We start from the raw sequence: 57,671 nt of genomic DNA, 5'->3' as shown, positions 1-57,671 counted from the left end.
ACACCTGCTCTCGTATCCGCACTGGTGCTTGCTGCCGGAGAATGGTTCTTCCATATTTACATGGACCGCGGCGTGATGCCTTGGTACAACAATTACAAAGCTGCAAAATAAAAAATGCACCTGTTTTTTGCCTGTGAGTGGCAGAAACGGGTGCGTTTTTCTTTAATTATTTTTTAGTAAATACAACTTTATTCAAACCGCCGATATATATGCGATCATTATTCTTTAAAGTAGTGGTTACACTGGAAACCTCGTAATAATCCGGCTTGTTCGCTAAAATTTCGTTAACCAGCAAATAGTCTCCGCGATACATAATTAGATTGCCGGAGCCTTTCGGTGTAGTGATATGATAATTCCCAGCTGCAATATCTTTGCCGACTGTCCAGTAACCGGCATGTAAAATATTTGTTTTCACATTGAAAACTTGCGTGAAAGTGACATTATTTAATCCCATTATTTTGATGCTGTCACCGGATTTGATATCCGTTGTGACGGCAGTAACCCCGAAGCCATCGTCTTCACTTGAAAGAATCTCATTGATGAAACGGTCATAATCATTTTCAGCGATGATTAAATTTCCGGAACCTGAAGTTGTTGTGATTTTATAACGTCCTGGCGTTAAATCTTTTCCTGCCTTCCAATTACCGGCACTTAAAGTTTTGACATTCGGTACAGTAATCGTTGTAATCGCTGTTTTTCCATTTGAAGTTGTGACCGTAATCTTGGCAGTTCCGCTTCCTACTGCCGTAACTTTGCCCTTGCTGTCCACTTTTGCGACTTTTGCATTGGAAGTCCGCCAGTTAACATTTTTATTCGTTGTTGAACTCGGGCTAACCGTGGCCGTTAAATTTAGCGTTTTCCCTTTCGCTAATGTTGCGGACGTCTTGCTTACTTTTACTGATGTTGCTAAAACCGGCGCTTTTACTGTGACTTTAGCAGTTGCCACTTTTGCTCCTTTAACAGTTGCCGTCATGTTGACGGTGCCAGTGGCTTTTGCAGCTACCTTTCCATTTTTATCAACTGTCGCAATCTTATAGTTTGACGTCTTCCAAGTCACACCTTTGTCGGTACTGTCGATTGGCGAAACGGTTGCTTTGATTGAAGCCGTTTGCCCTTTAACAATAGTCAAGCTGGTCTTGTCCAGTTTCACTATTTTATCCGAGACTTTCACTTCAATCTTTTTCTCGACTTTCGGATTTCCTTTTGCCGATGCTGTGACAGTGGCTGTGCCATTTTTAAGCGCTTTTACAGCTCCTTTTGCATCCACTGAAGCTACTTTCGGATTTGAACTTTTCCACAAAACCGTTTTATCCATTGAATCTGCAGGTGCTACAACCGCTGATAATATCACGGTCTGCTTGCTTGTAATCTGCAAGGAAGATTTGTTCACTTCGATCTTCTGAGGTAAAATCGCTTCTCCTTCCGCCTTCGCAAATTGCACAAACGGAATCGATACCATAAATAAAAGCAACACTAAAATTTTCACCCATTGCCCTTTGAACATTAGCTCTCCCTCTTTTTAAATAGATTTTTTCTCATATCTCTTTTTTTGAAATTAACGCTTTTTGATTATACTATATCCCCCGAATTCCACTTGATTATTTTTGCCTATTTATTGTTACTTTCTTACATTAATGAACACAGTACTACTTGTTATTTATTAAAATTTCAAATCACCATCTACTATTTAATGGTTTTCTTAATAAAAAGATTTTCTGCTATTAATACTTCGTGAGTCAAAGTAAATGCGTTTTAAAAGATTATTCATTACACTAAAAGGGTAACGAATAAAGCGCTTGAATTTATTTTGAAATGGGGTAATGGACAATGGAATACGTAACATTAAACAACGGTTTGAAAATGCCGCAGCTTGGCTTCGGCGTGTGGCAGGTTCCGGATGATGAAGCTACTGCCGCAGTAGCAAATGCATTGAAAGCGGGCTACCGCTCAATCGATACAGCAATGATTTACCAGAACGAAAAAGGCGTCGGCAAAGCGATCAAAGACGCTGGCCTTCCGCGCGAAGAATTGTTCATCACGACGAAAGTCTGGAACAGCGACCAAGGCTATGAAAACACGTTGCGTGCTTTCGACGAAAGCTTGGAACGTTTAGGGTTGGATTACGTGGACTTGTACTTGATCCACTGGCCGACTCCGCAATTCGACGAGTATGTGGATACATACAAAGCGTTGGAGAAACTGTACAACGACGGCCGCGTTAAAGCGATCGGCGTCTGCAACTTTGAAATCGAGCATTTGGAGCGCTTGCTTTCGGAATGCGACGTAAAGCCTGTACTGAACCAAGTGGAATGCCATCCGTACTTGGCTCAAACCGAATTGAAAGCGTTCTGTGCAAAACACGACATCTTTGTTGAAGCGTGGAGTCCGCTGGATCAAGGCGGCGAAGTGCTGCAAGACGAAACCGTCCAAAAAATCGCCGAAGCGCACCAGAAATCACCGGCACAAGTTGTGCTGCGCTGGCACCTACAGAACCAAACAATCGTGATTCCAAAATCCGTGACACCTTCCCGCATTGAAGAAAACTTCCAAGTCTTCGATTTCGAGTTGTCATCCGATGAAATGGAACAGATACATGCATTGAATAAGAACCGCCGCAAAGGCTCTCATCCGAATGAAATGAACGTACGTTAAACAATAAACAGCCGCTGGAAGGAATGCGATTCCTCCAGCGGCTGTTTTGTTTTATTCGAATACCGGCGCTTTGCGCTTTTTCGTCGCTTGTTCATACGAATAGGCAAGTTCGATCAATCTTGGTTCGCTGTATGCTTTTGCTGAAAAGGTTGCGCCTACCGGCAAACCGGTGCTCGTGTAGCCAGCCGGCACCGTAATCGACGGGTAGCCTGCTTTTGCCGGCAGTGCCGCTCCACGGTTGTTTTCAAATAATAAAGCGTCCAAATTGTGTTCCGCCATTACCGCATCGATTCCTTCGCTGCGGGAAATCCGGATATCCGTTTCACGGTGGAAGACATATGTCGGATCTTTCGGATCGTCACTCAACGCTTGTGCTTTCTCCAATTCCACTTGGCCGTACTTCATCCGCTCTTCCGGCTTTTCCTTATTGAACGCAATGACGTCTTCCAAAGATTTAACGGGCACGTCGCTTGAAACTTTGCCCAAGTAAGCATTAACGCCGCGCTTGAATTCGTACCAAAGCACCTCGGATCTCGCATCGACCTGCGGAATTTCGACATCGATTATTTCTGCGCCAAGTTCCGCGAGTTCAATCATGACGCGTTCCATCAAGTCGCGCTCTTCTTTTCCGATTTCGCTAAGCAATGCGCGGTCCACACCAATACGTGCACCATTCAGGCCGTCCACTTTTAAATGCGGTGTGTAATCTGATAGTGCATGGGTTTCATTTCGGGAGGTCGCTGGATCTTCTTCGTCAACGCCAGTTAAAACGCCAAGCGTAATTGCCGCATCTGCGACTGTGCGCGCCATCGGTCCAGCGGTATCCTGGCTTTCTGCAATGGGGATGATGCCTGTGCGGCTGATCAAGCCGACAGTCGGTTTGATGCCGACAAGTGAATTGGCACTGGACGGACTTAAAATCGAACCCGAAGTTTCCGTCCCGATGCCGACCACCGCGAAATTCGAAGCGATGGCTGCACCCGTCCCTGAACTCGAACCGCCGACACTCCCCGCTTCAAACACACCGACACCATAAGGATTCAACACTTGGCCGCCGAGGTTGCTGAAGCCGCTCGGCACATTTTCCGTCATGAAATACGCCCATTCGCTCATGTTGACTTTGCCTAAGATGATCGCTCCGGCATTCCGGAGCTGCGCCGCAACAAACGCATCTTTTCGCGCAAAATTTTCTTTGAGCGCAACGGTTCCAGCCGTCGTCGGCATCGCATCCACGGTATCGATATTGTCTTTCAATAGGACCGGAATGCCGTAAAGCGGCCCTTGCCCATCCTGTCCGCGCATTTCATCCAATTCCGCTGCGATTTTAAGCGCGTCCGGATTGATCGATAAAACCGAATTGATTTTCGGACCGTTCTTGTCGAATTGCTCAATGCGGTCCAAGTATGCTTGCACCAGTTCCACCGAAGACAGTTCGCCGTTTTTGAACACTTGCTGGATGTCGCTGATGGTGATTTCCTCTATTTCATAAGCTGTTTTTTCCATGATGCCATCCCCTTTGCCAAATAAAATCATCAATCTTCTTCTATTATATAAATATCTCATTGGATTAAACCAATTATTCGAATGAATTGGAAGATTTTTTGTTTTGGTGAAAGGAACCAAATGCTGGAGAGAACTGACACAATTCAAGAAGAATCCGGCATAACTCATGTAGAAGCCGACACAATTCAAGAAGAACTCGTCACAATTCATGTAGAGTCTGACACAATTCAAGAAGAGCTCCCCCAAACAACAAAAAGACGGACTGCATGTATGCAATCCGCTTCTCATTTATTTTTTCAAAATTCCAATCACCCGACCATTAATATGCACATCTTCGCTCCGCATCATAATAGGTTCGTACGCAGGGTTCTCAGACATTAAGAGAATATTGCTGCCCATCGGCATGTATTTTTTCATGGTTGCTTCCTGGTCAATGACAGCGATGACAATATCACCGCTTGAAGCTGTCGTTTGCTGATGGACGATGACTTGGTCGCCCTTTTCAATGCCTGCCCCGGTCATGCTGTCGCCTGTGACTGTGAGTGCAAATGTTTCGTTCGGCGAAACCACCCAATCACGCGGCAAATAGATTTCGGCCTCGAAGGATTCGGCTGCGAGAATCGGAATCCCAGCAGCGACATTGCCGAGCAAAGGGACTCTCACTTTCTCATGTACTTGCATAATGACTTCCTGTCCCGATTCTTTCACTTCGATTTGATCTGCTTCGTCATGGTCCACGGCGTATTCGTATTGACGGTTATTCTTCAGGTTTAAATACTGTTGTTTATTTTTCGTTTCCGGCAAGAACTGCGCGCGGCATTTTGGCAAGTCTTGAACTTCTTCGCCATTTCGATCGATGATTTTAAGTTCAAGCCCATCTGTTGCGATGCCGTAAAACGCTCTTCCATCAGCTTCAAGATAAGACTTCAACTGTTTTAACGCTTCGTCGATTCCACTCCCGAAACGCTTAACTTCTGCAATGATATACGGACTGGCTTGCCCTCCCGAATAAACCAATACAGCTATATCGCAATAGCCTTTTTTCGAGAATTGTTGGACTGGAAATTCCAGTTCCAATAATTCCAACGGGTAGCCGTAAGTCTCCTTTAATTCCCGGATCAGCCATTGCCTGATGACTTCTTCCTTGGAGTGGAGATCCACTAACTGATTCGTTAATTGATATTCTGCCATGCTGATTGATTGAAACGGCCGAAGAGCAGCATCTTTTTTCATCCGCAGATGCTTTCGGTCGATCTCCTTGATAAATTTTGAAGGCTTTTTAACCGAGGACATATACAATAATTCATTTGCACGCGTCATGCCGACATACATCAGCTTTCTTTCATCCGAATCCACCGTTTTTTGATCCTCTTCATCTGCATATACTTCCATCGGAATCAATCCACTATTCAAATCAATTAAGAAAATGACTTTGAACTCAAGCCCTTTTATCGAATGCATCGTGACAAGTTTGACGTTATCGCTCTCGAAATCCGGCTCGCTGCGTTGAAGGACTGTATTAGGAATCCCCGCCTGCTCCAAACCGATTGCAACATTTTCGATATAACGGTTCCCTTTCGCCACAATGCAAATTTCCGATAACGCATAATCATTCTTCAAGATATTGATTTCATTTATCAAAAACTGCAGTTGTTGGTCCGAGGTAAGGAAAAAACGGTAAATTGGCGGGTGGCCATGCCGATCAATCAAAGCCGGCTTGACGAAATCGACATTCGATCGGATATGTTCATCTGCTTCGATTAAATGAAAAGCAGCGGTCGAAATTTCTGTTGTCGTCCGGTAGTTCTTACTTAACGTCCGCGATTTCCCGCTCATATCATAACCGATGGTCGTATAAGGCCTACCTTTCCCAAGCCATGATTGTGTATAAATACTCTGCGTGTTATCCGCCACAAACATTAGCGAAGAATATTCTTTTTCCTTATACAGCTCCTTCAGAAATTCCAGCTGGACACGCGTCAAGTCTTGGCTTTCATCAATGAGGATATGCGTGTATTTGCCTGTTTGTCTGCGCCGAATTTCTTCTAATGCCAATAGATTCATCTGTTTGTAGCTGATTAAATTGTCTTTTTCTAATAGATTTTTATATAGCGTGCACACTTCAAATATAGCTTCTCGAAGCTTCGAATTCTTTAACAGCTTTTGCGGAGTGCTTCCATCGCCAGAAGCTCGTCCAATCCGGTCAGCTGATTGATACGTCTCCAGTTCCCTTATGGCACAAGCTTGCATCCATTCCTCTTCTTCTAAAAGAAACTTACTATTTTTGGGCGACAATAGTTTTATCTCTGGATATGATTTCTTTGCCAGGTGAATCGCCTGGACCATCATCTTATGCATTTGATCGGGTGGTGCAATTTCTATTTTCTTGTGCAGCCGATTTTGATAGCGCATAAATTCTTTGTACATTAAACTATCAATTGTGGAAATGTCCACTTCTGCGTCCGAAGTGAAAAGTTGCAGTCCAGACTCATCATCAGAATCAGCCATACGGGCATATTGATGGCGTATGTAATTGAGCAGCGTTTTATTGTAAGTGACCATCAAAATCTTATCGTCAGATTCGTGGCAATAATGTTCTTTTAAAAAATTGATACGGCGGATTGCAACCGTGGTTTTTCCAGACCCTGCTACCCCTTTTACAAGCATCGGCCCAGATGGTTCCAGTTCCACAATCCTGCGTTGTTCTACATTCAGCTTCAATCTTCGCACCCCCTTTTCATTTACAAGTTCTCCCTATATTTTATGAATATTGTCATAAAATAGCAAGTTCTTGGATAATTCCAAATGCCGGCAAAAGAAGAAACTATCGAACCGTTAAATTGGCGATCAAGCAGGTTCCTTATCTATCGCTTCGTCATCTAAACCCCTTATTTGACCTGGCGTGGTTCAATAGTAAGAAGAAACTGATATAGTGTCAGTAAAAATGAAATTAGTGCCGATTAGAATAGAATGAATGTCGAAAGAAATGGGAATAGTGCAAGAAGGAAACGATAAACTTTGCCACAAAAAACGGACCACCCAATCGGAAGTCCGCTACGTTCTTTCTATTTAACTGAAAGCTGGAATCTCATCAAAGAACGCAAAAAACCATTCTCGATTTAAAACCGAGAATGGTTTTTTTTAATTAAATAATCTACCGCGGCGAACGGTGCGGATCCAGAAACCACCATGGATCGTCTTGGAATCGTTCGCTACGACAAATGCCTGCGGCTCCAATTCCTTAATGGTCTGATAGAGCTTCAGCTCCCGTTTTTTCGGAGTCAAGATTTGAAGCGAGCGGCGCGGCCCCTCATGTCCGTTGGTTTCCCAATCTGTGACACCGTAGCCTTCTTCACGCAATTGCTTGGCAAGGTGATCCGAGTTATCCGGCGAAACGACAGTTGCCGTCACATAGCCTAAGGTCAATTTATCTTCGATAATGGAGCCGACCACGATTCCGGCACCGAAACCGACCGCATAGGAAATCAAGTTTTGGATTTGCGAAATGTTCTCCAATACCAAGCCTAGACCGAGAATGTTAATAATGACCTCAACGATAGACAAGGCAGCCGCCAAATAACGGTAGCCTTTCATCATCAAAATCATGCGGACCGTCGACAACGTGACATAGACAATGCTGATCATGAAAATAACAATGACTAATACAATCGGATTTAAGCCCAAATAGAAACCCTTCTTTCGAATAGTTTATATTTTCCATTCTTATTTTTTAGTTATGTTTCTTTTCCCGCTTGCCTGCGCGTTAAACGTGAAATGGCAAAAAGCAGGGAAACCAATATAATCGTAAAATATCTTCTAAAATTAAAAACCGCCTTCCCAGTTAGGAAGGCGGCTCCAGTCGCTTAGACGGTGACGTTGCGTTTTGGATGCGGTTTTGTCACATCAACTGCATAGACTTTGATCTTATTGACCATCAAATCACGGATTCCGTATATCGGACGATTGTTTTTTTCAATCGCTTCGATGTAGGCATTCATATGCTCTTGGACCAAAACCCCAACCGGTTTGTCCTTGTAAGCATCGTTCATCTGAACTTGGAATGATTTTTCAAAATAAAGATTGGACACTTCAAGTGCTTTCAAGGTGTCCCCCTCCATATGCGCGCCGACGACTTCGTAGTAATTTCCGTATTCGTCGCGCACTAAATCAGAAGCAACAATATGCTGCATGCTCATCGATTCCAGCTCCTTTAATCTATAAGTATCGGAAGAATTAGCGGCTTACCAAACCCGTCTAAATCTATCTATCCTTTATTTACGTTCCCATCCTTCCTTGCCATTAAACGTTTTCTTGGTAATCCACGAATAAAAGCTCCCGGATTTCTCCAAGAGCTTTTCTGTTTACAGCACCTTGCTCAAAAACGACTTCGTCCGTGCATGCTGCGGCCGAGCAAACAATTCAGACGGCACATTTTCTTCGACGATGTAGCCGCCATCCATGAACAAGACGCGGTCGCCCACTTCCCGGGCAAAGCCCATTTCGTGCGTGACGACGATCATGGTCATGCCTTCGATCGCGAGCTGCTTCATCACTTCCAGCACTTCCCCGACCATTTCCGGATCGAGTGCGGAAGTCGGTTCATCAAACAGCATGATCCGCGGCTCAAGCGCGAGGGCGCGTGCAATCGCGACGCGCTGCTTTTGGCCGCCGGACAGGGAATCCGGGTAGGCATTGGCTTTTTCAACAAGCCCGACTTTCTTCAATAAAACCAAGGCCTTCTCTTTCGCGACCTTCGGGCTTTCCTTTTTCACCTTGATTGGCGACATCGTGATATTCTCTAAAACCGTGCGATGCGGAAACAAGTTGAATTGCTGGAACACCATGCCGACATCGGTCCGGATTTTATTGATATTCGTCTTTTTATCCGTGATGTCAACGCCTTCGATGTAGACGTGTCCGTCCGTGATGCTCTCAAGCAAATTGATGCAGCGGAGGAAAGTTGACTTCCCGGAACCGGAAGGGCCGATGACAACGACCACTTCTTTCGGCTGAATATCCACAGAAATGTCTTTTAGGACTTCGTTATCTCCGAATGTTTTCTTTAAATTGACGACTTTGATCATTCTGTAGCCAACCTCTTTTCTAAACGGCCCAACAGATAGCTCATCGACAGCGTCAAGATGAGGTAGATGAGCGCTGCCGTCAAGTAAGGCTCCCAAATCTTATAATATTGCCCCTGAAACGCACGTCCCCAGTACATCAGTTCCGGTACGGTGATGACGGCGAGGAGCGAAGAATCTTTCAATAAGACGATGAATTCATTGCCAAGCGGCGGGACCATCCGCTTGAACGCCTGCGGCAAAATGACGTAGCGCATCGCCTGGACATGCGTTTGCCCAAGCGACCGCGCCGCTTCCATTTGCCCCCGGTCGATCGACTGGATGCCCGCACGGAAAATCTCAGCGATATAGGCGGCCGCGTTCAGCGTCAACGCCACAATTCCGGCGACAATGGCATTGGTCTGTCCGAGAACGAGCGGGATCAACCCGAAGTGAATCAATAAGATTTGGACGAATAAGGGCGTCCCCCTAAAAAAGGTGATGTAGAGGATAAATGGCAGCGCCAGCAATTTGTTGCGCATGATTTTCCCCATGCCGATTAAAAGCCCTAAAATGGTTCCAAGCAAGATGCCGACAAGTGAAACGCCAATCGTGTATAGTGCGCCTTTCAGGAAAAAAGGCATGTAATCGATGATCAAATCCATCCGAAAATCCATAAATCGCCCTCTCTTTCTTTATTCCGCGCCTGCAAATCTTCCTGACAAAAATTGCGCAACACCGGCAATCGGAGCTACGCAATTGGAGCGGTTCTATTCTTGCTGCGCTTTTAAGGCTTCAAGATCCGGTTCGTTGCCGAACCATTCCTGATAGATTTCCGTATAGGTGCCATTATCGATAATGGCTTTGATCGCTTCGTCGAAATCCGCTTTCAGCTCGCTGCCTTTCGGGAACAGAATGCCGTAGAATTCCTCTGCAAAATCGTCGTCCGGAACAACTTTCAGCTTCTGCTCAGGGTTCATTTGCGTATAATATTCAACAATCGTATTGTCGGCAATTACAGCATCCGCTCCTCCAGCTAAAAGTTCCTGGATCGCCAAGTTATTGTCCGCGAATTTCAAGACGTCGGTGCTGTTTTCACCGGCAATCGTCTCAGCCGCTTCCTGGCCAGTCGAACCGTTCAACACCGCGATTTTCTTGCCTTTCAAGTCTTCGCCGCTTTCTACATCACTGTCTTCCGGCACCATGATCATGTTCGTAGACAAGTAGTAAGGAACAGAGAAATCGTATGTTTCTTTCCGTTCGTCATTAATCGTGATGGACGATACGGCAAGGTCGGCCGTTTTCCCTTCAATCTCCACAAAAATCGGTTCCCAGCCGATGACTTCAATATCCGCTTCATAGCCGGCTTCTTCCACCACCGCTTCTGCGAAGTCTATCCCAAAGCCCGTAATTTCACCATTGTCCAAGTATTCCATTGGAGCATACGCGCCGTCTGTGACGAGGCGCAGCTTTTCTTTCTCGCCGCCGGAATCCCCTGAGCTGCCATTTGCCGTGTCGTCTTCCCCGCATCCCGCCAGTGCGAGCGACAGTGCGCCCATCAATACGAAACTGATCATCGACCTTTTCTTCATTTGTTGTTTCCCCCTTTATCTCTATACATTTCTCCCACCCATTAAAACCATTACTTAATCCCTTGCAAAACCGTCTAGATAAATGACGAAATTACTATATTAAATGAAAATTTTTAATTATTAAAATATTATCAATCGAACGAGATTCCGTCAAGCACATCTTTTGATAGCGGTTTTTGCACTAAAAAAAGCATGAACCTCCATCGGTTCATGCTTCTCAATTATTATTGTGGAGAGCCTATCGCTTTGTTTCATTCTTCACAAAAGTCTTTTCCCCGGTCCGGTGGTCTTCAATGATCTTGTCTTCTGTCGGCACGTCTTCCGACCCTTCATCCGGTGCATTCTGGAAATTTTTATCCGTCAACGCATCCGGATCTTTATCGCCCCGAACCATTTGCTTCGCCTTCTTCGCAAATTTGTCGATGCCTGATTCTCCGTGTTCAGCCATATTGGATTCCTCCTCGCACGTTTTTATTTATTTACCCGGGCTGGCAAGTTGAAAACGCATCCCGCAGGCTTTCCATTTGAATAAATAAATGAAAGGGATAGAATGAAAGACGGAGTACATATTTTTTATGAATTCCGACAAATCAGAGGAGGGATGATCCATGGGAAGATTGGAGAATAAAGTAGCAGTGATTACCGGGGGGGCTGGCGGCATCGGCAAAGTGACAGCCAAGCGCTTTTTAGACGAAGGGGCTTCTGTTGTATTGGTCGATCTTTTTGAAGACGCTTTAGCGGACGCGAAAAGTGAATTAGGCGAAAATGTCTTAACGGTCCAAGCCGATGTTTCGAAAGAAGAAGACGTGAAAAACTATGTCGCAAAAGCGCTCGAATCGTTCAATAAAATCGATATCTTCTTTAACAATGCCGGCATCGAAGGAAAAGTCGCACCGATTACCGAACAGAAAGTAGAAGATTTTGACCAAGTCATTTCAGTAAACGTTCGCGGCGTATTTCTCGGTTTGAAACACATCCTGCCGATCATGACGGCACAAAAATCCGGCAGCATCATCAATACATCCTCGGTCGCGGGACTTGGCGGCTCGCCAAACGTTTCGCCGTACATCACATCGAAGCATGCCGTGGTCGGACTGACGAAAGCGGCCGCTGTCGAAAGCGCACCGCACGGCATCCGGGTCAATTCGATCCACCCTTCTCCAGTCAACACCCGGATGATGCGGTCGCTTGAAACCGGACTTGGCGCAGACGAAGCGACGATGGCGAAAAGCATTCCGCTTGGCCGCTACGGCGAGTCCAGCGATATTGCAAGCCTGGTTGTCTTCCTGGCATCAGACGAAAGCACATTTATCACCGGCTCGCAGTACCGCATTGACGGCGGGATGGCTGCGCTGTAAAAACGAATGAACGAAACAAACTGTTCAAGCAGCCAGCGAATCCATGATGCTGGCTGCTTTTTTCATTTGAATTGTTCAAAAAGGCAAATCCCCAAGCCGCTTGTTCTTCGCTTCCCGCTTCTGCTCGGTCAGGAATTCGCTGAAATGTTCCCACGTCGAATATTTTGGATCAGCCGCTTCATGCGATGTGAACATTTCGGCCAGAAATTTGCCGAAAGCATCAGGCCTCGCTTCGTGGTCCCAGACCTTTTGGAAGTTCTTGCTGTAGGTGACGCGGTTGAAGTTGCCGAAAATCTGTGTGAGTGCGCTGACCAATGAACGGATTTTTGACAGCGACGGCTTCTCCATGAAACGGTTATCGCTGTAGACAAGCCCGTCCCGGTCCATGAGCCGTACACTGAACGACAAATCGTAATCTTCCAACACAAGCACCAAATTATTCTTTCCGAACATCTCCTCACCTCCTGTATATTCACCATACAAAAGAGTCCAGCTCCGCGCAACTGCCGAAGCTGGACTCTTTTGCATCTATAAACCCTTACCGCACATTCACGAGCTCCAATTCCACTCGGCCTTGTGCGTTGATCGACTTGACGGTCGCATAGCCTTCGACCATATAGTATCTCAGGCCATTTTGCGTCATCACTTCTGTTGCGTTCGTGAAAGTTTTGTACTTGGTGACAACGGTTTTATTCACTCCGGTAATGGTGTTTTTAATGATTTCATCGCCGAGTCCAGTATCAAAAGTTTTGCCGACGCGAACCGGATAAGCGAGGGCAACGTCGTATTCGGAATACGGATAGCCGAATGCAAAGATGTTGTAGTTTTCGAGCTCCAGGTATTCGTAGGAACCACCGTCGATCTGTGCTGTCCACATAAACCCGTAAACGAGGCCGTCGCGGTTCGGCACATTCTGAAAACGATGGACCGCGGTCGTGCCGTCAGACATTTGGTACGTATAGGTTTTCGTTTTGTCTTTCATATAGGAATCGGGAATCGCCGCATCGTTTTTAAATTTCGGTTCAAGTGCCCGTGCGAGAAACGCAGAAAATTGGCCTCGCGTGACCGCTTGGCGCGGACGGAAGGTATTGTCCGGATAGCCGATCGTAATGTTGGCGGCCAGGATCTTGCGGATCGCTTCGGAATAGGCCGCATTCGGCCCGACGTCTTTGAAAGAAGAATTGAACGTGAACGTCAGATCAAAGACCTGCTCGACGATCATGGCCATGTCTCCGCGGATAATGGGCGCGTTCGGACGGAACGTTCCGTCCCCGTAGCCTTTCAAATAGCCCGCTTTTGCCGCTTCTGCAATATAGCCGCTCGCATAATGGGCGCTCGGCACATCGTTGAACGGTGTCGCCTGCTTCGCACCGCTAAAGCCTTTCAAGCGGCCGATCATGACTGCCGCCTGCGCCCGCGTCACTTCCGTATCCGGTTTCATGGTGCCGTCCAAATAACCGCTGACGACGCCTTTTTCCATTAAATACGTCATTTCGTCATAGAATGCATGCGATTTCGGCAAGTCGGGAGCCGCTGCCGCTGCAGGCAAAGCCAGGAATAAAGAAAGCAAAACGATGACGAGAGACAAGAGCTTTTTCATAGCGCCACTCCTTTACTGGATCGATTGGTTGTTAGTTCCATTCTACAAGCGAAAGTTAGTAAAATCTATAATATTTATTAAAAATTCAGAAAACATCCATCACAGAATTTTTTCTTAGTATTTTTAAGAAATGGAATGAAAGTAAACTATCAAAAGAACTTGTGCAATCGCTAACCTAAACCGGAAAAACCCATGACTCTGACTGCTTAACTTTAGGGCAGAGTCATGGGTTTCTCTTTGATTATTGAAGCAATATTCTTATTCCCAATCCAGTTTAGGATTTCGTGTCACACAATCAATATGGACGTTTGTTTTGATCACTCCGCCAAACGTGTGGTTGGAGCCGAATGCGACATGAATCGTATTATAGGCTTTTTCATCTTCGAGGATATTTCCAATGACACGGGCGGCATGATTCGTTCCGATGCCAAGTTCACAAAGAAGACGGCCATCGCCATCTCCCAGCAGTTCCAGCAACTTTCCTCCTTGTTCACCGGTCGCTTTTATCAGACGCCCTTTGTCAATGGTCAGTATGATAGGTTCCTGCACCAAGCCTATTCCAGCTATAGAGCCATTGATTTCAATTTCCCCCTCCGACTTCCCTTCTACTGGTGCAATATATGCCTCCCCAGAAGGAAGGTTGCCGGAAGCGCCTTTTTCTTTAAAAACGCCGGTACTCGGCACCCCATCGCGGCCGTCCATTTCAATTTTCAGCCTCAGTCCGTTGCCCGTCTGGATAGATAAAGATCTAGCTTTTGTTAATTTTTCCGTCATCTCTATCGTCTCTTTTTCCACCTTGCTGTAATCGGCACTCATCGCCCCGTTTAAAAACATATCTTCCGTTATGCCTGGCATCGTGATGACGCTGATGCCTTTTGCATTTGCTGTTTTTCTGGCGACTGTATGCGTTAAGGAATGTTTGGTCAGACAAAATACCGCATCAAAATTCAACATGAGATTTGCCGTTTCCTCTGGAGGTTCTTCACCCGATTTCATTCGATCTTCCATAATATGAATTTCGATTTTCCATTCATCTTTTTTCAACGCCTCGGCAAATTTAATGCCTAGAGACATCGTACTTTGGTCAGCCAGCACCAATATCGAGCTTTTCTTGTCCAATGAAAAATTACCGTTCATCAACTTTTTAACTGTCGCATTAAAATCCGTCATGTTCGTTTGCCCCTTTTTGAAAGATATAGTCCACCCAGCACAAAAAACAATGCGATAAGCGTTCCTCCGCCAAGTGGTTCATGTAATAGGAATACGCCTAAAATCAGCGTAGTGAAAGGCATCAAATAAGTAATCAGCAGAGCGAAAACCGCCCCGCCATTTTTGACTAAATAATAAAAAAGAATATTGCCGAGACCTGAATTGAAAACCCCTAATAGTAAAAAGAGCATTAAATTTGTCGAATTGAACAGGCCTTTATAGCTTGATGGGTCTATTGAAAGCATAAAAAAACTAGTGAAAACGGTTCCAACCGCCATCGCAACAAAAGAAATGGTGACAACAGAGTATCCCTTTAAATATTTCCCTGCCAAAACGGCTGATAGCGCATACATATTAACCGAAAATAATAAGAGCATTGCACTGCTCATTTGAAAATCGATTGCTTCTTCGGAACCGATAAGAAAAGCAATGGCAATGCCGGCGAAGCCAATCAATACACTTAAAACTTCTTGCCTGCTCACCTTTACTTTAAAAATCAGGCTGCTCAGCAAAATCCCAAAAATCGGTCCAGTAGCATTCAACACAGAACTCACGGTGGTATCAAGTCCACCCATACTGATACTCATGAAAGTCCATGGAACACCTGCACTGATAAGGGAAATAAAAATCAGCAGGGGAACTCTTTTAAATTCATCTTTTCTTTTTTGCCATATGAAAAAAGGAAGCAAAGCAAGACCGCCAAATAGACATCTAAAAAAGACAATTGATACCGGATGGAAATCGGGCAGCAGCATCTTCGTCAAATAGAAAGTGGAACCCCACAACAAACTCAAACTCAGCAAAGCGATTATTGGCATCTAACTCCTCCTACCAAAAAAGATCCGGCACGCCGGATCTACTAACTTAAATATTCTGCAGCGATGCGAGCCACTAAAGTCCTCGGCAATAGGACAGACAAGCCGCTTCCTTTTACCGCTTCTTCTTTATGAAATTCGTTGTAGCCCATGCAATCCATGACAATGACGGAAACGCCCTGTTCTTTCAGTTTTTGAGCTGCTCCACGTATGTCGCTTTCCTCATAGGGCGAAGCCACTTCAGTTTTCAGTTCTATATTAGGTTGATGCCATTTTTCCAGCAAGCTTCCCCGTTGTTCTTCCAACGGGATAATCAGTCCAAGCGTACCATTGTCCATCAAAGACTGTACGGTCGCATTTAAAATTTTATCCGGATAAATAATCGGCTTAGCAGCTGTAAGGCTCGGGAAATCGCCCGTACACAGCATGATTGTGACCTCTGTTTGCTCTTCTAATCGACTCAGTTCATCTTGCAGCAAAGGCAACAGTTTCGATTTCCCAATTTTAATCGATGCGCCGTTTCTTAATTTAGAGATATAGATCGTGTCTACAGTTCCCGGGGAAACCAAATGCATTTCATCGTCCTTTAAAATGTCCAATCCTCCTGCTTCGATGATGCCAACTCCCTCACCTAAAATACGCTGAATAGAAGGCGTTACATCAGTACGCGGTGACTGTCCAATCGTCAAAACACCAACTTTTGAGCGTGTCATGATTCAGCTTCTCCGTATGTTTGGAGATGGCGCATAGAACCGTATAAGCTTTCAAGATGATTAAATTCATTCCTATCATAGAAATCAATCTGGCCTTGGGTAAATTCTTTTGCCGTTTCAATTGCAAAACGGACTGCCTGAGCAATATCCACTTCATGCGTTGCCCCTGTCCCTGACCCTGGAACCGCTGATTTTGCCGTTATGGCAAGGCCGACCACTGGGGCCTGGGTTGCGACAGCTGGCTGAAGGATGCTATTAATATGATAGACATCATTACCGTATGGCGTTATATCCTGCATCGTCACTGCAAAAGTTACAGGCAGTTCGCCGGTTGTCATTTCCATGATGCGCAGCAATTCATTATTGAACTTCAGGATATAGCCCGATTTTACAGTCGGGGATAAGGCAATGCCCCGGTGATTGATGACTTTATTGCCTTTTGTCGTATCTATGGAAAGCACAGCTTCCATTTCAGGCAATACTTCGTACTTGTTCATGCTTAAGATATCTACGGGAGATCCCATGAAATCGACAGGTTCATGCGGCTGAGTCGGCGCATCCGGACAAATATGCGTTGTAATATAGACATCTCCCGGTAACCGGTCGCCTCTTACAGACATTTTCGCCAATTTCAAAGCAGTGGTTACAGCGGCGACTGCACCATCGCCGTCTGATACAAAACCGATTCGTGCCGGCCTTGCACCTAGCCCGCCTAATCTCCCGACCACTCCAAAAGTAGGAGCATTTCCTCCATCCGCTTTACCTTCCGTTCCTTTAATAAGAATTTTCACAAAGTCTGTGTTCCCTTTTTCTCCTGTGACTGTCTGGTATGTTGCTTCGGCAAATTCGAAGTCTTTGAATAATTCCACTACATTTTTTCCGCTTGCTTTTGAGTCGTCCAATAGTTCCAAGACGGCCATTGTGTCTTTTAAAGCCATGAGCTCCACTCCCTTAGATGATTTTCTTTTCGACGATCGGTTCGATTGCTTTCAATAATTTTAAGTTGAACATTGTAGAGCTTAACTTTAAATTTTCCTTAGGCACTGAGATTACAGCGATATTCATATTATCTTCAATTTCTGCACTGACGATCGGCATTCCCGTATCCGCATTAAACGTCATGATCAAATCCGGGAAAGTCCCTCTGCGTTCACCATTCATTTCAACGGTCATATATTCATTCCAGAAGGTCAGTTCTAAATCGTCAATTTGGACAAAACCGACATCAAAGCCGTTAATTGCTTTCAGTTCAAATTTACTTACTTTGCCCGAATGGATGATGCGTCCTTTCAAATAGGAAGCTGCCGTTTCAATTCGCTCCGGCCCTTCAGGAGCTCCCAAGAATGCGGCTCCTAATTCAATAGCTTGTGTAATCCCGCCAATGGCGGCATTTTCTTTAATGTAAGCAACATCAACCGGATTGCGACATACGCCAACCATCCCCCCCGCTTGAACGGATAGCGAGCGGATAGCACTCGATGATAAATCAAGGGAAGCTGTAACGACCCCTTCCACTTTTTTCGCTCCGGCACCACCTGAAAAGGTTTGGATCGATTCATAACCTTCCAGTTCCGATAAGTTCAACGATCCCATCGAACCTGTTGGATGAGCGCGCCCATTGCATGGCGCATCCAGAAAAGGCAATCCAGTCATGGCAGCTTGCAGCCATCCGTTAATCGTTGTTGCCGCACCATTTTCGTTTGTCATCAAGGCTTTTAATGGTTTAGGGAATTCCTTTTGCATACGGAGCACCGTATCCACCATTTGCTCAGCACTCACAAACTGCTCTTTAGCGGAAGGTGCACCGACAAGAGAAACGCACGCGATGAAATCATCATCATTCAGCTCTTCTACTGATACTAAGCGTGGAGAGCCCGATTCAAAAATCAGTTCCGCTTTTTCAAGGCCGTCTTTGATCCAGCCTCCACCTCCACCGCCAAGGATACATCCTCCGTACACCGCGTTTACTGCATCTTCAATCGTTAAAATTTTGGTTAACATTTCTTCTCCCCCTTATCTTGCTTTCCAAATCGACGTAAAGAAGCTGTAAATAGCATCTCCGGCGATAAATCCTGCTGCTGTTGTATACATGGCATTTTCCGCTTCCGGCCCTTTGACTTTCAAAATCGTAATGCGGATAAGAATTCCGATTATTACTGCCCAACCGGCAATCGGATTGACAATTAATAGACCCGTTGATAACATGATTCCCAATTGCCTTTTCGGTCCACCAATTAATTGAATGATGGCACCTGGAATAGCCCATAGGAGCAATAGCATGCCGACATCACCCGTCAACCCCACTTCAATAGTTGTCGCATATACACGGTCGACCGGCGGCACAAGATCCTGCTCGAAAAATGATTGGGCAAAGATGCTGACCATTGCCACTGCGACGGCAAAACCGATCAGGGAACTTTTCAATTGCTGGCGGCGGCCATGCAGCTCGGCGGCGATGTCAGCGCCTTTACGGATGATGACACCGGATTTGAAGTCATAGCCTAAATCAGCAAATGCTGGACCTGTTGCTGCTGTAAATCCTGTCAACAATGCTAAAGCCACTGGCGGGAAGCCTAACATCATTCCGATCAGCAAAGCGATCAAAGTCACGGCAAAGGCAGGGAACCAGCCCGAATGCATTGCTGCAATTCCGACGATGATTTCACTGACAAGCGCTGCAAATGCTGCGAATAGGACAAACAAAAGCGTTTGCCATAACGGCATATCCGCTACGATGCCGCCCAGGACCGCCACCAAAGCGGCACCTCCAAGATAAAGCACAAAACCGATGCCGAAACCTCTTTTGGCATCTGCTTCAGAACGTGTATAGATATGGTCTCCTTCGACATGCTGTTTCACTTTTTCTTTGTTTGATCGCACCAACGTCATGACGAACTGCAAAAGGGCAACAATCCCAGCGCCAATCATCATGCCATGGGGAATATATAATTCGTTCAAATCGATTCCAAATAATTGCACAGAATAGCCTCTCAGCAATAAACCGATGCCGAACATCGTCAACGCCCAAATGTTTCCAATAAAAGCTACTCCGAAAGCGGACATCGCAATCCCAAAATGAGAACCAATCATTCCCCCTAGAATCCCGAGACCCAAGTACTTTGCTTTTGTTCCACCTTCATCTCCGGCTTTCAAAGCTTCGGCTGTCGCGATTCCAGGCGGCCAAGGCTCATTTGAACCGAATAATTTCGAATCGAAAACTTTATAAAGAATGAATACATCAATGAATAAGGCAATTCCTGCACCGATTAGCATCGGAACCATTAGTTCCGGCATTCCCATGACATAAGGCAGTCCAATCGGTATCAGTAAACTATTTGCCGCACCGAACGTCGCTGCTGAAATGGTCGTCTGAACCAAGTTCTGGTTTTCCAGTGAACGATATTTATAAAACATCTGCATTGGAATTCGAGCAATCATCATCGCGATTAATGCACCAATGATTGAAGTATTCGGCGTAATTCCAAGCGAAGTAATCAACTGCATCCCGATGATGGCCCCGAAAGCGGCAATCACAACTGAAAATAAGATAAATGGTAAATCAAAGGTTTTTTTCATTTAGAATCCTCCTTGCCTATCAATTGATAGGCGATAGCCTGCGCTTCAACTAAATCGATAACCGGGATTTTGATATGCAGAGTCAAATAATCCTTTAAGCGAATGGTCGAAAATCCCGTACAAGCGAATAAAATAACATCTGCACCTTCATCTATTAAACTTTCTACAACACGCAATAACTCTTCTTTCGCTCCGTCATTAAATAAATCAGTGGTTTTCCGCAATTCTGATGAAAATCGATGCTTGAAAAACCGCTGGCCAAGCTCTTCTTTCATCCTGCTCGGCGGTTCATCTGTGATGCCGACGATCCCCACTTTACTGCCGACCATTGCAGCTGCATGGGCACCGCTGACCCCCGCTCCAAGTATCGGCAAATCGACTTGCGCTCTTGTTTCCTCCAACGCCGGGTCGGCAGCACAGCTTATGGTAATGGCATCCAATTTATACTTTCTGCTCATTTCCTTCGCAAGCTCGACTATTTTCGGTATCGCTTCCCGTTCAGAAGCATCGTCAAAAATGCCATTCGGCTGACTTCCGATACAGTGGGTCACCGTCTTGGCGAAGGATTTTTCTTCGATTTTTTTCCCATGTTCTTGTAAGACCTCTTCATTATCTGTTGTAAGTACACGTATAATCCCTAACATGATTTCATCCCCCTTTTGAAAAATTATAAATAGTGACACTACTTATTTATATGCAAAAGATAGGAAAAGTATTCAATTGCCCATTGCTCACTTTTTCACCAAATCAAAAAGGCGGAGTCATCCGCCTTTAATTTAACTCTTTCAATTTGATACAAAACTGTAAAATAAACCGATGTTCTGCATTATCTAAATCCATCATCAACAGTTCCTGAATTTTTTGGAGGCGATATGTCATCGTCCGCCTATGGATAAATAGTTTTTCCGCCGTGCGTGATACGTTTCCGTTTTCCTCTAAATATGTCTTCAAGGAAATAAACAATTCATTATCGGCCTGGCTGATTTCTCCAAGAACCGATTCAATATAATTCCTCACTTGAGGTTCCTCATTCAATTGAAAAAGTATTTCATACACGCCTAGTTTGTCTTGCGAATAAACGGGTTCTTCCGGCTGGATTTTCAATCCAATTTCCATGGTTTTAACAGCTGAACGGAGATTGCCGTTAAATTTCTTTGAATGGTTAAACGGCTGGCTGATAGCAAGCCGAAATCCGTTATCTGGAAATGCTTCATTGCTCTTCACTGCTATTTCAACCCATTGCTGGATGATTTTTTGGTAGTGTTCTTCTTTACAGACGATTAATGCATAATACTGCTGATATTTTTCAAAAATGAGAGTCGAGGCATTCTCCGCTTTTCTGCTGCAGAATTGAAGCCAGTGCCGGCACAGGCAGGAATAATCCAGCAGCGACATCACCGGGTAATTGCTGGCATCCATTGTCCGGCCCCTAAAGCAAAGCACCAACGCCCGTTCATCTGGCTGGATGCTGTTTTCTCCATTCGTAAACTTCTCTAAAGCTTCTAAATCCTGCATCCGATCTTTTTGGAAATTCAACTGTTCTTTCAGTATCAGTTCTGCCATGCTTACGCCCACTTGAGCAATGTGATGGGAAGTTATTGCCTCAAAGGCATTCTGTCCTTTGTGCAATAAATGAAGGGTTCCAAAGACATTGTTTTTCGAAACCAGCGGAATTATATAACGGCTTCGCTGCCCCTCCATTTTGAATTCAATAATTTTATTTGTCTGAAATTCAATTCGCCATTGTTCCAGTACTTTAGGGTACTGTTCATAGCGAGGTTCAGAAAACAATAACACTGAATTACGCCATTTATCTGGCTGGAATCCATTAGATATATATAATAACTTTCCTTCCATGTCTTCGATATATACGGGTGAGTCTGTCAGCTTCTCTAAAAAGTTAAGTGCTTTCTTTACCGTTGGAAAATCAGTATCATCAAACTCACTGAACGGGTTGACCGACTGGTCAATTTTCGTTTTCTTTTCTTCGTACAGCCGCTCATATAGTGGCGTTAATACATTGATATAAGATACATTTTTAGGCAAAGCAATAATCGGAAACGAAGATTCATCAGCTAGCCGGATCATTTCTTCCGGCAATTCATTCACGAATCTCCCTATTTTGATGACAATTCCCGCTGCTTTCTTGTCAATTAATGTTCGAAGCACCTCTACCTGCTTGTCCGGATTTTCACTGATGGAGTAAAAAGCAGTCATCACCAGAATCCCTTCATTAATCCAAGAAACCACTTCCGGCACTTCCATCACTTCAATCGACCTTATTTCTCTGGCCCCTCCAGCTTTCCCAGCAATCAAAACCCCTTTCGCCAGCTCCCCAATCCGTAAGGCTTCTTCCATGATCATCGGAACCCCTCCTCTATATTTATATAATTTTATCAGAATATAAAAAGTAGTATATATAGTTAATCGATTTAATACTCATCCCTTTCTAGATTCAGACTAGGTGTTTATTTTGTTCAAATAAGGCCAACCTTTCAATCCATCTAAAAAATCCATTTCCAGAGAGGCCTCTTCTCCGGAAATGGACTTTAAGATTTCTTATTTGCTTGTAAACCACTCAACAAAGATTCCCCTAAAATACCACTCCTTAAAAGCGGCATTCCATATCAAAGATCCGGCCCCGGCAATTACTGCCGCCGCAATCACCTGATGCTTCCCAGACGTTGCATACAAACTCTTCTTGCGGACCCGATGTTGCCGGAGCTGAAGTTTTTTCATTCATGCTAATCCCTCCTGAAATTTGTATGGTCGTCTAATACCCGATTAGGAGGAGGTTATGCACTTAATCCGGCATTCATTTATTTGCCCAAAGTTTATTTCTTCGACCGCGATTTCTTATAATCCATTTTCGTCGAAAAAGACAACGTCAGTCCCGCTTTCTCTTCGTAGTTCACGCCATTCGTTGCCTTGAATAAATGATACGGCGTGTCCATCGCCAGCTCATCCAGCAGCCCCAATTCCCGCCGGACGTCCATTTTGAAACGGAGCTCGTACGCTTTTCGCAGCTTATTTTCAAACGTCTCCAGGCTGATGTCGACGACAATCGTGCTGCCGTTACTCAACGTGACAAGGGTTTGCTTGTTCTTCAACCCTTCCGTTGCATAAACGTGCCGCAGCGAAAACCAGATACAGTCTTTCCGGAACGGCGATTTGCACGGAAACAGAATAATTTCGTGATCGTAGTCGATAATGATCGGGTGCATGGTGATTTTGCCCAACACATCATTCGATCCTTCCATCGCGCCGCGCAGACTCGTTCCACGGTAAAGCAAATTGTAGTCGATCAATTGATACGGAGGTTTGGCCACTTCCACATATTTGTCTGTTCTGCAGACGAGCGAACGCAGCTCCCCGTTCGTATAATTCGGCAAAATCATCATCGTCTCCCGCGTGATCGCGAAGTCTCTATTCATTCTCATTTCTTCATTTTCCCCCTTTTGAATTAAATGCTTTTTCAATCCAATAAAAAAGGAGTATACTAACACGTAGTTGGTATACTCCAGCTAACAGCCTCCGGGTGATGGTCCGACCAGACTTTCACACCCGGAGGTTTCTTTCGGTTTTCCTCTTCTCTTTCACTTCCCACCCCTTTCTGGAAATACAAGGAAGCAGCGGAATCGAAACCTCATAGCTTCCTATCATTTCCTATTTCTGAAATAATTATATAGGCAATTCGAGATATTGCGCAACTATTTTTAATTTTTATACAACTTTATTTTTCAGTATTTTTCATGCCAAAAATTACTTTAGGTTTTATACAGAAATTGTACGGTTTTGAGCCTTCTATTTTCACAAATACCGCTCTTTTGAATAAATTCAGCCAAGTTTTATGTTGTAAAATCTCCACTTCTTTTTAAGAAATCCTTCTATATAATAAAGCGATCCGGCACCTCTTTTTAAAAGAAGTGCCGGATTGTTTTGTTATACAGCAATAGTCATAAATGTTTTATAGGCTAAATACAAAAAGGCAAAAGATGCTAAAACACCTGCGAAATAATCCGAAAGCTTTAATTTCACTAAAATGTACCTTAAAATGATTGCTCCAATTAAAGGCAAACCAATAACAATTAACAGATTCATCAGCAAGCCATCCATGAACGGCTGCATCGGACTAAAATCCAATTCCATAATATCCCTCCTACTCTTCATAAGAACTATCGGCAAGAACGGCTTTTTGTTTACCGATTTATCGCAGAATAGGTGCTTTCACTCTATTTCATGTTGAAATCCCCCTTGCTTCATTCGCTTTAACTTCAATCGACACTAACTTGTTTTCTTTCGACACTATTTCCTTTTCTACTTGCACTATTCCAATTTGTACATGAACTATTTCATTTTCTTCTGACACTAATCGAAGTTCTTCTTGCATTAGTCTAACGCTCCCCATCATCCGATCCATTCTACATAAATAAACGCTGCAGAATCTGGTACTCACTTTGAACTCCTGCCTAATTCGCCGAATTCACCCCATTGCCATTCGAAATCACCCTTGGGGCTTGCGAAATCACCCTTTAGACACCCGAAATCACCCCTCCGCTCCACGAAATCACCCCTCCTCCTGCAAATCACAACCAAACATCGCCAAATTCCACCGCCCTTCGCCCTTTTCGCTTTTCGCAAAGCGGAAAGCCGGTTTTGGGCAATTAGGTTTTGTGGAGAGCTGCTCTCTGACTCGCTTGGGTTACCCGTAAACCCCAGCCCACAACAAAAAGCCGTCCCTAAAACCCAAATGGGTTCCAGAAACGGCTCTCCTATCTACTCACGTATCCAAAAAGTTCTTTCCAACCAATTCCCCAGCATGGAAAATAAATTCCGCTGCCAGCTTCACGCCATTTTCCAAATCACCCAGATCCGCAATCTCCACCGGCGAATGCGTATAGCGCGATGGAATCGAAATGACGCCCGACGAAACGCCGGTGCCCGTCATGTGAATCGCCCCGGCATCGGTCCCGATGCCCATGAAGATCTCCTTCTGAACAGGAATCTCTTTTTCCTCAGCTACCCGCTCCAATAACCCCGTTACCAGCGGATGCGCAATCAACGACTTGTCCGCAATCTTGATGCAGGGGCCGGCACCGAGCGTCCGCGTGCCGGTCATCAGCACATCGTACGTATCGCTCGTCGGCGTCGTATCAACCGCCAGCGCAAAGTCCGGCTGGAACCCCGGCGACAAGACGGATGCGCCGCGGAGCCCGACTTCTTCCTGCACCGTGAAGACGCAGTAGACGTCGCCATGTGCGCGGCCCGCACTCTCTTTCAACACCGAAATGAGCTCGATCAGCGTCGCACAGCCCGCTCGGTCATCCAACGCTTTCCCGACCACGCGGCTGCGCCCGATGCGCTTCAATTCGGCGCCGTAGCTGATTGGCTGCCCGACTGCCACACCCATCTCCGCCACTTCTTCGGGATTCGCCGCACCAATATCGATATACAGCTCCCGGTGGTTCGCCACGCGTTTCGGGTCGTCCCATTTCATGTAATGGGTCGAAAGCGTCCCGATGACGCCGTCCACATAGCCATCCGTCCCTTTGACCTTCACCGATTGCGCATGCAGGATGCGCGGGTCGAATCCGCCAAGCAATTCAAAACGGATCGTGCCGTTCGGCTCAACCTTTTTGACAATAAACCCGATTTCATCAGCATGCGCGGCAAGCAAGACAGACGGCATGCTCGCATCCGTCGCATTGAGTTTCGCAATGACATTGCCTAACGCGTCGACTTCCACTGAATCCACCTGATCTTTGACTTTATTCCAAATGTAGCGCTGGACGTCCTGCTCAAAGCCGCTCGGCCCAACGAGTTCGCATAATTCCTTCAACAATTGATACACAAAACCACTCCAAGCTCTTAGTTGTTCGTCAAGTACACATCGGTCAGCAAATCATTGCTCATCGGATGCGGCACGTAGCCTTCCACGTAATCCGCCTGCGCAAGCGGCGGCGTCGTATAGGCAAGCATCAGCCACGGCGCGTCTTTTTGGAAGAGCTGCTGCGCTTGTTTGTACAGCTCTGTCCGCTTGTCCTGGTCGATCGTTTCACGCGCTTCTGTGATCAACGCGGTAAACTCTTCGCTGTCGTAGAACGCAATGTTCTGCGCCGGTTTCTTGATATTCGTGTTGCTCAAGTTCGGGTACAGGAAGTTGTCCGGATCCGCCATAACGCCGGTCCAGCCGTAAAGCGCCATGTCGTGCTTCCCGGCACTCGTATCATCCAAATACGTCGCCCATTCCATCGACACGATTTCCGCTTCGATGCCCACTTCCGCTAAATCCGCTTGAATCGCTTCCGCAATCTTCATCGGCTCCGGCAAATACGGGCGCGGGTTGCTCATCGTATACAGCTTCGTCTTAAAGCCATTTTCAAGACCGGCTTCCTTCAATAAATTCTTCGCTTCTTCTACATTGTAGTCGTATTTCTCAAGCGTATCGTCATAGCTCCAAAGTGACGGAGGCAGCGGGCTTGTCGCCGTATCCGCGAGTCCGCTATAGAACGCTTCAACGATTTCTTCTTTGTCCACCGCCATATTGATCGCCTGTCTCACCAACGGATCGTCAAACGGCTCTTTCTCCATATTGAACGCCATGTAGCCGATGTTGAAACTTGGACGCTTCAACAACTCAAAGCCGTCTGCCTCTTCCACGACCGTCGTATCCCCTGCGTTCATGCCGTCCAAGACATCGATTTCACCTGTCTGCAAGGCATTCAAGCGCGCCGAGTTTTCCGGAATGACGCGATAGATGACTTTATCCAAATGCGGTTTGCCTTCCATCCAGTAATCTTCGTTTTTCGCTAGCGTAATCGTATCGTTGCGGTTCCAGCTTTCAAACTTGAACGGGCCTGTTCCAACCGGATTTTCATTCAAGGTATCACCGTATTCCTCAATCGCTGCCGGGCTCGCAATCCCGAACATCGAAATCGCCAGGTAGCTTAAGAAAGGAGCGGTTTTCCGCTTCAATTTAATCTCCAGCTCATAATCGCCATTCGCTTTCACATATTCGATCAAATGATTCTCATCGCCTTTAAACCCACCGTACAAGAACGGATAGTAAGCAAAATCCCCTTGGTGGTACGGGTTTTCCGGATCCATCCAGCGTTCAAAGTTGAACACCACCGCATCCGCATTAAAATCCGTGCCGTCATGGAACTTCACGCCTTCACGCAATTGGAACGTCCACGTCAAGCCGTCTTCGCTCGACTCATATTCTGTCGCAAGCTTCGGCTGCAGCTCCAAATTCTGATCATATTCAAGCAAAGTCTCAAACACATTGTGCGTAACCCGGATCGATTCGCCGTCCGTCACATTGATCGGATCCAATCCCACCGAATCCGCACCACGGCCATACACTAGCGTGCCGCCATTCTTATCTCCTTCAGCGGGCTCTCCTCCGCTGTCCGATTCGCCCGCTCCGTCATTTCCGGAACAAGCCGCCAATAATAAAACCAGGATCAATCCGATTAACCATGAACTATGTAGCCTTTTCTTCATTCTCTGTCCCCTCTTTCTCTTCGCTGTGAATGTTTATAATAATACAATAATTCCGAATAAATAACCATATGTTTTCTTAAAATAATTCGAAAAACGAATTATTTTTTCGAAATCTGTTTGATTATTTCCTTTTTTCGTTACATTTTCCAGTTTAATAACAATAAAAGCGAATGATTTTATAACAAAAGCTATTATTGTTCACTTTTATGCAAACTATAGCATACAGCCTTATTGCATATTCCTCTACACATAGAACGAACAACTGCCGACAGCAAAAAATCCACAGATGAGAACCGCAAGTTCTCGTCTGTGGATTTCCATTCGTTTTGTATCTATTCACTTCGACAAGGAAAAAACTTCCTTTAAAATAAAAAAGCGCTCCCATTAGGAGCTGCATCTTTTCATTATTCTTCCGTTAATTCAACTGCTAGCCCATTCTCCTCAGCCGATCCAGCGCCTTCTCGCAACGCTTTAGCGAATTCTTCTTGGCTTTTGAAAAAGATCACATCGTTGATGCGCGTTTCCATGACCTTGGTTTGAGTTGTAGCGTTCATGTGATTACCTCCGTGATTGAATATTCTTGAGTTAATATGCTTCGAGTTAATGAGCATACTTGCTCCTAAGTTATATATTCCCTATATATTAGTAATTAAACATAGCCATCTCTGGCTACCGATGTCAGCTTGTCATTATTTTTCACATTTTATATGAAAATCTGGCTGAACAGTATTTTATCCTATCTCGCTTTTAAATAGAGGAATCTTTATTTCATTCCTTCGGCAAGCTATTGGCCAAAATTATTATTAAAAAGCGAAGCTGCCGGAGTAGTCCACTAGCAGCCCCGCTTTTTCAATTAATAACTGCCTGTAGAAACTTCTCCTTTCACGATAGAAACCCCATTACTCGTCCCTATTCTGGAAACGCCCAGATCAATATATTTTTTTGCGTCTTCTAATGTCCGAATTCCACCGGAAGCCTTTACTTTTACCTTTTCTCCAACTGTATTTTTCATGATTTCAACTGCTTTTTCACTCGCGCCGCCGCTGCCGAATCCGGTTGAGGTTTTTACATAATCTATTCCGACTTCCTTAGCAATGTTTGAAACTTGGGCTATTTCAGTGTCTGTCAGATAGCATACTTCAAAAATAGCTTTTATGATTAAATCTGAGTGTGTGCTTTTAAGGGCCGTGATGCGTTTCATTTCTTCTTTTACTTTGTCAAATTCCCCGTTTTTCACATCGCTAATATTGATTACATAGTCCAGCTCTTCCGCGCCCTCTTCAAGTGCTCGCTCAGCTTCGAATACTTTTACTTCTATTGGATTGGCCCCCAAAGGAAAACCGATAACTGTACATACTTTAACATCGGTATCCTTAAGAAGCGCTGAACAATAGGGAACATAATCCGGATTTACACAGACCGTTGCGAAGTGATTTACTTCGGCTTCTTGGCATAATTCTTTTACTTGTTCTTTTGTAGCATCCGCTTTTAACAAAGTATGATCAATATACGATGAGATATCCACTTATGAACCTCCTTATTTAATGGGTGCAAATGTATTTGAATCATCTACGTAATCCGCAGCATTTGTTTCGTCAATCAAACCAGTTTCTGCGTTCATTACTTTTTCCACTTCTTCTCCGTTCCCTACTTTGACAGCTGTTTGAACCGCTAGTACCCCTAGCGAGATTGGATCATTGATGACTGTCGCTTTATAAGACCCTTCTTCAATTTTCTTGACAGCTTCCACCAGTCCATCAATGCCAATAACCTGAACTTCTCCAAGTTTTCCTGATTGTTCTAATACTTGCATAGCCCCAAGTGCCATATCATCATTATGGGCATAGACCATTTTCACATCTGGATGTGCCTGCAAAAGATCCTGCATGGAAGAGACCGCTTTCGCACGAATATAATCGCTGTATGGCCCTTCAATAATCTCCACCCCGGAAGCTTTCTCGACAATTTCATGGAATCCGTCGTGGCGCGCTTGCATGACAGTACCGCCAGCATCACCTTGCAACTCAATTATTTTCCCGGAAGCTGAATCTCCCCCAAGCAATTCGATCGCTTTTTCTCCAGCCAGACGGCCCATTTCTTCGTTATCGCGTCCGATGTAAGATGCGACTTCTTCTTTAGTCGCACGGTCAACTGTAATAACCGGAATTCCTGCTGATTCAGCTGCACGAAGAGCCGGAGCTACCGCTGAAGGGTTAACCGGATTAATCAGTAATACATCTACCCCTTGTGTGATAAGAGATTGAATATCCGCATTTTGTTTTTCGATATCATTTTGTGCATCCACCACTTTCAATTCTACTCCAGCTGTTTCCGCTTCCTTTTTTGCTCCATCAACAAGTGATGTATAAAAAGGCGATTCCAGAGTTACCTGTGAAAAGCCGATGACCAAATCCTTCACTTCTTCGTCTCCATCTTTCTCTGCCCCTGCTGCATTCTCTTCTGATCCACAGGCTGCCAAGATCAATGCCAGTACCACTGCGAATACCATTGCCGTCCAATTCTTCTTCATTGCTGTTTCCCCCTTATTTTTTATTGGAAATATATTGGTTCATAATTAAAGCCAAAACGATAATCACCCCCATAAACACTGATTGATAATAAGAAGATAAGCCTAATAGGTTGAATATGTTGACGATCATACTCATTATCAGCACCCCAATGAATGTTCCGCCGATGCTGCCTTTCCCACCGAACAAGCTAGTACCGCCTAATACGACCGCAGCAATTACATCCAATTCAAGTCCTGTTCCAGCTGTCGGCTGCCCTACTGTCAGCCAGGCGCTCATTAAAATTCCAGCTACAGCGGCCAAGGTTCCCGAAATAATGAAACACCAGGTGACATATTTTTCAACGGGAATTCCAGATAGCCTTGCAGATTCCGCATTGCCTCCCACCGCATAGATTTTTCTGCCGAAGGTGGTGTATTTTAATACGATAACAGCAACGATGGTGAGGACGATCCATATGATGGCTGTCAGAGGTATTTTCCCAAATACGTTTCCGCCTAAAGCCGTGAAGCTTGGTGGAAGGTCATAGATCGGATTTCCGTCCGTAGTCAAAAATGCAAGTCCTCTCGCACTGACCATCATGGCGAGGGTCGCAATAAAAGCGGGTACTTTAAACTTCGTTGAGATAAAACCGTTTACAAATCCGAGAGCAGCTCCAACCACGAGCGTAATTGCAATTGCCGCTGCCGGATTCATTCCCGAGCTGATCATTAATGTCGCCAGCATCCCAGTCAAGGCCAAAACAGCACCCACCGATAAATCAATTCCTGCAACTAAAATTACAAATGTCATTCCAATACTGATAATCCCTACAAAAGAAGATTGCTGCAGAAGGTTCAGTATGTTTTGGACCGAAAGGAATTGATCAGATAATAAACTCCCGATAATAATAAATCCTAAAAAGATAAAGAAAAGATTGTATTTTTTCAAAATAACCTTGAACGAAGGAAACCGCGCTTCCCTTTCTTCGTTTCTTTCTATATTGACAGTCATAGTAACCTCCTTCTGTATCAGCCTGATACCGCTATATTCATAATTTCACTTTTATAATTGGCAGGTGTTGAAAACTCTTTTATCAATCTTCCGTTAAACATGATCAATACTCGGTCACAGACAGCTAAAAGCTCTTCAATTTCTGAGGTCGCCATTAAAATACTTTTTCCATCTTCAGAAAGTTCTTTCATAATCGTATAGATTTCGTCTTTCGCCCCAATATCAATCCCTTGGGTAGGTTCATCAAATAACAGCAGGCGGGATTGATGGATAAGCCATTTTGAAATAATGACTTTCTGCTGATTTCCCCCGCTCAAATTTCTCATAGGCACCTCTTTGCTGCTTGTTTTGATATTCAGCTTCTCTATCATTTCCTGCATAACGGCTTTCATTTGTTTCCGTTTAACAAAACTGCGGTTGGAATAAGCCCGAAGAGATGGGAGAAAAGCATTTTCCGAAATCGACAAATCAAGAATCGCACCTTCTGTTTTCCGGTTTTCCGGGACCAGCCCCATCCCGTGATCTACAGCTTTTTGAGGAGAAGATATATTTTTTTTCGAGCCATCTATATAAATCTCTCCTGAATCGATCGGGTCCGCGCCGAAGATTGCTCTTAAAAGTTCAGTTCTTCCTGACCCAACAAGCCCATATAAACCGACAATCTCACCTTTTTTCACAGAAAAAGATACATCATGGATTTTTTTATTGCTAAAGTTTTTCACATCCAAAAATTCTTCTCTATGAGTCGTGTGATGCACTTTTTCCTTTTTCTCAATTTTTCTTCCCGTAATATGCTGAATCAGCTCCGGTTGGGAAATGTTTTCTAGGCGATCTGTAATGACCCATTCGCCGTTCCTCAATACTGTGACTCTGTCTCCCACTGCATACAGTTCTTCTAATTTATGTGAAATATAGACGATGGTGTATCCCTTGCCCTTCAAGAGCCTTATCACTTCGTACAATTTTTCCACTTCATCTCCCGATAAAGCAGTAGAAGGCTCATCCATTACAATAATTTTGCAGTCTGACGCAATCGCTTTTGCTATTTCCGTCATTTGCTTCAACCCCATACTTGCTGAAGAAGTTTGAAGAGACGGTGCAATCGATAGACCTAAAAGTGAAAAAATCTTTTTTGCTTCTTCATTCAGTTGCTTCCACTTGATGAATCCACCGTTAGGATTCAGATAATTTCCCAGATAAATATTTTCTGCCAAGGTCAATTCTTCTACTAGAGACAGTTCTTGATAGATGGTAGAAATTCCAAGTTCTTTGCTATCCGAAGGTGTTTTAATGGCGACGGATTTTCCTTCCAAGAGAATTTCTCCTTCATCTTTCGTATAAACCCCTGCCAATATTTTCATTAACGTAGATTTCCCTGCGCCGTTTGCACCGATTAAACAATGTACTTCTCCTTTTTCAAGTGAAAAATCAACTTTTTGCAACGCTTTTACTCCTGGAAAAGATTTAGACACTTGCTTCATCTCGAGTATGTTGCTCACGTTGTCCGGCCTCCCCATCCTTTAACTTTTTCATAATCGGAAATAACGCTTCATTTAAATTTAAATAAATGTCAAATAGCTCGCTGTATTTTTGAGTTTTGTCCAAATCCGGATAATATGTCTTTTTCATCTTCACCATAGCTGATGAAGCAGCCGTCAAACTTGAATAATTGCCCAATCCGTATGCGGCAATAATTGCGGCTCCTTTGGAACCTGTTTCAATATCTTCTGGAATTGAAATCGGCAAGCCTGTGACATCGCTAATAATTTGCATCCAGCATTTGTTATGTGTACCTCCGCCTCCCGCTATGATCCGATCAACCGTAATACCGGATTGGTTCATCGTTTGGATGACATTTTTTGTTCCAAATGCGATGGACTCCAGAATCGCTCGATAAATATGGTATTTACTATGAGATAAAGTCAACCCGATAAATGCGCCAGTCGCATGGGGCGTCTTGTAAGGCGTTCGATTTCCTTTCCAACTATCCAGCATCATCAAGCCTTCACTGCCAGCGTTGATCGACAAGACTTCTTGTTCAAGCTCTTTATAAACTTCTTCTTTATCAAACCGACCGCTGTAAAATTCTTGTAAAAACCAAGAAATAATGGAACCGCAAGACAATTGGCCCCCTTCCAACAACCAATGCCCTTTCACTAATGGAGAATCATATGGCCCCCAAAGAGAATCATTTAAAATGGGTTTATCATGATGCATCATATGGACAAAACTTGTACCGGTAATCATGCTTAACCGACCTGCTTCCAGAGCTCCTGAACCAATCATTCCAATATGCGCGTCAATTCCTCCCTGATATACCGGAATGCCAGCTTCCACTCCCAATTGTGCTGCAGCAGCTTTTGTCACTATTCCAACTTGATCGCCGACATTCAAGATGTTTGATGGCCAATGGCCTGTGATTCCACGCAGATCCACAGCGTCAAAGAACGGCTCTGAAAACCCGCCAAGATGTTCCACATAATTCCATTTGCATGTAGCATTGCACTTAGAAGCTACAAGCTGATCCGTTAGTTGATAATTAATCCAGTCAATTTGTTCAACAATCCTTTTATCCGTTAAGTCATAGTGCTTTTTTAGCCATAACGACTTGGTCGTCATCCATTCTATAGAGGTTTTGCCTCCAGAAAAACGCAATTGATTTATGACGTGCTTTTGCTGATTCGAGTTAATTTCCTCTTCTTCTTGAATAGCCCTTTGATCCATCCAGCACTGCGCTGGTGCAATGGGTTTTAAATTCTTATCTGTTAAAACAACGGTGGATGAAGTGGCACATAAAGAGACCGCCTTTATCAAACTTAAGTCGATTGCCTGAGCCATCTTGTCCATCGCTGTTTTTAAGGCTTTCCACCAATCATTCGCATCTTGTTCCGAATAGCCGTTTTTTCGATGCTGCGTTGGATAGGAAGCGCTTGCAGAAAAAATATGTTCTCCTGCAATTGAATAGACACCGATCTTTAAAGACTGGGTTCCAAAATCCATTCCAAGCACAAGATCTTTTTTCATAGGACATCTCCCGGATAAAGCAAGATCTTGCTGAATACGATTTCTTTATTTTTTATCTTTTCGAATACTGCTGGTGTTTCTTCTATAGAATAGCGATGAGAAATAATTTCTTCGGTGTTAATTTTTCCATTTGCCATGCTGTCAATTACATACGTCCATTCCTTTCCTGGGAAAGGATCTGAGAAGGAGTTCCAAGAACCGTTTATCTCGATTTCATACCGCAGGAGCCGATCGACTGTTTTAGCAGAAAGTGTTAAAGGCTGATTGGAAATTCCCAAGAAAACCACTCTTCCCATTTTTCCGGTAATCCGGACCGCTTGATCTTGTGCAATGGCGGAACCGGAAGTATCAATGACAAAGTCGATATGGGTATCTGCCAACACCTCGATTACATCTTCAGTTCTTGAGTTCACTGTTCGATCGGCTCCCAGTTTGTTAGCAATTTCAAGCTTCTCATCGAAAATATCAATAGCTATCACTTCTTTTGCACCCATTTCACGTGCAAACTGGACGGCGAACATGCCGATTGCTCCAAGACCAATGACAACCGCCGTTTCCCCTTTTTGCAATTTCCCGCGCCATAAACCGTGGACAGCATTTGCTGCCGGATCGACCATCGCACCGGCGTCATACGAAATACTATCATCTAATTTCAAGATGTTCGCTTTTCCTACTTTGATGTAGTTAGCCATCGCACCGTCTGTACGTGAACCGTAATAGTTATAGTCATCGCATAATCCGTACTTTCCTTGCTTGCAATATACACATTTCATACAAGGTTCAAGAGGCGCTATCGTGACTCGATCACCAACTGACCATTCAGCAGCCTCTGAACCGCATTCCACAATCTGCCCTGAAAATTCATGCCCTAACGTCAGCCCTTGTGAGTAGGCGCCTTTTGTCAACGCGCGCGGAATATCAGATCCGCAAATTCCGATTACTTTAACTTCGATCAATACTTCCGTCGGAGAAATAGTTGGAACGTTCACTTCCTCCACTTGTAAGTTTCCTGGTTCATATAATTTCACTGCTTTCATCATTTTCACTACCTCCGGTTTGATTAAATAATTTTTTTGGCTAATTCTTCATCTATAAAAATCGTATTGGCATAGCCGCCTTTTAAAGCGCCTTTGACACTTTCCGCTTTCTCTATTCCTGAAGCAATAGCGATAGAAAAATCTTTCTTTCGTAGTTCCTCCAATTTAAGTCCAATCGTCCGTCTATTTAACTCTTCATCCACAATTTGGCCATCCACTGAAAAATAACGGGAACAAATATCCCCAACCGCTTTTTTGGCAATCAATTCATCATAAGCTCCTTCTTTGAAATAGCCGCCTTTGTAGAGAACCGAATTATGAGAGACATTCCCTATGCCGTAGACAGCAATATTACTCCGCCTTCCTAAATCCAGTGCATATTCAATGCTCGAATCCGTCATGATGGCATCCGCTATTAGGGACGAATCGACAATTGATGGAACCGGCAAAAGATACTGATCAGAAGAGAAGGTTTTTGAAAATTTTTCTAGCAAAGCAACAGACCCCGTAGAAAAAGTGCTTTTGGCTGCTCCGCCATTTAACTGAACAATTTTCATATTCGGCAAAACTTTAGGCTTTAAATATGGAACAACTCCATTTAAAGTTGTTCCCCACGAGACACCCAGAATTGATTTGTTGTCACAAATCTCATATAAATAATTAGCCGCGGCTTTTCCTACATCATTTTGGATCAAATGGGAATTGTGTATATAGACAGGGATCACAAAAACATTTTCCAAATTGTATTTCCTCTTAATTTCATCTTCTAATTCTATTACTGAGTCCAGAGGATAATTGATTTTCACATCCACAATGCCGGCTTTAAAAGCTGCATCTATGATTCGGCTCACCGTCGGCCTTGAATAACGGAGCTTCTCCGCGATTTCCTTTTGGGTTAAATTCATTTCATAATACATCCTTGCAACAATAATCATTTCCTGATTCGTATACATTTGTTTTCATCCCCTAGGTGAAATTATGTTCATCCATATGAATTTATTTCATGACTTGATTATACAGACTATTCTTTCTTTAGAAAGCGCTTTCTCAAAACTTGAACAAAATTTCATTTTTTGCTTTTTGACTAGTTTTTTATGTAAGCGACTTCTCAGGGAATAAGAATTCTTCAATCCATTTGTCGGTCATCTCTTCCTCTAACGGTCCCTTCAGGCCCTTTTTCTCTGCACGGTCGATGATTTCGGTCACTTTCTGGCGGGAATTCCCCGTGCTCGAAGCAATGCTTCTTAAACTAAACCCCTCCTCCTTCAACCTCAAAATCCTGGCGTATTGAAGCATAAAAAAATACCTCCTATAAAAAATGTCACACCAATAGGTGTGCTCATCAATTATATAAAGGTATCGTATCGAGTGGTGCATATCATGTCATTCAATGGTACATTCTGTGGCATTCCGTGGTAAAAAAGATGGCAAGGGTGGCTCAATTTAGTGGCTGTAATCATTATCAAAGAAACTCCTCCCAGAAATTCAATTCTGGAAAGAGTATCTCACGAAAAATCTTCTATTAGAATGTGTTCGCTATTAGACGCTTACTTATATCCGTCAATTCCTGGACAAACAATACCATCAACTTTTGGACATTATGAAATAGCATTAACACCTGGGAGGCGATTTTCCTTTTTACTCGCTTTTTCATTCCCAGGGAGCGACACAATTCACCACAATTCCAGTTTCTGCATAAATATTAAAAATCCATACTCTTTAACCTTCAGTTCTCAAGCATGGATTTTCTTTTGTATACATTTGTAGTGAATTGTCGGAATCGTTTCTTTCCCTGGGAAGCGATTTTCTCAATATTGAAATCCATGCTCTTAAACTTTTGGTTTCTAGGCATAGATTTCATTTTATACTATTGTAGTGAATTGTCTATTTTCTGGAGACGAGATCTTATTAAGAATTTTCTTGATTCACATCTTCATCAAATAATACCCATATTAAAAGTATAAGTGGCATAGCAACCAAAGAATGGAAGACTGCTGACGGAATCATACTCAATATAATCAACACTACCAAAGAAAACAAGAATATCTTATTTTTATTATTAGAAACTGTTTTTAAAGGCAATAGCAATAGTAACAAGAAATTGACTATCCCTAGAAGTCCATAAGATCTCATTAATAGAAGCCATTCATTATCTGCAGCATAAGAGAAACTCGCTCTTCTTAAAGGGCCAACCCCTATTATGAAATTATCTTTTATTATTTGTAAATTTTCATCCCAGTTATTTATACGTGCTACCCAACTTGTGTCGTTCTCTAATTCTCCGACTCTCGTAAATCTCCAAAAAAACTTCTCATATAGCACTTCATTCTTCATAACCATATAAATTATTACAGGAAAAATAGAAGTCATAATTATATTGAAGATGAGGTTTTTTTTATTATATTTTCTGGTGCTAATTAACAACAAAAAAACGAAAACAAAACTAGCAATACTTAGTGAAACCAATGAAGTTCTGGAAAGTGTGATTACTATTCCAGCTAAATTGATTAGGAAAAAAATTATAGAAACTTTTTGCTTATTAATCGAAAAATTATACAATGAAATTAAAGCAATTATTGAAAAAATTAATCCTAATTCATTAGGGTTACCAACCATTCCAAGCGGTCTCGGATGCTCGTAATCATTAATTAAATTTTGGAATTTATTCGGATTTATATACTCTAAATATAACTGATTTAGCCCAAATAAGTTTAGATACTGTTGAAGAGCTACTAAAAATAAAATCACCGATAACTTTTCTATATATTTGAGCATTTCTAACTTAGCAATTGATTTAGAGAGAGAGGTTTTAATGTAAGTCAACATCATAATATAAATTATTAAATACTTAAATATTCTAATAAATTGATTAAAATCACCAAATGAACTATTATACCCGTTCAAAGAACCTGCCATTATTGAAATAGCAATAATAGGCAAAAAGATAACTATTAAAGCGCTTCTTTTGTTCCAGTAAATAGAAATTTTATTTTTATATGCAAATTCTAAAAGAATTAAGACAACAAAAAATAAAGATATTACTTCTTCAATTCTTATCGCTGGAACTCCGGATATAATTTTAAATGAAGGAGTTAATATAAGAGAAAATAACACTAAATATATTAATATCTTCAAAAAGTGGTTAATTTTAATACTTTCCTGTTTGTCGTATAAGGTCATTTAATTGCCCTCTTCATATTTACTTCTTAATTAATAGCATTGAATTAATTATACTATTGCTTTTTTAAATTCTAAAAAATAGTCTTCTGAAACTTTCTTATCTGTATAATTAAGTATCGTATTATGACTTTTAAGTAAAATCTCTTCTATCACAGTCGATTTCAATTGCACGATTTTACTTATTTTCTCAGTTAACTCATCTATATCGTTTGGTTTGCATAAAAATCCATTAAATGAATCTATAATTACTCCATCAATTCCATTATCAATGGCCCCCAAAACGACACATCCACTTGCCATTGCTTCTAAATAAACCAGTCCAAAAGTTTCTGGTTCACTGACCATTATAAAAACATCATTTTTTCTAAGTAAATACAAAACTTCTTGTCTTGATTTATTTCCCTGAAAAATCACTTTATCATCGATTTCTAATTTCCTAGCTAGATCTTTTAAGTACTCCATTTCCGGGCCATCGCCAATAATATTATAGATCCATGAAAATTTCTTACTAAGCTTAGCAAAAGCTCTAAGATTAACATCAATGTTCTTTAACGGTATTAGAGATGCCACAGTAATAAATTTCAGCGGTTCATGAGACTTCCATTTTCGCGACTTTTGCACACTCATGTCTAAATCCACTATATTGCTCTCTTCTATACCCGAAGGTGCAACTATGCACTTGGATGATAGATGAGGATAAATATTTCTAATTTCTTTCATTATACTATGAGACCTACAGACCAATATTTTTGAATAATTAAAAATGGAAAGGTATTTTTCTTTATCTTTTTTCACCAGCATTACATCTGATTTATGCAATCCTAAAATTAGGGGAATACTCTTTTTTTTAGTGAAATTGGCGATAAGAAGAGCATTAAATATTCTATGGACTACTACACAGTCAATATTTTCAAATTCATTACTTACGTAATTAACTAAATTCCTTGTAAAGAATATATTTTTTTTAGGAATCTTTAAAATCGGAAATGTAACTATTTCCATACCATCTTTGATTATTGCCTTCTTTCTTTTGACCTTATTTTTCAGAACTGTCTTCACTTCTGTAGGGAGGAAAAAAGTTTTTATTACACTTATTTTTATTTCGTCATTATTTAGCCAAAATTTATATAGGTTGTGGAGCGCTAAAGTTTCTTTAGTTTTTTTTTCTATAGTATATGGATACAAGTTGCTAATCATCAATATTTTCATTCTAACATCCTTTCTATAATGATCTTCAGTTATCATTACTTCTTAGTACCCAAAACACCATGGCAATTAATAATAAATATGAAAATGATAATGTAAAAGTGATAATCCATGAAAAATAAACAATGTTACCGTTTAATCCCCCTATTACTACCCCCCCTAAAAGCAGAGCCAGCCTAAAAAGTTCCCAATAAAAATGCAATTTTTGCTTCTGTAAAATGGTAAAAGTAGATATTAGGGGTGATGAAACAAATTGAAAATATAAGTATACAGACAAAATACTTGATATCGTACCTGACAATATCCATTCTTCACCAAATAACAAATAAAAAATTTGTTCACTTAAAAAAAATAAGATTAAGCTTGGAACTATAGCAGCTATACTAAGAATAACAAAAATCTTTCTTGTGAAACCTAACAGCTTTATAGGATTTTTTCTGTATATAGCGGCCCCTTCTTGGAAGTAAATTTGCCTTAGTGCAGTGCCAAGAACTGCACTCGGAATTCTAATTAATTTTTGTCCCATAGCGTAGAACCCGACAATATTGCTACTAAAAAATATGCCTAGAAATAAGATAATTATATTGTTAGAAACCCCAGACAGAATTGTTGCTGGTCCTAATTTTAATGGATAATCTTTATATTCTTTAGTTGTATTTATGATAACTTTAAGTGAAATATACTTTTTATATAGAGTGGCACTAAAATAATACGATTGATTTTTTATTAACTTGAAAACTTTATATATTTGTCCTATCAATTGTCCAATTATTAACCCCGAAGATAAATAAAATAATAACCCAAGAATTGTTTGACTTATTGCTGTTATGAAAGATTGAGAAACTGTAGTATTAGAAGTAAGTTTATAATTTTTGAATCTTGTATTACTACTAGTAAAAACTTGAATCAATCCAACCATTAAAATACCAAGTGGAACTAATAGCAAAAAAAATAAATCTACATTTAATCTCTTCATAAAAAAGTCGCTAAAAGTTATTATTATAACCAATGTTATGAGAAAAGTAAGAAAAACAAAAAAAGTTGATGTAATAACTAATTTAAAAATTTCTTTTCTTTTCTTTGCTACCGTGATTGCAGCATCATATTTGAAAGTTGCTACCATCGAACAAAGAGAGACTACTGTAACCATTAATGCTAGTTTCCCGAAATCATCAGGAGAGTAAATACGTGCCAATATTATAGATGCAATTATCGAAACTATTTGGGCAAGTCCAGTTCCAGTAAATACTCTTAAAAAGTTTTTGATTATCTTATTATCCTTCATCCCTTTAAACTCTATTAACTTTTTCAATATTTTTCTCCTACATTTTTTAATTAAATAGCATGAGGTTATGATAATATTGATCATTAGCATGATTATACTCACTATTATCTGTTCGATTTTTTACCCTCTGCTTTTAAAAGGAATTCGGGCACAGCACAGGTGACACAATTATCTGTATCTTATGTAAAGTTGCGATAATCCCTTTGCCGAACCGATTAAAGAAAGACATTGAATTACCGCACACTGCTGGAAGAATTACGATTCACTTATATAGAACAGTTGGTTCAGTTTATGCTTACAACTCAAATTTAAATAGATTTTATAAAATAAGTTTTTTCCTAGCTTTGAATGTAGGACACCTATTCAAATTACCTAATTTCGTAAAATTAACTTTTCCCCTTCATAAACCTTTTATTTTTCAGAATATATATAATCTAGATTTTTCACTACTGAACTCCATTGATATTTTTCTTGAATCTTCTCTATGTTAGCAGTCTTATTTTCTAATGAATCTTTATTTAATACTAGGTACTTTATTAATTCTTCTATTTCCTCAATGTTCTCTCCGTCAACTGCAAACCCGATATCATTTTTCTTTAACTCTTCTTCTAGTATTGTTCCTTTCGAGACAATTAGGGGTGTTTTAGATGCTATAGCTTCAAAAAACTTCACTGGATAAGCTATTCGATTTTGCAACGAATGTGTGGGATATACAGCGTATAAAACATCACACTCACTAAACAACTGTCCTGATTGGTGATGTTTGAATACTCCTGTAATCTTCACATTCTTATATTTTTTAGATAGCTCGTTTAATCGGCTATATGCTACACCTTCTCCATGTATGGCTACTTCGACATTAGGGATTCCTTTTGATGCCAATATTAAGTTCTTCAATTCATTGAATTGGCGAACCGCACCAATATAAGATATCTTCAATGTAGAAGTTGATTCTTTTAAAAAACTTGTGTAATTTTCAACTTCAGGATAATTAGGCAAGTAAACAAGTTTTTCTTGATTTTTTTTCTTCATATTCTTAGTTTGTTCAGGGTTTACATAGATAATATGATCAAACCTTGTTTGTATAAGATTAACCACAATACGCACTATTTTTCTGATTTTCTGCTTTGATCCTTGCACTTCATAATACTCATGCATATCAAAAACCAATTCAGGACGACCTTTTTTTACTATATTCCCCACTATAGCGCCATCTAAATCATGGCAGTGAATGTAATTTATATCTTTATTCTTAAGATAATGTTTCACTTCTTTTATAAACTTCAAAAAACCGAAGATTTGTTTAAGCCCACTTCCATATTTAGCATTTGGATAGAACCTAGTAATTTTAATACCATCCTCAAATACATTTTCATCATGAGGATAATGACTTTCTCGATCCCAGCACAATATTTCTACTTCAAATCCATTTTCAACTAAGTATTTCGCTTCTTTGTATACTCGAACATCTGGATCGTATCTATTTGTTAGAATCATGACAATCTTATTCATTATATTCTCCCATCAATCCTCAAATACTACTTTTAATTACTTTGCAAATTTGTTCTATGTCTTTCAGTTCCAAATATGGATGCATAGGTAGAGATAAAACTGTTTCGCATAAATTATTGGTAACTTCATAATCAAATTCTTCTCCATTAATTCTAGAAAATGCCCCCTGCAAATGCATAGGCTTAACATAGTAAACCATGCTAGGAATCCCACTCTCTTTCAGCTTTTGTTGCATTGTATTTCGTTGCTCTAAATTTTTTAGTTTAATAGTATATTGAGCAAAACTCGAATGATACCCTTCTGGAATTACTGGTATTTCAACAAATTCTTTCAAATGTTGATTATATAAACTTGCTACTCTATTCACATCTTCTACTTCGTGATTAATAAAAGCTTTTAATTTTACTAGTAAGATTGCAGCTTGCAAAGTATCTAACCTCGAATTAACTCCAATTCTTACATTATCATACTTATTTTCACCCTTACCATGAACTTTTAAGGATTTTAACAAACTTGCAAGTTTATCATCGTCTGTAAAGATTGCTCCTCCATCCCCATAACAACCTAGCGGTTTCGCTGGAAAAAAAGAAGTAGTAGCTGCATCTCCAAAGCTTCCTGCTTTTTTACCATCGATACTCCCACCAAAACCTTGCGCAGCATCTTCTAAAACATACAAGTCATACTTTTTAGCAATTTTGCTAATTTCAAAATGATTTGCAGGAAGACCAAACAAGTCAACTGGAATAATAACTTTTGGTGTTAAAGTTCCTTCTTCAATTACTTTTAATATTGCCATTTCTAATTTTTCAGGATCTAAATTATATGTATCTCGATTTACATCGACAAATACCGGTGTTGCACCTTTGAATGCTACAACTTCACCTGTCGAGAAAAAGGTGAAGTCTGGAACGAATACAGCATCGCCTTCTTTAATATCCCAAGCCATCATTAACAAGGTCATTGCTTCTGTTCCATTCGCACAAGTAATACAGTGTTTCACCCCTACATATTCACTCAACTGATCCTCCAATTCGTTTACTTCTTTACCGCCAATAAACGTTCCTTTACTAAGGACATTTTGAATTGCAGAATCTATTTCACCTTTATATTTCTGATACTGACTTTTTAAATCTCTAAACTCCATTTGATAACCTCCCCGAAACTGATAAAATTCATTCCCCTGCTTCTTCAAGTCCATCTATAGTTTCTACATATTTTCTATTGCACTGCATACATTTTAAATCTTTATTTAATACATTTCCACATTCGCAGACCCATCCAATTTGTTTTGCTGGAATCCCAGCTACAAGAGCATAGTTGGGTACCGACTTTGTAACTACTGCTCCTGAAGCTACCATCGCCCACTTTCCAATAGTGTTTCCACACACTATTGTTGCATTTGCACCGATTGAAGCTCCACACTTAACTTTTGTATTTTTATATCCTTCTTTTCCCTTTGGATATTTACTTCGAGGAGTTAAATCATTTGTGAAAACCATTGAGGGTCCACAAAATACATAGTCCTCTAGTTCGACACCTTCGTAAACAGAAACGTTATTTTGAATCTTAACACCTTTACCGATAGTTACATTGTTTCCTATATTAACATTTTGGCCTAAAGAACAGTTTTCCCCAATTTCTGATCCACTGTGAATATGACTGAAATGCCAAATCTTCGTTCCATTTCCAATTCTTACATTTTCATCCACATAACTGCTTTCATGAACAAAGTGAGACATAGTATCATTCCAATCTTATATTGAATTATAATTATAATTTAAAATAATTTTCTTCTGTCAAATTATCATAGGAGTTTCTTGTATCCAAAACAGATTTTCCGGAAGACAATATCATTTCATAATCAAAGTCTGTATGATTAGTTGCAATTAGAATCAAATCTGCTTCATTTAATTTTTCCGCGGTCATAGGGATAGTCTCAACTTCTTTACCATGCAGCATGAATTTCGGAATATAAGGATCTACGGCTTCCCATGAAGAACCTGAGCTTGTCAATCTATCCAAAATAGGTAACACCGGTGATTCACGATAATCGTCGATATTCTTTTTATAGGCAATCCCCAGAACTAATATCTTCGCACCATTCAATGCTTTCTCTTGTTTATTCAAAATCTCTGCACAACGCTGAACAACAAAATCAGGCATACTATCATTGATCTCTCCAGCTGTTTCGATTAGTTTTGTATGATAATTATATTCGCGAGCCTTCCAAGTCAAATACCAAGGATCTATTGGAATGCAATGCCCACCTAACCCAGGTCCAGGATAGAAGGGCATAAAACCATAAGGTTTAGTAGCAGCTGCATCAATTACTTCCCAAACATCAATCCCCATCTTATGACACAATATGGCCATTTCATTTGCTAACGCTACATTAATATTTCTGAAAGTGTTTTCTAACAATTTCTCCATTTCTGCTACTGCTGGACTCGAGACTTCATGAACATCGCCATCTAAAACTGCTCTGTACATGGTTGCAGCAACTTTTGTACAGTTTTCTGTAATACCACCAACTACTTTAGGAGTATTCTTAGTATTAAAATCTTTATTACCTGGATCTACTCTTTCAGGTGAATACGCCAAGAAAAAGTCTTCTCCACAAACTAAACCTGACTCTTCTAATATAGGTTTAATTAATTCTTCTGTTGTCCCTGGGTAAGTGGTGCTCTCTAATACGATTAATGTACCTTTTGTAAAATTAGCAGCAATTGCTCTCGCAGAACTCTCAACATAAGCCATATTTGGCTGCTTATAAATATCTAAAGGAGTTGGAACACAAATTGCTACCGCATCCACATCTTTTATAAAAGAGTAGTCGGATGTTGCTTTCAATTTCCCATTTGTAACTAATGACTCTAAATCTGCCGGCAAAACATCGCCAATGTAATTAATACCATCATTAACATTTTTCACCTTCTCTTCTTGTACATCAAAACCAATTACAGTGAAGCCCGCCTTAGCTTTTTCCACAGCAAGTGGTAAACCTACATAGCCTAGCCCCACAACTCCTATTGTTGCAGATTTAGAATTCAATTTATTTATTAATAATTCTTTTAAATCTATTAATTTATTCATTTCAAAACTCCCTTTTCCATTATAATTTTATTAACTTTTTTTTTGCAGCAGATTCATAAAATGCTAAAACTAATTTCAGAGCTCTTTTACCATCTTCCCCAGTTACTGCAGGGTGTTCATTGTTTTTTATTGCTGAAATTAGCTCTTCAATAATGCGTTGATGCCCTGGTGTGCCCCAAGGGTCTTGTTCAACATGTCCTATCATTTCTTGAATACTAGAGGCATTTAAGCCTTCAATTTCCAGCTTTTCAAAATGTAAAGCATTCGGTCCTCCAATTTTCAATGTACCTTTTTCTCCAAATATAGTAATTGATTCTTCGAAGTTTTTAGGATAAACAGTTGTTGAAGCTTGGACATTCGCTAAAGCTCCACTTTCAAATCGAATAACCCCTGTAGATACATCTTCAGCTTCTATATCTCGTAAACGTGTTGCTTCTAAACTGAAAACTTCTTTTGGATTGCCCATAAACCATAAAAGTAAATCTAGATTATGAATAGCCTGGTTCATTAACACTCCACCATCATGTTCCTTAGTACCACGCCACGGGGCTTGATCATAATATTCTTGTCCTCTATTCCAATTTACAAGACAGTTAGCATGACTTATCTTTCCTAATAAACTTTGATCAAGTATTTTTTTTGTTTCTTGCACTACCGTTCTAAATCTATTAGGATGTACGATTGTTAGTTTTACATTATTAATATCTGCCGCATTTATTATTCGATCTGTTTCTTCGATTGTCATTGCAATCGGTTTTTCCATTACAATATGTTTTTTTGCAGCAGCTACTTCCTCAGCGATTACAGCATGTAGCCCACTAGGAGTACAAATACAGACTACATCAATTGAAGGGTCTTTTAGCATCTCCTTTGAATCGATATAGGGTTTTGCTCCATATTCATCTTCATAGAAATTCATCGTCTCTGGAACTCTGTCACAAACGGCTATCAAAGTTGCATTTGGAATATTATTAATAGCCTGTGCATGCTTCTTTGCAATAAATCCGCAACCAATTATAGCAAAATTCAACTTCATCAACTCAATTCCTATTTTCTATTACGTCGATTAAATCTAATGTTAATTTTTGGAAATTATAATCCTTGGCAGCTTGAAGTGCATTTGAAGAATACATCTCATATTTTTCAGGAGACATCTTCTGGAATTCTAATATACCTTCAGCAAGTTGATTTACTTCAGCATTATCTAACACCATTCCAGCATTATATTTTTTTATCAAATCGTAGCCAAACTCACAGTCCGAAATGGTAGGTTTACCGCTAGCAAAATACTCGAACATTTTATTTAAACTAGCTCCATATCTTTTTATATCATTTTGTTGAAAATGAATTATATTTAAATCAGATTTGCTTAAGATATATGGAATTTTCTTTTTGTTAACTATACCTTTGAATTTAACACTCGATAATTGCTTATCCGAACAGTATTTTTCAAGTTTTTCTCTGTCTGGTCCATTGCCAAATATTAAAAAAATTATATTTTCAATTCCTTTTTCTTTAAACATTTCAGCAACTTTAATTATTTTCCCAACATTATTTACTTTTCGAATAGAACCTGTATAGACTACTTTAAAAGCTTCTTGATTTTCTAAGTCAGAGTCATTTAGAATGTAATTGCCCATATTATAGTTAAAAGCTTCTAAATCTACACCATTGTTAATGTGATGAACTTTCTTAAGATTAATTTTCCCGCCATTTTCCTTGTGCCAACCTCTACCGATAATATAGTCTTTTCCACCCTCAATTGTAAAAATTATTTCGTCTGCCTTTTGATAAATCCATCTTTCTCCCAAATACAAAAAATGTGTTAATGGATTAGTTTTTTTTAGTGATCCATAAGCTACCAAACTTTCTGGCCATAAATCTCTTACTTCACAAATGCACTTTACTCCAAATTTTTTCGCAATTTTTATCCCAGCCACTAAGGTTAATGGATGAACACTTGAAGCTAAAATAATATCAGGTTTACCATGTTTTCGAGAATATTTTTTTGCCACACTAAATATATTCTTGTAGAAAGAAACCATATTCTTGATTCTATCTAAACCGTTATTTTTATAGGAGTTTGTTTTAACAAAAACAAATGGGATTCCATTAGAATGTTGTGTAGTGTATTTTCCTTTAGTTATTTCTATGAAATCTGTACTGTTATGTCTTGTATCGGCACAAAAAATAACTGGATTATATCCATTTTTCGTTAAATTTTCTGCAAACCAGTAATGCCTTCCTGCTTCATTGAAGAAACTGTTGGTAGCATAATGATTCATTATCCAAATATTTTTTTTAGCCATTAATTTATACTCCTAACTCATTAACTACTTTTTTAATATCTTGACTTCATTAAACTTCATCATATAAACCTCATCTTCGTAATTGCCAATAGTATTAGAGTTCTTATATCCCTTAACATTATTAATAATCATTTTAGGAACATTAACTCCACACTCATAAGCATGAGGAAACCCTCCACCAAATCTTGGATTTACTTCAGAAATATAATATTCATCATTTACTTTAAAAATATCAATATCAATTATTCCTTTGAAACCAGCTTTAAGTACAAAGGATCTTATTAGTTCAAAAAGTTTTTCATCCTTATACGATACTGATTTATCTGTTTCTCCTGCTCTCATCTTAAGTTTCTCTTTTATAAATATAGATACGGGTTCTTCTGAAAGCATATCGATGTAAACATCTGCACCAAGTTCTGATCCATTCATATATTCTTGTATCATCAAGTTATCAAACTGGCTATATAATGTCTTTATCTCTTGCTTTGTTGTTACTTTGTTAATATTAAGACTTGCGCTCCCTTTTACAGGTTTAACAAATACAGGAAAGGAGATTTCTCCTTTCTCTAAACAATCATAAAACTGCTCTTCATCTATATAGCTTTGAACAGTTGAAAAGCCATTTTGGATCATAAATTCAAACATCTTATATTTATCAAAAGACATCTCAACTATATTAAGATTTGAAACAATTGGAAGAGTTCCGATATCTAAAAATGCTTGCTTATTTTCGGCGAGCAAACTCAATTCTGGATCAATCAAAGATAATACTGCTTTTATCTTATTGTCTCTACAAATTTTTAATATATGTTCTAAATATCCATCCTCGTTCATTCTTGGAACAATAAAATATTTATCAGCTTCATACAGCGCTGGTGCTAAAATGCTACAGTCTGTAGCCATAACCATTCCTTTGCCAGCTAATTCACTTTTAAAATATTGCACTATTTTGTTTCTCGTTCCACAACTTAATATTAAAACATTCAAATCATCAGTCATTCATTAATTCCTCCAAACCATCAAAAAAAAGCGGAGTCCCGCCAGTATGTATAAATAATATCTTTTTATTTTTTATCTCATTGTTAATAATAAATTCTTTCATCCCCCAGAATGCCTTACCAGTATAAGTAGGATCCATTGGTACTCCATCTAGAATTAAAACCTCTTTTATAGTTTTTAGAATGTCCTTGTTATAAGCCCCATATCCATTAAGAATATAATCATCTACAAAATCAATTTTTTCATTCTCAATTGGATTTTCATCAATACTTTTTAAATATGAGTTCGCGCTATCTAGTACTACTCGACTGCCATAAGGCATTTTTCTAGCAATACTGATTCCTATAATTTTTCTTTCACATGCATTCAACAAATTTCCGCAAATCAATCCAGCTTGTGTAGTACCCGTCCCCGATGGATGAAAAATGTAATCAAAAAATTCACCTTTCGAAGCCTCGTAATTCAAAATCTCTTTAAAAGCATCAACATAGGACTGTGTACCAATATTCCCGTGACCACCACCTGGAATAAAATATGGCCGGAGACCATTCTCTTTAAGTGCTGATAATTGTAACTCTATCGTTTGGCTTACCTCATCTATGGGACACTCTATTACTACTGCATTTAATACCCCAATTATTTTACTGTTCGTTGTTGTCACATTAGTTTCACTGGGAGAAATTATATAACATGGCATATTTTTAGCAACGGCAATATTCGCTATGATTCTACAATGATTTGAACTGCTGCTGCCATAAGTTACAATACATCCAGCATTCTTATTTTCTATATCATTAAAGAACAGAATTGCTTTCCGCGCTTTATTTCCACCAAAAGATACAGGCAGAAGGTCGTCTCTTTTAATATAAAATTTATTTTCATTTAATTGTAAGCTCAGGCTATGGATTGGTGTATTGTGGTTTGTATCTGTATACAATTCAGTTCACGTCCATTATTTAGTAGTAAATTCTTCAATATTTAACCCGTAGACAAATCTATCGATTTTTTCTCCATTGTGGATTAAATCATTCTTAAGCAAGCCTTCTTTCTGAAATCCTATCTTCTCGAATAATTTTTGGGCTGAATTGTTTTCTATTTCTGTATATAAATATATTTTTTGCAAACCTAACTCTTTATAACTTTTTTCTATTAGAAGTTCAGTTGCTTTGCTGGCAATACCTTTTCCTTTAAATTCTTCGCCACCTAAGCAAATATAGTATTCTCCCTTCTTATTGTTATAATCTATATTCAATAAACCGATTAAACCTGCAGGTTGTCCGTGGTAGGTAATTGTATAATCGACTCTATCGTTTCTTTCTTTAAGTGTTTTGAACCAAGCTAGAGTTTTACCTTCTTCTAATGGTAAATCATAATGTAAGTATTTATTATTTCGATCGTCATTAATCCATTGAACTTTATAAGGCACATCTTCTTCTTGAAATTTTCTTAAAGAAATAGTCATACTACACCTCCGTTAGTTTAGGATGATTTTTTTTCATTACTATGCGTATAGATACTTTCACTTTTGAATATTTTTAAAAACGTATTAAACAAAATTTTGATATCTATCCATATATTAAACTTCTCTACATATTCGACATCTACAGGAATTCTTTCATCCCACGGAACAGAATTTCTAACTGTGACTTGAGTTAACCCGGTAATACCTGGTCTCATATTAAATCTTTTTCTTTGAAAATCATTGTACTCTTCAAAACAATATGGATGATGAGGAACTGGAGGTCTCGGTCCTACTAAACTCATTTCACCAATAACTACATTCCACAGTTGAGGAAGTTCATCTAAACTAGTAGCTCGTAATATTTTGCCTATTTTAGTAATGCGGTTATCAGTCTCTGTTTTGACAAATAAACCAGTCCCTAATTTTTCTGCATTCAAAACCATTGTTCTGAACTTCAAGATTTTAAAGACTTGACCATTACGACCCAATCTCTCCTGTTTAAAAAATACAGGTCCTTTGGAAGTCACTTTAATAGCAATAGCAATTAGAATTAAAACTGGTGATATGATAATTACTCCTATTAAACTACCTATGAAATCTATTGTTCTTTTTATAAATAGGTTTAAATTTCTCACAGTTTATTTCCACAACCCTCTAATAATCTTAATAACTCTCTCTAGCTGCTCATCCGTAATCTTCGTATCACTAGGTAAACAAACCCCGTTCTCGAATAATTCTTCAGAAACTTTCGTTCCTACAAAATCATACTTCTCAAAATAAGGCTGCATATGCATCGGCTTCCAAACTGGACGCGATTCAATATTTTCTTTTTCAAGAGCATCCATTACATCATTCGGTCGGATGCTGCCAGTTAAAGTCATTGCACTTAACCAATAGTTCGCTTTGTCCCATTTGTTATCTGGCATAAACTCTACACCTTCAAGATCACTCAAGTGGTTCTTATAAAAATTATAAATGTAGTTTTTCTTTGCAACTCGGTTATCTAACACTTTTAACTGTCCTCTGCCTATTCCAGCAACCACATTGCTCATCCGGTAATTAAAGCCCAATTCACTATGCTGATAGTGTCTTGCCTGGTCTCTCGACTGCGTTGCCCAGAATCTTGCTTTAGCGATTCGTTCTTCATCATTAGAAATTAACATTCCGCCACCCGAAGTGGTGATGATTTTATTTCCGTTGAAAGAAAAGATTCCGTAATTTCCAAAAGTTCCGGTATGCTGGCCTTTATAGTAAGTACCTAAAGATTCAGCTGCATCTTCTATCAAAGCAACATTATATTTTTTGCAAAGTGCTGTAATTTTATCCATATCAGCAGATAAGCCATATAGATGGACTAAGAGCACCGCTTTTACTTCCGGATATTTCTCAAAAGCTTCTTCTAATGCTTTGGGTGACATATTCCACGTTTCGTAGTCGCTATCGATAAAAACGGGAATTGCATTTTGATAAATGATCGGGTTGGCCGTTGCGGAAAACGTAAGAGTTGAACAGAATACAATGTCCTCTTCTCCGACGCCAGCTGCTTTTAATGCCAGATGAATCGCTGCTGTTCCGGAAGAAAGAGCTGCTGCTGCATTGGAACCGACTTTAGCAGCCAATTCATTTTCAAATTCGTTTACATTGGTTCCTAGAGGCGCGATCCAGTTGGTATCAAAAGCTTCTTTTACATAATGCTGTTCATAGCCTTCGTCACTCATATGTGGTGATGAGAGGAAAATTCGTTCTGCCATTGTCTGATGCTTCCTTCCTGATGTGCCACAACATTCGATTGCGCATTTAATGATTTATTTTGCAGCTTTTAATAAGTTGCTTTCGCTTATACCTACATTCTTACGATTTGCTAAAGCAATTAATGTATCTTTCAAAACATCCATCTCCATATCCAATAACTTATCCAACAAAATTGTCAGCTCACCCTCACTAACTGGGTTCGCCTTGCCAATATGGATTTTCGGAAATACTTGCTCGTTTTGAATTTCGTCTTTATTTAGTAATTCTTCATATAACTTCTCGCCTGGACGAATCCCCGCAAATTTAATGCCGATATCTTCTTTTTCATATCCAGACAAGCGGATTAAATTTTCGGCAAGGTCGACGATTCTCACAGGCTCTCCCATATCAAGAACGAAGACTTCCCCGCCTTCGGCTAAGGTACCTGCCTGAATTACCAAACGAGATGCTTCAGGAATTGTCATGAAATAGCGGGTCATTCGTTCATCTGTAACGGTAATTGGGCCGCCTGCTGCAATTTGCTTCTTAAATAATGGAATTACCGATCCGCGTGAACCGAGTACATTTCCAAAACGCACGGCTGCAAATTTCGTCTTACTGCGTTTTGCCAAGTTCTGAACGATCATTTCTGCAAAGCGCTTCGTCGCTCCCATTACATTCGGAGGATTAACTGCTTTATCCGTTGACACCATGACGAAGTTTTTCACTCCTGCAAAATGCGCGGCATCCGCTACGTTTTTCGTACCGAAGATGTTATTCTTCACAGCTTCCATCGGATTTCCTTCCATTAATGGAACATGCTTATGCGCTGCTGCGTGGTAGACGACATCCGGCTCGTAGTCCATCATGATCTGGATCATGCGTTCACGGTCCTGGACGTCTGCAATGATCGGAATGATTTCGGTATCGCAGTCGATCGAATTGCGCAGTTCCATGTCGATCAGGTAAATCGAGTTTTCGCCGTGGCCGAGAAGCAAGAGCTTCTCCGGTGTAAAGCGTGAGATCTGGCGGCAGATTTCAGAACCGATCGAACCGCCTGCACCTGTGACGAGGACGGTCTTCCCTGTCAGCTGCCCCTGGATTTTATTCATATCCAATTTCACTTCGTCGCGTCCCAGCAAGTCTTCGATTTTGACGTCTTGCATGTCGGTAACGGAGAGCTTTCCAGTCATCAAGTCTTCGATGAGCGGAATGATTTGGGTTTTGATGCCGGTGTCGACGCACTGGGAAATGATTTCTGCGGTTTCTGGTTTTGGGAGTGAAGGAATCGCGAAGACGATTTGTTCGATTTTGTTGTCTTTGGCAATATCGGCTATGGCATCGGTGCCGCCGACGACCCGCACGCCGTAAATTTCCAATCCTTGCTTTTTGATGTCATCGTCTACGAAGGCAATCGGCATCAAGCCTTTTTCCGGGTTGTTGATGAGCTGGCGGGCAACTAACGTGCCGGCTCTTCCCGCTCCGACGATCATCGTGCGTTTTTGGTCGTTTTGACGGTGGCCGAGGAACATATCCCGGAGCAGACGCCAGGAAAGCCTGGATCCTCCGATTAATAAGAGGTGCAGCATCCACGTAATGGCCAGCGCCCGAAGCAGCACATCTCCCCGCACAAAGTATTGGACCAGACCGACCGCGATGACGGAGAAAGTCACCGCCTTAAAGATCGACGTCAGTTCGCCGATCGATGCGTATTCCCAAATTTTCCGGTAGAGCCCGTAATACATCGCAAATGCGTGGTGCGCGGCAAAGATCGTCGTAGCGCTCGCCAGCAAGAAGACGCTGTCAAAGGGGTTGGTCCATGGATGAAGCAAGAAATAACCGATAAAGATGGAGAAGAAAACAATTAAGGAATCCAGCAATACCAACAGGGATACTCGGTTTTTCAAAGACACGCTATTCACTCCTTTCCATTTTAAGTACTTTAGATCTAGGCAATTAGACTATACATCTATTTTAGCATACTAGTATTTGGAAAAGAATACATTTCAAACACAAATTCTTACTTTTTCTGTTATTAATTTCTAAGATAACTTACAATTCCTACAAATTCATGAATACGTAATCCTTAGTTCCCGAAAAAGAATACGTTTCGTTTTTATTTCAACAGCTTATGTATGAATAGTCCTGAGGAATGGGTCTAGGGGTCTAAAACCGGAAAATCCGTTTATAGGCCTTTTTCCGAGCTCGTTTAGGCATAGAAAAAAGCAAAAAGGGAAGCCCTTTTTACTTTTCAGCTCCGTAGTATTGGTAATAGTAATTGTCTTTCGGCAAAATGAAGTTATTTAAAACGGCGCCGATCAGGCGGCTATTGGATGAAGCAATCGCTTCTTTCGCTTTTAGGGCCATTTCTTTTTCCGTTGTGCCGGAGTTGACGACGAGGATTGTACCTTCGCATTTGCTGGCAAGGATCTGGCCATCGGTTACGGAAAGAACCGGAGGCGCATCGAAAATGATGATGTCATACGTTTCTTTTAATTGTTCAATCAACGCGTCCATTGATTTGGATGCCAAAAGCTCCGCCGGGTTTGGCGGAATCGGTCCGCACGTCAATAAGTCGAGGCGTTCGATATCGGTTTCCCGGATCGCCGCTTCCGCTTCGATTTGGCGGGTTAAGACAGATGACAAGCCTTGCGTGTTCCCCATATGGAACGTGTAATGCGTCGTCGGTTTCCGCATATCGGCATCGACCAATAAGACGCGCTTCCCTTCTTGTGCGAACACCACAGCAAGGTTCGCCGAAGCGGTCGATTTCCCTTCAGACGGCGCTGCTGATGTCACAAGCAGCGACCGGATATCGGCATCCGGCGACGAGAAATTGATGTTCGTCCGGAGTGTCCGGAATTGTTCCGCAACGTATGAGCGGGGATTTGTAAACGAGATTACTTTACGCGCAGTTTCCTGCATTGCATTCTTTCTCTTCTTTGCCATCTGTTTACGCTCCCCTTCTCTTCGATGATGTTTTAGCAGCTTCCTGCAGATCGGTTTTTTCTTCAATTGGTGAAATCATGCCAAGCACCGGGATCCCGAGTACGTCCTCAATGTCCTGATCGCTTTTGATCGTCGTATCCAAGTATTCAAGCAAGAAAGCGAGCCCGACGCCAAGCATCAAACCGATGACGGCGGCAATGGCCATATTGAGCATCGGATTCGGTTTAATCGGTGTTGGATCCTCTTTCATGACCGCTGGAGACAAGATCGATACGTTGTCGACGTTCATCAATTCCAGAATTTCAGTTTGGAAAACGTCCGCAGTCGTGTTTGCAATGTCTACGGCAATTGCCGGATCGGCATCTTCAACCGATACGTTTACGACTTGTGAGTTTTCGGCGTTGCTGACGGTGATTTTACTGTTCAGCTGTTCAGCCGACAAGCCAAGGTCCAGCTGCTGGGCCACTTGATCGAGAATGGCCGGGCTTTTGATAATGACGGAGTATGTATTGATCAATTGCAGGTCGGTTTGGATGTTCTGATTGGTCAGCTGCGATGCTTCCGTCTGTTCCTGGTTGACGAGAATCTGCGTTGACGTCTGGTAAATCGGCGTCAGCAATGTGTAGCTGACAACACCTGCGATGATGACTGCGATGACCGTCAAAGCGATGATCAAGACGAGCCTTTTCTTTAACGTGGTGAAAAGTTCCTGTAACGAGATGGTTTCTTCCATGTGCCGTTTGACTCCTTTTAAGGTAAATGTGGTAGGTTCTTACTTTAAATGACAGGACAGCCCCTCTTTTGATGCGGGAATCAGCTGGCGGTTAAAGTCCGATTGGTCTAAGCGGTGGTAAATAATTTCCTGTTCACCGGTTCACTTTATCTCAGTATAACATGAAGTTATAAGGGTATTGCGGTTTATTTTGGAAAATTTTCGTAGGTATTGTTTCCTTTATTGGGAAGGATGCAGGTATTTTCACATGCCCAGATGGATAAATTATGTCGAAAACCGTGCGTGGAGAAGAGATTTTTGAGTTTTTTAGCAGGACGATTAGAAACGAATTGGAAAAGAGATTCTTAATAAAAATAGTTGGAGCAGACTGACTTTATTCTTACCTATTTTGTATTGCCTAAGGGTTATAGCCTAGCCATTGGGGTTTGGCAGCCATGAGCTAAAAGAAGCAACGTCTGGTTTTATTGTATGGATTTAGGAATTCACATGACTTCTCTTAGATTTCCTCCTATAATGAGAGTTACTAAGAAAAAGGGGCTTTTTGGCAATGACTTCTAAGATTTTAATCATCGTTCCCGCTTATAACGAGGAACAGGCCATTGTTGGAACAGTCCAGCAACTGGAACAATTTGATGAGTATGATTATGTGGTGATTAACGACGGCTCAACGGACCGGACGAAAGAAATTCTGGAAGCACATAACTTTTCGCACGTGACGCTTCCTTTGAACTTGGGCATCGGCGGTGCAGTCCAGACCGGCTTCCGGTACGCGGAACGATTTGGCTATGATTATGCCATTCAGCTGGATGCAGATGGCCAGCACGATCCGGAAGATCTTCATCATTTGGTGGCGGAGATGAAAAAGCGGGATGTGGATATGCTGATCGGTTCGCGGTTTTTGGAGAAGTCGAATTACAAAGGCAGTTGGACGCGCCGGGTCGGCATTCTTTATTTCAATTATTTGTTGCGCCTGATTGCAAGGGTGAACATCACGGATCCGACTTCCGGCTACCGGATTGTGAACCGCCGCGTGATCGAGTGGTTTGCGAAGGACTATCCGGTGGATTACCCGGAGGTGGAAGTGATTGTGAAGCTTGCCCGCAAAGGCTTTAAAGTGGAAGAGACGAAAGTCGAGATGAATGCGAGGCAAGGCGGCGCATCTTCGATCACGCCCGGCAAGTCGGTCTATTATATGGCGAAAGTAACCTTCTTTTCGCTGATCCGTTCTTATATATAGGAAGGAGTTTTGTGAATGAATACGGTTTATCTCATTGTGATCGCTTCTTCTCTCTTCTTTCTGTTTGTCGTGATCGGGATGACGGCGAAGAACAAGCTGACGGACCAGTACGCGTTTATGTGGCTGACGTTTTCGATTATTGGCGTCGTGCTCGCGTTCGCGTTGCCTTATTTAAATGATTTTGCCCGCGCGATCGGCATCAGCTATTTGCCGTCGCTGATTTTTTTGCTGGCGTTTTTGGTGGTGTTGAGTTTACTCATCTACCATACGCATTTATTGTCGAAGCAGGAGCATCGCATCAAGACGCTCGTGCAGGACGTTGCGTTTTTGCAGCGTGAAATACAGGAAGTACGGAAAGAGGATTCTCGTTCATGAATATTGTGTCGCTGTTGTTGGTATTGTGCAATACGTTGATATTGGTTGCTGGCCAGTTTTTATGGAAAGTCGGCATGGAGAAAAATACGGATGCGTTCAGTTCGATTTTCTCGGTGGTTAAATTGTTTTTCACGCCGTATATTTTTTCGGGCCTGACGATGTATGGGCTTGCGACGGTGTTGTGGCTGTTCATTTTGACGCGGGTGCCGCTGAGTGTGGCGTATCCGCTGCAGTCGAGTGCGTATGTGATTGCGGTGGTTGGCGCGTTTTTCATTTTCGGTGAGGCGATTACGCTTTGGAAGATTGCAGGTGTGTGCTTTATCATGCTTGGGGTTTCGATTATCGGGATTAGTGAGATGCGTTGATGGTGAGTTTGGAGCCTCCTTTTTAGGGGGCTTTTTGTTTTGATGAAATTTTTGTAGTGTTCTAAACCC

General features: G+C 41.3%; 57 protein-coding genes (1 of these 57 running past the window's edge). 6 read left to right on the top strand and 51 right to left on the bottom strand.

The window, feature by feature from the left end:
- On the top strand, positions 1-111 hold the 3' portion of the coding sequence (locus MTR82_RS06985) for a DUF2512 family protein (RefSeq protein ID WP_235196952.1). Its footprint begins 288 nt before the window's first position; only the last 111 of its 399 coding nucleotides appear in the window; its start codon lies beyond the left edge, outside the window; it ends in the stop codon at positions 109-111.
- A 55-nt stretch (positions 112-166) separates the two neighbouring features.
- Here MTR82_RS06985 and MTR82_RS06980 read toward each other — a convergent pair whose 3' ends face one another.
- On the bottom strand, positions 167-1,504 hold the full coding sequence (locus MTR82_RS06980) for an Ig-like domain-containing protein (RefSeq protein WP_246808450.1): 1,338 nt from the start codon (positions 1,502-1,504) through the stop codon (positions 167-169).
- A 323-nt stretch (positions 1,505-1,827) separates the two neighbouring features.
- Here MTR82_RS06980 and MTR82_RS06975 point away from each other — a divergent pair, with 323 nt between their 5' ends.
- Positions 1,828-2,652, top strand: coding sequence for an aldo/keto reductase (locus tag MTR82_RS06975; protein ID WP_246808449.1), 825 nt, complete (start codon positions 1,828-1,830; stop codon positions 2,650-2,652).
- A 51-nt stretch (positions 2,653-2,703) separates the two neighbouring features.
- On the opposite strand, the gene MTR82_RS06970 is transcribed toward MTR82_RS06975, so the two are convergent.
- The 8 genes from MTR82_RS06970 to MTR82_RS06935 form a co-directional block, all read right to left on the bottom strand.
- On the bottom strand, positions 2,704-4,155 hold the full coding sequence (locus tag MTR82_RS06970) for an amidase family protein (RefSeq protein ID WP_246808448.1): 1,452 nt from the start codon (positions 4,153-4,155) through the stop codon (positions 2,704-2,706).
- A gap of 288 nt (positions 4,156-4,443) precedes the next feature.
- A complete protein-coding gene (gene lexA, locus MTR82_RS06965) occupies positions 4,444-6,885 on the bottom strand; it encodes a transcriptional repressor LexA (protein ID WP_246808447.1) in 2,442 nt (813 codons plus the stop codon).
- 411 nt (positions 6,886-7,296) lie between these two features.
- Positions 7,297-7,839 (bottom strand): DUF2179 domain-containing protein, encoded by a 543-nt coding sequence (locus tag MTR82_RS06960; protein ID WP_110925574.1) that lies wholly within the window; start codon positions 7,837-7,839, stop codon positions 7,297-7,299.
- A 179-nt stretch (positions 7,840-8,018) separates the two neighbouring features.
- Complete coding sequence (locus tag MTR82_RS06955) at positions 8,019-8,351, bottom strand: hypothetical protein (protein WP_246808446.1); 333 nt, start codon at positions 8,349-8,351, stop codon at positions 8,019-8,021.
- Positions 8,352-8,516: 165 nt separating this feature from the next.
- Positions 8,517-9,239, bottom strand: a complete 723-nt coding sequence (locus MTR82_RS06950; RefSeq protein WP_246808445.1) for an amino acid ABC transporter ATP-binding protein — start codon at positions 9,237-9,239, stop codon at positions 8,517-8,519.
- On the bottom strand, positions 9,236-9,892 hold the full coding sequence (locus MTR82_RS06945) for an amino acid ABC transporter permease (RefSeq protein ID WP_052650797.1): 657 nt from the start codon (positions 9,890-9,892) through the stop codon (positions 9,236-9,238). Before MTR82_RS06945 ends, MTR82_RS06950 begins: the two co-directional genes overlap by 4 nt.
- A 93-nt stretch (positions 9,893-9,985) precedes the next feature.
- Positions 9,986-10,807 (bottom strand): transporter substrate-binding domain-containing protein, encoded by an 822-nt coding sequence (locus MTR82_RS06940; RefSeq protein ID WP_246808444.1) that lies wholly within the window; start codon positions 10,805-10,807, stop codon positions 9,986-9,988.
- A gap of 238 nt (positions 10,808-11,045) precedes the next feature.
- Positions 11,046-11,255, bottom strand: coding sequence for a hypothetical protein (locus tag MTR82_RS06935; RefSeq protein WP_052650795.1), 210 nt, complete (start codon positions 11,253-11,255; stop codon positions 11,046-11,048).
- Positions 11,256-11,415: 160 nt separating this feature from the next.
- Here MTR82_RS06935 and MTR82_RS06930 point away from each other — a divergent pair, with 160 nt between their 5' ends.
- Entirely contained in the window at positions 11,416-12,165 is a 750-nt protein-coding gene (locus tag MTR82_RS06930; RefSeq protein WP_246808443.1) for an SDR family NAD(P)-dependent oxidoreductase, read from the top strand.
- A gap of 75 nt (positions 12,166-12,240) precedes the next feature.
- On the opposite strand, the gene MTR82_RS06925 is transcribed toward MTR82_RS06930, so the two are convergent.
- From MTR82_RS06925 to MTR82_RS06725, 42 genes are all read right to left on the bottom strand, one after another.
- Positions 12,241-12,618 (bottom strand): hypothetical protein, encoded by a 378-nt coding sequence (locus MTR82_RS06925; RefSeq protein WP_246808442.1) that lies wholly within the window; start codon positions 12,616-12,618, stop codon positions 12,241-12,243.
- 85 nt (positions 12,619-12,703) lie between these two features.
- Positions 12,704-13,765, bottom strand: coding sequence for an S-layer homology domain-containing protein (locus MTR82_RS06920; protein ID WP_246808441.1), 1,062 nt, complete (start codon positions 13,763-13,765; stop codon positions 12,704-12,706).
- A 258-nt stretch (positions 13,766-14,023) separates the two neighbouring features.
- Positions 14,024-14,935, bottom strand: coding sequence for an aminopeptidase (locus MTR82_RS06915; protein WP_246808440.1), 912 nt, complete (start codon positions 14,933-14,935; stop codon positions 14,024-14,026).
- Positions 14,932-15,792: a DMT family transporter gene (locus MTR82_RS06910; RefSeq protein WP_246808439.1), complete on the bottom strand. Its 861-nt coding sequence runs from the start codon at positions 15,790-15,792 to the stop codon at positions 14,932-14,934. Before MTR82_RS06910 ends, MTR82_RS06915 begins: the two co-directional genes overlap by 4 nt.
- Positions 15,793-15,833: 41 nt before the next feature.
- A complete protein-coding gene (locus tag MTR82_RS06905; RefSeq protein WP_246808438.1) occupies positions 15,834-16,502 on the bottom strand; it encodes an AroM family protein in 669 nt (222 codons plus the stop codon).
- Positions 16,499-17,440, bottom strand: a complete 942-nt coding sequence (locus tag MTR82_RS06900; RefSeq protein WP_246808437.1) for a DUF1177 domain-containing protein — start codon at positions 17,438-17,440, stop codon at positions 16,499-16,501. The genes MTR82_RS06905 and MTR82_RS06900 overlap by 4 nt, the downstream gene beginning before the upstream one ends.
- A 13-nt stretch (positions 17,441-17,453) precedes the next feature.
- On the bottom strand, positions 17,454-18,503 hold the full coding sequence (locus MTR82_RS06895) for a DUF917 domain-containing protein (protein WP_246808436.1): 1,050 nt from the start codon (positions 18,501-18,503) through the stop codon (positions 17,454-17,456).
- Between the two features lie 12 nt (positions 18,504-18,515).
- Complete coding sequence (locus MTR82_RS06890; protein WP_246808435.1) at positions 18,516-20,078, bottom strand: OPT/YSL family transporter; 1,563 nt, start codon at positions 20,076-20,078, stop codon at positions 18,516-18,518.
- A complete protein-coding gene (locus tag MTR82_RS06885; protein WP_246808434.1) occupies positions 20,075-20,722 on the bottom strand; it encodes an aspartate/glutamate racemase family protein in 648 nt (215 codons plus the stop codon). Before MTR82_RS06885 ends, MTR82_RS06890 begins: the two co-directional genes overlap by 4 nt.
- A 127-nt stretch (positions 20,723-20,849) precedes the next feature.
- Entirely contained in the window at positions 20,850-22,442 is a 1,593-nt protein-coding gene (locus MTR82_RS06880; protein WP_246808433.1) for a PucR family transcriptional regulator, read from the bottom strand.
- Positions 22,443-22,686: 244 nt separating this feature from the next.
- Positions 22,687-22,821 carry a hypothetical protein gene (locus tag MTR82_RS17085; protein ID WP_279576977.1) on the bottom strand — a complete coding sequence of 45 codons (135 nt, stop codon included), beginning with the start codon at positions 22,819-22,821 and terminating at the stop codon, positions 22,687-22,689.
- Between the two features lie 91 nt (positions 22,822-22,912).
- On the bottom strand, positions 22,913-23,518 hold the full coding sequence (locus MTR82_RS06875; RefSeq protein WP_199876589.1) for a competence protein ComK: 606 nt from the start codon (positions 23,516-23,518) through the stop codon (positions 22,913-22,915).
- Positions 23,519-24,020: 502 nt separating this feature from the next.
- Positions 24,021-24,227 (bottom strand): hypothetical protein, encoded by a 207-nt coding sequence (locus tag MTR82_RS06870; RefSeq protein WP_246808432.1) that lies wholly within the window; start codon positions 24,225-24,227, stop codon positions 24,021-24,023.
- 88 nt (positions 24,228-24,315) lie between these two features.
- Positions 24,316-24,468 (bottom strand): hypothetical protein, encoded by a 153-nt coding sequence (locus tag MTR82_RS06865; RefSeq protein ID WP_246808431.1) that lies wholly within the window; start codon positions 24,466-24,468, stop codon positions 24,316-24,318.
- A gap of 390 nt (positions 24,469-24,858) precedes the next feature.
- Positions 24,859-25,929, bottom strand: coding sequence for a M42 family metallopeptidase (locus MTR82_RS06860; protein ID WP_246808430.1), 1,071 nt, complete (start codon positions 25,927-25,929; stop codon positions 24,859-24,861).
- 17 nt (positions 25,930-25,946) lie between these two features.
- Positions 25,947-27,584, bottom strand: coding sequence for an ABC transporter substrate-binding protein (locus MTR82_RS06855; protein ID WP_246808429.1), 1,638 nt, complete (start codon positions 27,582-27,584; stop codon positions 25,947-25,949).
- Between the two features lie 404 nt (positions 27,585-27,988).
- Entirely contained in the window at positions 27,989-28,138 is a 150-nt protein-coding gene (locus tag MTR82_RS06850; protein WP_246808428.1) for a hypothetical protein, read from the bottom strand.
- A gap of 299 nt (positions 28,139-28,437) precedes the next feature.
- Positions 28,438-29,109, bottom strand: a complete 672-nt coding sequence (deoC, locus tag MTR82_RS06845; RefSeq protein WP_246808427.1) for a deoxyribose-phosphate aldolase — start codon at positions 29,107-29,109, stop codon at positions 28,438-28,440.
- Positions 29,110-29,121: 12 nt separating this feature from the next.
- Positions 29,122-30,114, bottom strand: coding sequence for a substrate-binding domain-containing protein (locus tag MTR82_RS06840; RefSeq protein WP_246808426.1), 993 nt, complete (start codon positions 30,112-30,114; stop codon positions 29,122-29,124).
- 13 nt (positions 30,115-30,127) lie between these two features.
- Positions 30,128-31,105: an ABC transporter permease gene (locus tag MTR82_RS06835; RefSeq protein ID WP_246808425.1), complete on the bottom strand. Its 978-nt coding sequence runs from the start codon at positions 31,103-31,105 to the stop codon at positions 30,128-30,130.
- Positions 31,106-31,122: 17 nt separating this feature from the next.
- A complete protein-coding gene (locus MTR82_RS06830) occupies positions 31,123-32,604 on the bottom strand; it encodes a sugar ABC transporter ATP-binding protein (RefSeq protein WP_246808424.1) in 1,482 nt (493 codons plus the stop codon).
- Entirely contained in the window at positions 32,570-34,129 is a 1,560-nt protein-coding gene (locus tag MTR82_RS06825; RefSeq protein ID WP_246808423.1) for an FGGY-family carbohydrate kinase, read from the bottom strand. The genes MTR82_RS06830 and MTR82_RS06825 overlap by 35 nt, the downstream gene beginning before the upstream one ends.
- The gene (locus MTR82_RS06820; RefSeq protein ID WP_246808422.1) at positions 34,126-35,169 is read right to left on the bottom strand and encodes a galactitol-1-phosphate 5-dehydrogenase; all 1,044 of its coding nucleotides are present in this window, start codon (positions 35,167-35,169) and stop codon (positions 34,126-34,128) included. Before MTR82_RS06820 ends, MTR82_RS06825 begins: the two co-directional genes overlap by 4 nt.
- Positions 35,170-35,189: 20 nt before the next feature.
- Positions 35,190-36,101, bottom strand: a complete 912-nt coding sequence (locus MTR82_RS06815; protein ID WP_246808421.1) for a sugar-binding transcriptional regulator — start codon at positions 36,099-36,101, stop codon at positions 35,190-35,192.
- Between the two features lie 157 nt (positions 36,102-36,258).
- Positions 36,259-36,462: an integrase gene (locus MTR82_RS06810; RefSeq protein ID WP_246808420.1), complete on the bottom strand. Its 204-nt coding sequence runs from the start codon at positions 36,460-36,462 to the stop codon at positions 36,259-36,261.
- 612 nt (positions 36,463-37,074) lie between these two features.
- Positions 37,075-38,346, bottom strand: coding sequence for an O-antigen ligase family protein (locus tag MTR82_RS06805; RefSeq protein ID WP_246808419.1), 1,272 nt, complete (start codon positions 38,344-38,346; stop codon positions 37,075-37,077).
- 48 nt (positions 38,347-38,394) lie between these two features.
- Positions 38,395-39,555 (bottom strand): glycosyltransferase family 4 protein, encoded by a 1,161-nt coding sequence (locus MTR82_RS06800; RefSeq protein ID WP_246808418.1) that lies wholly within the window; start codon positions 39,553-39,555, stop codon positions 38,395-38,397.
- Between the two features lie 25 nt (positions 39,556-39,580).
- On the bottom strand, positions 39,581-40,864 hold the full coding sequence (locus tag MTR82_RS06795; protein ID WP_246808417.1) for a lipopolysaccharide biosynthesis protein: 1,284 nt from the start codon (positions 40,862-40,864) through the stop codon (positions 39,581-39,583).
- Between the two features lie 384 nt (positions 40,865-41,248).
- A complete protein-coding gene (locus tag MTR82_RS06790) occupies positions 41,249-42,349 on the bottom strand; it encodes a glycosyltransferase (protein WP_246808416.1) in 1,101 nt (366 codons plus the stop codon).
- Positions 42,350-42,368: 19 nt separating this feature from the next.
- Positions 42,369-43,493 carry a DegT/DnrJ/EryC1/StrS family aminotransferase gene (locus MTR82_RS06785; RefSeq protein WP_246808415.1) on the bottom strand — a complete coding sequence of 375 codons (1,125 nt, stop codon included), beginning with the start codon at positions 43,491-43,493 and terminating at the stop codon, positions 42,369-42,371.
- Between the two features lie 28 nt (positions 43,494-43,521).
- Positions 43,522-44,058: an acyltransferase gene (locus MTR82_RS06780; protein WP_246808414.1), complete on the bottom strand. Its 537-nt coding sequence runs from the start codon at positions 44,056-44,058 to the stop codon at positions 43,522-43,524.
- A 61-nt stretch (positions 44,059-44,119) separates the two neighbouring features.
- Positions 44,120-45,442, bottom strand: a complete 1,323-nt coding sequence (locus MTR82_RS06775; RefSeq protein ID WP_246808413.1) for a nucleotide sugar dehydrogenase — start codon at positions 45,440-45,442, stop codon at positions 44,120-44,122.
- 19 nt (positions 45,443-45,461) lie between these two features.
- A complete protein-coding gene (locus tag MTR82_RS06770; protein WP_246808412.1) occupies positions 45,462-46,478 on the bottom strand; it encodes a Gfo/Idh/MocA family protein in 1,017 nt (338 codons plus the stop codon).
- A gap of 4 nt (positions 46,479-46,482) precedes the next feature.
- Entirely contained in the window at positions 46,483-47,751 is a 1,269-nt protein-coding gene (locus tag MTR82_RS06765) for a glycosyltransferase family 4 protein (RefSeq protein ID WP_246808411.1), read from the bottom strand.
- 24 nt (positions 47,752-47,775) lie between these two features.
- A complete protein-coding gene (locus MTR82_RS06760; protein WP_246808410.1) occupies positions 47,776-48,750 on the bottom strand; it encodes an ATP-grasp domain-containing protein in 975 nt (324 codons plus the stop codon).
- Positions 48,743-49,687, bottom strand: a complete 945-nt coding sequence (locus tag MTR82_RS06755) for a 1-aminocyclopropane-1-carboxylate deaminase/D-cysteine desulfhydrase (RefSeq protein ID WP_246808409.1) — start codon at positions 49,685-49,687, stop codon at positions 48,743-48,745. The genes MTR82_RS06760 and MTR82_RS06755 overlap by 8 nt, the downstream gene beginning before the upstream one ends.
- A gap of 15 nt (positions 49,688-49,702) precedes the next feature.
- Positions 49,703-50,212 (bottom strand): GNAT family N-acetyltransferase, encoded by a 510-nt coding sequence (locus MTR82_RS06750; RefSeq protein WP_246808408.1) that lies wholly within the window; start codon positions 50,210-50,212, stop codon positions 49,703-49,705.
- Positions 50,213-50,229: 17 nt separating this feature from the next.
- Entirely contained in the window at positions 50,230-50,847 is a 618-nt protein-coding gene (locus MTR82_RS06745; protein WP_246808407.1) for a sugar transferase, read from the bottom strand.
- Between the two features lie 3 nt (positions 50,848-50,850).
- Complete coding sequence (locus tag MTR82_RS06740) at positions 50,851-51,963, bottom strand: DegT/DnrJ/EryC1/StrS family aminotransferase (RefSeq protein WP_246808406.1); 1,113 nt, start codon at positions 51,961-51,963, stop codon at positions 50,851-50,853.
- Between the two features lie 54 nt (positions 51,964-52,017).
- The gene (locus MTR82_RS06735; protein WP_246808405.1) at positions 52,018-53,856 is read right to left on the bottom strand and encodes a polysaccharide biosynthesis protein; all 1,839 of its coding nucleotides are present in this window, start codon (positions 53,854-53,856) and stop codon (positions 52,018-52,020) included.
- Between the two features lie 331 nt (positions 53,857-54,187).
- Positions 54,188-54,892, bottom strand: a complete 705-nt coding sequence (locus tag MTR82_RS06730) for a CpsD/CapB family tyrosine-protein kinase (RefSeq protein WP_246808403.1) — start codon at positions 54,890-54,892, stop codon at positions 54,188-54,190.
- Between the two features lie 4 nt (positions 54,893-54,896).
- Positions 54,897-55,625, bottom strand: coding sequence for a YveK family protein (locus tag MTR82_RS06725; RefSeq protein ID WP_246808402.1), 729 nt, complete (start codon positions 55,623-55,625; stop codon positions 54,897-54,899).
- 547 nt (positions 55,626-56,172) lie between these two features.
- Between MTR82_RS06725 and MTR82_RS06720 the strand changes: the two genes are divergently transcribed.
- From MTR82_RS06720 to MTR82_RS06710, 3 genes are read left to right on the top strand one after another with little or no spacing between them, the layout of a single operon-like run.
- Entirely contained in the window at positions 56,173-56,862 is a 690-nt protein-coding gene (locus MTR82_RS06720) for a glycosyltransferase family 2 protein (protein WP_052650759.1), read from the top strand.
- Positions 56,863-56,877: 15 nt separating this feature from the next.
- Positions 56,878-57,237 carry a DUF2304 domain-containing protein gene (locus tag MTR82_RS06715; protein WP_052650758.1) on the top strand — a complete coding sequence of 120 codons (360 nt, stop codon included), beginning with the start codon at positions 56,878-56,880 and terminating at the stop codon, positions 57,235-57,237.
- On the top strand, positions 57,234-57,602 hold the full coding sequence (locus tag MTR82_RS06710) for a DMT family transporter (protein WP_052650757.1): 369 nt from the start codon (positions 57,234-57,236) through the stop codon (positions 57,600-57,602). The genes MTR82_RS06715 and MTR82_RS06710 overlap by 4 nt, the downstream gene beginning before the upstream one ends.
- Positions 57,603-57,671 lie beyond the last annotated feature (69 nt).

This window comes from Planococcus ruber (assembly GCF_022819085.1).
In the GTDB taxonomy this organism is placed as follows: Bacteria; Bacillota; Bacilli; order Bacillales_A; family Planococcaceae; genus Planococcus; species Planococcus ruber.
The sequence above is the reverse complement of the archived record's forward strand: the minus strand, read 5'-3'. Positions and strand labels throughout refer to the sequence as shown.

What these genes read in the sequence shown, in the direction of transcription:
- MTR82_RS06980 (WP_246808450.1), bottom strand. Translation starts at nt 1,504, where the DNA reads ATGTTCAAAGGGCAATGGGTGAAAATTTTAGTGTTGCTTTTATTTATG.
- MTR82_RS06975 (WP_246808449.1), top strand. Translation starts at nt 1,828, where the DNA reads ATGGAATACGTAACATTAAACAACGGTTTGAAAATGCCGCAGCTTGGC.
- MTR82_RS06970 (WP_246808448.1), bottom strand. Translation starts at nt 4,155, where the DNA reads ATGGAAAAAACAGCTTATGAAATAGAGGAAATCACCATCAGCGACATC.
- MTR82_RS06955 (WP_246808446.1), bottom strand. Translation starts at nt 8,351, where the DNA reads ATGAGCATGCAGCATATTGTTGCTTCTGATTTAGTGCGCGACGAATAC.
- MTR82_RS06950 (WP_246808445.1), bottom strand. Translation starts at nt 9,239, where the DNA reads ATGATCAAAGTCGTCAATTTAAAGAAAACATTCGGAGATAACGAAGTC.
- MTR82_RS06945 (WP_052650797.1), bottom strand. Translation starts at nt 9,892, where the DNA reads ATGGATTTTCGGATGGATTTGATCATCGATTACATGCCTTTTTTCCTG.
- MTR82_RS06940 (WP_246808444.1), bottom strand. Translation starts at nt 10,807, where the DNA reads ATGAAGAAAAGGTCGATGATCAGTTTCGTATTGATGGGCGCACTGTCG.
- MTR82_RS06935 (WP_052650795.1), bottom strand. Translation starts at nt 11,255, where the DNA reads ATGGCTGAACACGGAGAATCAGGCATCGACAAATTTGCGAAGAAGGCG.
- MTR82_RS06930 (WP_246808443.1), top strand. Translation starts at nt 11,416, where the DNA reads ATGGGAAGATTGGAGAATAAAGTAGCAGTGATTACCGGGGGGGCTGGC.
- MTR82_RS06925 (WP_246808442.1), bottom strand. Translation starts at nt 12,618, where the DNA reads ATGTTCGGAAAGAATAATTTGGTGCTTGTGTTGGAAGATTACGATTTG.
- MTR82_RS06920 (WP_246808441.1), bottom strand. Translation starts at nt 13,765, where the DNA reads ATGAAAAAGCTCTTGTCTCTCGTCATCGTTTTGCTTTCTTTATTCCTG.
- MTR82_RS06915 (WP_246808440.1), bottom strand. Translation starts at nt 14,935, where the DNA reads ATGACGGATTTTAATGCGACAGTTAAAAAGTTGATGAACGGTAATTTT.
- MTR82_RS06910 (WP_246808439.1), bottom strand. Translation starts at nt 15,792, where the DNA reads ATGCCAATAATCGCTTTGCTGAGTTTGAGTTTGTTGTGGGGTTCCACT.
- MTR82_RS06905 (WP_246808438.1), bottom strand. Translation starts at nt 16,502, where the DNA reads ATGACACGCTCAAAAGTTGGTGTTTTGACGATTGGACAGTCACCGCGT.
- MTR82_RS06900 (WP_246808437.1), bottom strand. Translation starts at nt 17,440, where the DNA reads ATGGCTTTAAAAGACACAATGGCCGTCTTGGAACTATTGGACGACTCA.
- MTR82_RS06895 (WP_246808436.1), bottom strand. Translation starts at nt 18,503, where the DNA reads ATGTTAACCAAAATTTTAACGATTGAAGATGCAGTAAACGCGGTGTAC.
- MTR82_RS06890 (WP_246808435.1), bottom strand. Translation starts at nt 20,078, where the DNA reads ATGAAAAAAACCTTTGATTTACCATTTATCTTATTTTCAGTTGTGATT.
- MTR82_RS06885 (WP_246808434.1), bottom strand. Translation starts at nt 20,722, where the DNA reads ATGTTAGGGATTATACGTGTACTTACAACAGATAATGAAGAGGTCTTA.
- MTR82_RS06880 (WP_246808433.1), bottom strand. Translation starts at nt 22,442, where the DNA reads ATGATCATGGAAGAAGCCTTACGGATTGGGGAGCTGGCGAAAGGGGTT.
- MTR82_RS17085 (WP_279576977.1), bottom strand. Translation starts at nt 22,821, where the DNA reads ATGAATGAAAAAACTTCAGCTCCGGCAACATCGGGTCCGCAAGAAGAG.
- MTR82_RS06875 (WP_199876589.1), bottom strand. Translation starts at nt 23,518, where the DNA reads ATGAGAATGAATAGAGACTTCGCGATCACGCGGGAGACGATGATGATT.
- MTR82_RS06870 (WP_246808432.1), bottom strand. Translation starts at nt 24,227, where the DNA reads ATGGAATTGGATTTTAGTCCGATGCAGCCGTTCATGGATGGCTTGCTG.
- MTR82_RS06865 (WP_246808431.1), bottom strand. Translation starts at nt 24,468, where the DNA reads ATGCAAGAAGAACTTCGATTAGTGTCAGAAGAAAATGAAATAGTTCAT.
- MTR82_RS06855 (WP_246808429.1), bottom strand. Translation starts at nt 27,584, where the DNA reads ATGAAGAAAAGGCTACATAGTTCATGGTTAATCGGATTGATCCTGGTT.
- MTR82_RS06850 (WP_246808428.1), bottom strand. Translation starts at nt 28,138, where the DNA reads ATGAACGCTACAACTCAAACCAAGGTCATGGAAACGCGCATCAACGAT.
- MTR82_RS06840 (WP_246808426.1), bottom strand. Translation starts at nt 30,114, where the DNA reads ATGAAGAAGAATTGGACGGCAATGGTATTCGCAGTGGTACTGGCATTG.
- MTR82_RS06835 (WP_246808425.1), bottom strand. Translation starts at nt 31,105, where the DNA reads ATGACTGTCAATATAGAAAGAAACGAAGAAAGGGAAGCGCGGTTTCCT.
- MTR82_RS06825 (WP_246808423.1), bottom strand. Translation starts at nt 34,129, where the DNA reads ATGAAAAAAGATCTTGTGCTTGGAATGGATTTTGGAACCCAGTCTTTA.
- MTR82_RS06820 (WP_246808422.1), bottom strand. Translation starts at nt 35,169, where the DNA reads ATGATGAAAGCAGTGAAATTATATGAACCAGGAAACTTACAAGTGGAG.
- MTR82_RS06815 (WP_246808421.1), bottom strand. Translation starts at nt 36,101, where the DNA reads ATGATTATTGTTGCAAGGATGTATTATGAAATGAATTTAACCCAAAAG.
- MTR82_RS06810 (WP_246808420.1), bottom strand. Translation starts at nt 36,462, where the DNA reads ATGCTTCAATACGCCAGGATTTTGAGGTTGAAGGAGGAGGGGTTTAGT.
- MTR82_RS06805 (WP_246808419.1), bottom strand. Translation starts at nt 38,346, where the DNA reads ATGACCTTATACGACAAACAGGAAAGTATTAAAATTAACCACTTTTTG.
- MTR82_RS06800 (WP_246808418.1), bottom strand. Translation starts at nt 39,555, where the DNA reads ATGAAAATATTGATGATTAGCAACTTGTATCCATATACTATAGAAAAA.
- MTR82_RS06790 (WP_246808416.1), bottom strand. Translation starts at nt 42,349, where the DNA reads ATGAATAAGATTGTCATGATTCTAACAAATAGATACGATCCAGATGTT.
- MTR82_RS06785 (WP_246808415.1), bottom strand. Translation starts at nt 43,493, where the DNA reads ATGGAGTTTAGAGATTTAAAAAGTCAGTATCAGAAATATAAAGGTGAA.
- MTR82_RS06775 (WP_246808413.1), bottom strand. Translation starts at nt 45,442, where the DNA reads ATGAATAAATTAATAGATTTAAAAGAATTATTAATAAATAAATTGAAT.
- MTR82_RS06770 (WP_246808412.1), bottom strand. Translation starts at nt 46,478, where the DNA reads ATGAAGTTGAATTTTGCTATAATTGGTTGCGGATTTATTGCAAAGAAG.
- MTR82_RS06765 (WP_246808411.1), bottom strand. Translation starts at nt 47,751, where the DNA reads ATGGCTAAAAAAAATATTTGGATAATGAATCATTATGCTACCAACAGT.
- MTR82_RS06760 (WP_246808410.1), bottom strand. Translation starts at nt 48,750, where the DNA reads ATGACTGATGATTTGAATGTTTTAATATTAAGTTGTGGAACGAGAAAC.
- MTR82_RS06750 (WP_246808408.1), bottom strand. Translation starts at nt 50,212, where the DNA reads ATGACTATTTCTTTAAGAAAATTTCAAGAAGAAGATGTGCCTTATAAA.
- MTR82_RS06740 (WP_246808406.1), bottom strand. Translation starts at nt 51,963, where the DNA reads ATGGCAGAACGAATTTTCCTCTCATCACCACATATGAGTGACGAAGGC.
- MTR82_RS06730 (WP_246808403.1), bottom strand. Translation starts at nt 54,892, where the DNA reads ATGGCAAAGAAGAGAAAGAATGCAATGCAGGAAACTGCGCGTAAAGTA.
- MTR82_RS06725 (WP_246808402.1), bottom strand. Translation starts at nt 55,625, where the DNA reads ATGGAAGAAACCATCTCGTTACAGGAACTTTTCACCACGTTAAAGAAA.
- MTR82_RS06720 (WP_052650759.1), top strand. Translation starts at nt 56,173, where the DNA reads ATGACTTCTAAGATTTTAATCATCGTTCCCGCTTATAACGAGGAACAG.
- MTR82_RS06715 (WP_052650758.1), top strand. Translation starts at nt 56,878, where the DNA reads ATGAATACGGTTTATCTCATTGTGATCGCTTCTTCTCTCTTCTTTCTG.
- MTR82_RS06710 (WP_052650757.1), top strand. Translation starts at nt 57,234, where the DNA reads ATGAATATTGTGTCGCTGTTGTTGGTATTGTGCAATACGTTGATATTG.